Raw genomic sequence first — 49658 nt, forward strand, 5'->3', positions numbered from 1 at the left:
CTCTAACGTGGCTGCTGTCAAGAAATCCCTTCCGCGCCGCCAGTTCGATGTGGTGGTCGTCGGTGCCGGCGGAGCCGGCCTGCGCTGTTCGCTGCAGCTGGCTCAGGCCGGCCTGTCCGTGGCCGTGCTGTCCAAGGTCTTCCCCACGCGCTCGCACACCGTGGCCGCCCAGGGTGGCGTCAGCGCCTCGCTGGGCAACATGAGCGAAGACCACTGGCAATGGCACATGTACGATACCGTCAAGGGCTCCGACTGGCTCGGCGACCAGGACGCGATCGAGTTCATGGTCCGCGAGGCGCCCAATGCCGTGTACGAACTCGAACACTTCGGCATGCCCTTCGACCGCAACCCGGACGGCACCATCTACCAGCGTCCGTTCGGCGGCCATACCTCGCACTTCGGTGAAAAGCCCGTCCAGCGCGCCTGTGCCGCTGCCGACCGCACCGGCCACGCGATGCTGCACACGCTCTACCAGCGCAACGTCGCCGCCCGCACGCAGTTCTTCGTCGAATGGATGGCGCTCGACCTCCTGCGCAACAACGACGGCGACGTGCTGGGCGTGACCGCGATGGAAATGGAAACCGGCGAAATCTACGTCCTGGAAGCCAAGCACACCGTGCTGGCCACCGGCGGCGCCGGCCGGATCTGGGCTGCGACCACCAATGCCTTCATCAACACCGGCGACGGCCTGGGCATGGCTGCGCGCGCGGGCATCCCGCTGCAGGACATGGAATTCTGGCAATTCCACCCCACCGGCGTGGCCGGCGCGGGCGTGCTGATCACCGAGGGCGTGCGCGGCGAAGGCGGCTTCCTGCTGAACAAGGACGGCGAGCGCTTCATGGAACGCTACGCGCCCCAGCTCAAGGACCTGGCGCCGCGCGACTTCGTGTCGCGCTCGATGGACCAGGAAATCAAGGAAGGCCGCGGTTGCGGCGACGGCAGCTATGTGCTGCTCAAGCTCGACCACCTGGGCGCCGAGACCATCACCAAGCGCCTGCCCTCGATCCGCGAGATCGCCATCAAGTTCGCCAACATCGACCCGATCAAGGACCCGATCCCGGTCGTGCCGACGATCCACTACCAGATGGGCGGCATCCCGGCCAACTACCACGGCCAGGTCGTCACCCGCGTCAATGGCCAGGAAAAGATCGTCAACGGCCTGTACGCGATCGGCGAGTGCGCGGCCACCTCGGTGCACGGCGCCAACCGCCTGGGCACCAACTCCCTGCTGGACCTGATCGTGTTCGGCCGCTCGGCGGGCAACTTCATCGTCTCGCAGCATCCGGAACGCGAACACAGCCACAAGCCGCTGCCCGACACCGACATCGAGGCCTCGCTGGACCGCGTCAATCGCCTGGAAACCCGCACCTCGGGCGAAAAGGCCCAGGACGTGGCCAACAAGATCCGCGTGGCGATGCAGAGCCACTGCGGCGTGTTCCGCAAGCTCGACCTCCTCAAGGAAGGCGCGGAAGTCATCGCCAGCCTGGTGCCGGAAGTCCAGGACATCTACTTCTCGGACAAGTCCAAGGTCTTCAACACCGCCCGCATCGAGGCGCTGGAAGTCGCCAACATGATCGAGGTCGCGCGCGCCACCACCAAGTCGGCAGCCAACCGCCTGGAATCGCGCGGCGCCCATGCGCTCGAGGAATACCCGGAACGCGACGACGTGAACTGGCTCAAGCACACCCTGTGGTTCTCCGAGGACGACCGTCTCGAATACACCCCGGTGCGCATGCAGCCCCTGACCGTGGACAGCATCCCGCCCAAGCCGCGTACCTTCTAATCTGGATATCGTCATGAGTCAAAAACGCATCGTGAAATTCGAGATCTACCGCTACGATCCGGACAAGGACGAACGGCCGTACATGCAGAAATTCGAGGTCGAGCTGCAGCCGACCGACAAGATGCTGCTGGACGCGATCCTGCGCATCAAGAACGAGCTCGACGACAGCCTGGCCTTGCGCCGGTCCTGCCGCGAGGGCGTGTGCGGGTCCGACGCCATGAACATCAACGGCAAGAACGGTCTGGCCTGCACGACCAACCTGCTGACGCTGAAGGAGCCCATCGTCCTCAAGCCGCTGCCCGGCCTGCCCGTGGTGCGCGACCTGATCGTGGACATGACCTTCTTCTTCGACCAGTACCATTCGATCAAGCCCTACCTCATCAACGACACGCCGCCCCCCGAAAAGGAACGCCTGCAGTCGCCCGAGGAACGCGAGGAGCTCAACGGACTGTACGAGTGCATCCTGTGCGGCTGCTGCTCGACCGCCTGTCCGTCCTTCTGGTGGAATCCGGACAAGTTCGTCGGCCCGGCCGGCCTGCTGCAAGCCTACCGCTTCATCGCCGATTCGCGCGACGAGGCCACCGGCGAGCGCCTGGACAACCTGGAAGATCCCTACCGCCTGTTCCGCTGCCACACGATCATGAATTGCACGGATGTCTGCCCCAAGGGGCTGAATCCGTCGGCCGCGATCGGCAAGATCAAGGAAATGCTCGTGCGCCGCACGGTCTGAGGCCAGAGCATGTCCGGAGACCTGTCCGTCCTGGATCGCGCCCGCCTCAGATGGCGGGCGCGTCGCGGCCTGCTCGAGAACGATCTCATCATCACGCGCTTCCTGGACACCTATGAAGCGCAGCTGACCGAGACCGACGTCCGGGCACTGACGCAGCTTTTCGAAATGGGCGACAACGAATTGCTCGACGTCCTGCTGGGACGCGCGGACCTGTCGGGGGCCTACGACGACCCCGACATCCGCAGACTCGTCGAGCAGATGAAAGCGCTGTAACTTAAAGGAAGATTCACATGCAGCTATCCGATAAAAAAGCCACGCTATCGTTTTCCGATGGCAGCCCCTCGGTCGAGTTTCCCGTCTACCAGGGCACGGTCGGTCCGGACGTGATCGACATCCGCAAGCTGTACGGCCAGACCGGGATGTTCACGTACGATCCCGGCTTCATGGCGACGGCTTCCTGCGAATCCGCCATCACCTATATCGATGGCGACAAGGGCCAGCTGCTGTACCGCGGCTACCCGATCGACCAGCTGGCGACGAACTGCGATTTCCTGTCGGTGGCCTACCTGATCATGAACGGCGAACTGCCCACGGCCGATCAGAAGAAGGAATTCGACGACGTCGTCACGCACCACACCCTGGTGCATGAGCAGATGCACACCTTCCTGCAGGGCTTCCGCCGCGACGCGCACCCGATGGCGGTGCTGACGGGCCTGGTGGGCGCGCTGTCGGCCTTCTATCACGACTCCACCGACATCACCAACCCGCACCACCGCGAAGTCTCCGCGATCCGCCTGATCGCCAAGATGCCGACCCTGGTCGCCATGGCGTACAAGCATTCCCTGGGCCAGCCCTTCATCTACCCGCAGAACGACCTGTCCTACACGGGCAACTTCCTGCGCATGATGTTCGCCACGCCCTGCGATGAATACAAGGTCAACGATGTGGTGGAGCGTGCGCTGGACCGCATCTTCATCCTGCACGCCGACCACGAGCAGAACGCCTCCACCTCCACGGTGCGTCTGTGCGGCTCCTCGGGCACCAATCCGTTTGCCGCCATCGCTGCTGGCGTGGCCTGCCTGTGGGGCCCGGCGCACGGCGGCGCCAACGAAGCCTGCCTGAACATGCTGGAAAGCATCCAGGCCCAGGGCGGGGTGGCCAAGGTCGGCGAATTCATGGAAAAGGTCAAGGACAAGAATTCGGGCGTGCGCCTGATGGGCTTCGGCCACCGGGTCTACAAGAACTACGATCCGCGCGCCAAGCTGATGCAGGAAACCTGCCGCGAAGTCCTGGATTCCCTGGGCCTGCACAACGATCCGCTGTTCAAGCTCGCCATGGAAGTCGAGCGCATCGCCCTGGAAGATCCGTACTTCGTGGAACGCAAGCTCTACCCGAACGTGGACTTCTATTCGGGCATCGTGCAGCGTGCCATCGGCATCCCCACCTCGCTGTTCACGGCGATCTTCGCCCTGGCCCGCACGGTGGGCTGGATCGCCCAGTGGAACGAGATGCTGTCCGATCCCAACTACAAGATCGGCCGTCCGCGCCAGCTGTACACCGGTGCCGCGGTGCGCGACGTGAAGTAATCCTTCCGTCCAGCCACAGCATGAAGAACGGGCCGCAAGGCCCGTTTTTCATGCCCGGCCCGGCCAGGCGCCGGTGATGCACCGACGATCCGGGAGGGCGGGGGGCCAGTTCAGGCGCGGTACCGCTCTGCGGCGTGGGCCTGCCGCAAGTCGGCGAGCAGGGCCTTGCGCGCGCTTTCCAGCGCATCCCAGTGCTCGGCTGCGTGCAATGGCGGGATGGTGACCGGCTCGCGGCGGTCGAAACCGACCAGCGCCGCGTCCACCAGCTCGCCGGGCTCCATCACTTCGGTCAGCGTGTTGATGTCGATCCCCGCCCGCTCCCAGATTTCGGTGCGTGTGGAAGCCGGCAGCACTGCCTGGACGTAGACACCTTTGGGTTCCAGTTCCCGGCTCAAACCCTGGGACAGGAACAGAACGAAAGCCTTGGTCGCGCCGTAGATCGACATGCGGAATTCCGGGGCCAGCCCCACCACCGAACCGATGTTGACGATCGCGCCCCGGCCGGCATCAGCAAGGCGTGGCGCGATCGCGGCGGCCAGGCGTGTCACTGCGCTGATGTTGAGTGTGATGAGGCGGACGATATCCTGGGCACTCTGCTGCATGAAATTGCCGGACTGGGCCATTCCGGCATTGTTGATGAGAATGCCGATACGGGTGTCATCGCGCAGGCGCGCCTCGACAGCGTCCAGGTCGGCCTGCAGCGTCAGGTCTGCGGGCAGGACGTCGATGGCGACGCGGTGTTCGTGGCGCAGACGGGCGGCGAGCGCCTCGAGCCGCTGTCTGTCGCGAGCGACCAGGACGAGGTCGTGGCCGCGTTGCGCAAAGCGCTCGGCGTAAGTGGCGCCGATGCCGGTGGATGCGCCGGTCACGAGGACGGTTGCTTGCGTGGTCATGTGGTGGTGCTCCATGGAAGAGGATTTGGCCTTTTAATGATGATGATCATAATCTAAAAAGTCAAGACTTTGATGTCGAATGTCATCAAAGTATGATGGTTCATTCCCCCACCATGAGTTCAAAGGGCCTCGAGTATGAAAGTCACCAAAGCGCAGGCACAGGCCAACCGCGAGCGCATCGTCGAGACCGCATCCAGGCTGTTTCGCGAGCGTGGCTACGACGGTGTGGGCATTGCCGACCTGATGGCCGCTGCAGGCTTCACCCATGGGGGCTTCTACAAGCATTTCGCATCCAAGGCGCAACTGATGGAAGAAGCAGCTGCGTGCGGCATTCAGCAGACCGCAGCGCAGACGGCAGACATGGACGCGGCCGGCTTCTTTCAGCGTTATGTATCTCGTGCGCACCGCGATGCCCGCGACATCGGCTGCACGCTGGCCGCTCTGGGCGGCGATGCCACGCGACAGCCTGAAGCCGTCCGCACCGCATTCGAAGCGGGAATCGAAAAGCTGCTGGAGATCCTGGTTCGCGACAGTACCCTTTCGCGCAGCGGCAGCCCGGAGCAGGCGCGCATCCGGGCACTCGCCATGCTGGTTCAGGCCGTCGGAGCCATCGTCATGTCACGGGCCTGTCCGGACGACTCGCCGCTGGCCGAGGAGATCCTGGAGGTCTGTCGCGCGGCAATTCTTGGCTCGCTGGGGTCGAGGCCGGCGGCTAACGAGCATCCGGACGCCGGGCTCGAACCGACATAAAAAACCGGCTGCCATCCGGCAGCCGGTCGTTGGGGGCAGTGCGTGTCGATCAGGCCGTTTCGCCCGCCTCCTGCTGGGCATCCACCACCGCCAGGGCCGTCATGTTGACGATGCGGCGCACCGTGGAGCTGGTCGTCAGGATGTGCACGGGACGTGCCGCACCCAGCAGCACCGGACCCATCGCCACGCCGTGGCTGCCGGTCATCTTCAGCATGTTGTAGGTGATGTTGCCGGCGTCCAGGTTGGGGGTGATCAGCAGGTTGGCCGGCCCCTTCAGCGTGGTGTCGGGATAGGCCTTGACGCGGATGGACTCGGACAGGGCCGAGTCCGCATGCATCTCGCCGTCCACTTCCAGTTCGGGCGCGCGCTGCGCGATCAGGCTGCGGGCCTCGGCCATCTTGCGCGAAGATGCCGAGGGGCGGCTGCCGAAGTTCGAGTGCGAGAGCAGGGCGACCTTGGGCACGATGCCGAAGCGGCGGACTTCCTCGGCGGCCAGGATCGTCATGTCCGCGATCTGTTCCGCGCTGGGATCCTCGTTGACGTGGGTGTCGCAGATGAACAGCGTCTGCGTCGGCAGCATCAGCACGTTCATGGCCGCGTAGGTGCGGGCGGTCGGCTTCAGGCCGATGACTTCCTGCACGTACTTCAGCTGGTTGTCGAAGCGGCTGGCGACGCCGCAGATCATGGCGTCCGCGTCGCCACGCTGCAGCAGCATGACGCCGATCAGCGAATTGTGCTTGCGCACCATCGCCTTGGCGATGTCGGGCGTCACCCCTTCGCGGCCACGCAGCTTGTAGTAGGCGCTCCAGGTCTCGTTGAAGCGGCTGTCGTCTTCCGGGTTGACGATCTCGATGTTCTGCCCCGGCACCAGGCGCAGGCCGAACTTGCGGATGCGCATGTCGATCACCGCCGGGCGGCCCACCAGGATGGGACGGGCGATCTGCTCGTCGAGCACGGTCTGTGCGGCGCGCAGCACGCGCTCATCCTCGCCGTCGGCGTAGATCACCCGCTTGGGGGCGGCCTTGGCCTGGCGGAACAGCGGGCGCATCAACTGGCCGGAGTGGTAGACGATGCTCATGAGCGACTGCCGGTAGGCGTCCAGGTCCTCGATGGGCCGCCGCGCCACGCCGGAGGCCGCGGCAGCTTCGGCGACCGCCGGCGCGATCTTGACGATCAGGCGCGGGTCGAAGGGCTTGGGAATGATGTATTCCGGCCCGAAGGACAGGTCCTGGTCGGCGTAGGCGCCGGCGACTTCGGCGCTGCTTTCGGCCTGCGCCAGTTCGGCGATGGCCTTGACGCAGGCGAGCTTCATCTCCTCGTTGATGACGGTGGCGCCGCAGTCCATCGCGCCGCGGAAGATGAAGGGAAAGCACAGTACGTTGTTGACCTGGTTCGGGTAGTCGGACCGGCCGGTGGCGATGATGCAGTCGGGCCGGGCGGCCTTGGCGTCTTCCGGGCGGATTTCGGGATCGGGGTTGGCCAGGGCAAGGATCAGCGGGCGGTCGGCCATGGAGCGCACCATGTCCTGGGTCAGCACGCCCGGGGCCGAGCAGCCCAGGAAGACATCGGCGCCCTTGCAGACGTCGGCCAGGGTGCGGGCGTCGGTCTTCTGCGCGTAGCGGGCCTTGTTGGCCTCCATCTTCTCGTCGCGGCCTTCCCAGATCACGCCGCGGGAATCGACCACGAAAATGTTCTTCCGGGGGACGCCGAGCTTGACGATCAGGTCCAGGCAGGCGATGGCGGCGGCGCCGGCGCCCGAGCACACGAGCTTGACCTGGCCGATGTCCTTGCCCACGACCTTCAGGCCGTTCAGGACGGCGGCCGAGGAAATGATGGCGGTGCCGTGCTGGTCGTCGTGGAAGACGGGGATCTTCATGCGCTCGCGCAGCTTCTTCTCGATGTAGAAGCATTCCGGCGCCTTGATGTCTTCGAGGTTGACCCCGCCCAGCGTGGGCTCCAGCGCGGCGATGATGTCGACCAGCTTGTCCGGGTCGTGCTCGTTCAGCTCGATGTCGAAGACGTCGATGCCGGCGAATTTCTTGAACAGGCAGCCCTTGCCTTCCATGACGGGCTTGGCGGCCAGGGGGCCGATGTTGCCCAGGCCGAGCACGGCCGTGCCGTTGGTCACCACCCCCACCAGATTGGCGCGCGAGGTATACCGGGCAGCGGCGGCTTCGCCCTCGGCGTGGATGGTCATGCTGGCGGCCGCCACGCCCGGGGAATAGGCCAGGCTCAGGTCGTCCTGGTTGGCCAGCGGCTTGGTCGGGACCACGGATATCTTTCCGGGGGTGGGAAATTCGTGGTAATCGAGCGCCAACTTGGCGCGATCGTCTTTCAGGTCCATGGCTGCCTGTGCTCCTGCTGCGTAGAAATTCGGTTGTATTCGTATCGCCGAAAAAAATGATTCCAGACGATTTTGCCGACGGGCCGCCCGAAGGCGGAATGCACCCAGGGGATCGGGCGGCATGCCGCCCGGAGGCGGCGCGGCGTGGTGGAATTTCCCCCAAGTGTTTGTTAATCCCAACGCCGGTCGGGCGAAAATCGGCCTGGAATGGGCGTTTTCGGCCGATCAGTTTAAACCCGCGCTGCGGGGCGGGTATACTTTGCCCTTAATACGGCTTATGCAAGGCGTCGTACCACTGCCTTCTGCCCCTGCTATCCGCCCATCGGTCTGGCCGAGTCGCGGAAGGTTTCTCAATCTGCATCGTCCGGGTGAAGCACCCGTCAGGTGAAGCGCACAATGTCTACGGAACAAGAACTCCAGTCCAACTCCTATTTGTTCGGCGCCAATGCGCCCTATGTAGAAGACCTCTACGAAGCCTACCTGGACAACCCGGGTTCCGTTCCAGACCAGTGGCGCTCCTATTTCGATCAGTTGCAGCACCAGCCTGCCGTCGATGGCCGTGAAGCCACGCGCGACCAGGCCCATGCCCCGATCGTCGCCTCCTTCGCCCAGCGCGCACGCGAAAACACCTTCCAGATCCGTCCCGCGCAGGCTTCCGACCAGGCCCTGGCGATCGCCAGCAAGCAGGTCTATGTCCAGTCCATCATCGCCGCCTACCGCTCGCTGGGTTCGCGCGTCGCCCACCTCGACCCCCTGAAGCGCCGCGACCGTCCGGAAATCCCGGAACTGGATCCCGCTTCCTACGGTCTGTCCGAGGCCGACCTCGACCAGATCTATTCGGCCACGAACACGTATTTCACCAAGGCCGACACGATGACCATGCGGGACATCCTCAAGGCCCTGCGTGACACCTACTGCCGCAACATCGGCGCCGAATTCATGCACATCTCCGATCCGGCGGTCAAGCGCTGGATCCAGGAGCGCCTGGAATCCACGCTGGGCGTGCCCGAGCTCTCCGTGGACGAAAAGCGCAACATCCTGCGCCAGGTGACCGAGGCCGAAGGCCTGGAACGCTTCCTGCACACCAAGTACGTCGGCCAGAAGCGCTTCTCCCTGGAAGGCGGCGAAAGCTTCATCGCCGCGATGGACGAAGTCGTGAACCATGCCGGCGAGAACGGCGTCCAGGAAATCGTCGTGGGCATGGCCCACCGCGGCCGCCTGAACATGCTGGTCAACATCATGGGCAAGATGCCCGGCGACCTGTTTGCCGAATTCGAAGGCAAGCACGTCCAGGCGCTGAGCGACGGCGACGTCAAGTACCACAACGGTTTCTCCAGCGACCTGTCCACGCGCGGCGGTCCGGTCCACCTGTCGCTGGCCTTCAATCCCTCGCACCTGGAAATCGTCAACCCGGTGGTCGAAGGCAGCGTGCGCGCCCGCCAGGACCGCCGCGGCGACGAGGACGGCGACCAGGTCCTTCCGGTGCTGGTGCATGGCGACGCGGCCTTTGCCGGCCAGGGCGTGGTGATGGAAACCCTGAACCTGGCCCAGACGCGCGGCTACGGCACGGGCGGAACGCTGCACATCGTCATCAACAACCAGATCGGTTTCACGACCTCGGACCCGCGCGATACGCGTTCCACGCTGTACTGCACCGACGTGGTCAAGATGATCGAAGCCCCGGTCTTCCACGTCAACGGCGACGATCCCGAAGCCGTCGTCTTCGTCACCCGCCTGGCGCTGGACTACCGCCAGCAGTTCAAGCATGACGTGGTCGTCGACATCGTCTGCTTCCGCAAGCTGGGCCACAACGAACAGGACACGCCGTCCCTGACCCAGCCGCTGATGTACAAGAGCATCGGCAAGCACCCCGGCACGCGCAAGCTCTATGCCGATCGCCTGATCGCCCAGGGCGTGCTGGCCGAGGACGAACCCGACCAGATGGTCAAGGACTACCGCCAGCTGATGGAAGACGGCCAGCACACCGTCGAACCGGTCCTGACCGACTACAAGAACAAGTACGCCACCGACTGGTCCCAGTTCCTGGGCGCCAAATGGACGGATCACGCCGACACCGGGGTTCCCCTGGCCGAGCTGACCCGCATCGGCGAAAAGCTCACCCAGGTGCCCGAAGGCTTCACCGTGCACCCGCTGGTCAAGAAACTGCTGGCCGACCGCCTGGCCATGGCGCGCGGCGAGCACCCGGTGGACTGGGGCATGGGCGAGCATCTGGCCTTCGCCACCCTGGTGGCCAACGGCTACGCCATCCGCATCACCGGGCAGGACTCGGGGCGCGGCACCTTCACCCACCGCCATGCCGTGCTGCACGACCAGAATCGCGAGCGCTGGAATGACGGCACCTATGTGCCGCTGCAGAACGTCTCCGAGAGCCAGGCGCCGTTCACGGTGATCGACTCGGTGCTGTCCGAGGCCGCGGTGCTGGGCTTCGAATACGGCTATGCCACCGCCGAACCCAATGTGCTCACCATCTGGGAAGCCCAGTTCGGCGACTTCGCCAACGGCGCCCAGGTCGTGATCGACCAGTTCATCACGTCGGGCGAGGCCAAGTGGGGCCGCCAGTGCGGCCTGGTGCTGATGCTGCCGCACGGCTACGAAGGCCAGGGCCCCGAGCACTCGTCGGCGCGCATCGAGCGTTTCCTGCAGCTGTGCGCGGACAACAACATCCAGGCCGTGCAGCCGACCACCGGCGCGCAGATCTTCCACGTGCTGCGCCGCCAGATGATCCGGCCCTTCCGCAAGCCGCTGATCCTGTTCACGCCCAAGTCGCTGCTGCGCAACAAGAACGCCACTTCGCCCCTGGAAGACCTGGCCACCGGCACCTTCCAGCCCGTGATCGGCGAAACCAGCGCGGACATCGTCCCGTCCGAGGTGAAGCGCGTGCAGGTGTGCTCCGGCAAGGTCTACTACGATCTGGTCCACGCACGCGATGAGCAGGGCCGCAAGGACGTGGCCATCCTGCGCATCGAACAGCTCTACCCCTTCGCCCACAAGTCCTTCCAGGCCGAACTGCAGAAATACCCCAACGCCAAGGAACTGGTCTGGGTGCAGGACGAGCCGCAGAACCAGGGGCCGTGGTTCTACGTGCAGCATCACCTGTACGAGAACATGAGCGACGGCCAGAAGCTCGGCTACGCCGGCCGCCCGGCCTCGGCTTCGCCTGCGGTCGGCTACCTGGCCAAGCACCAGGAACAGCAGCGGGCACTGATCGAGCAGGCGTTCTCGCCCAAGCTGAAGAGCTTCTCGCTGATCAAGTAATCCGACCTCCCTCAAATACAGACAAAACGGAAGAATCATCATGGCCATTACCGAAGTCCTCGTCCCGCAGCTTTCCGAATCCGTGTCGGAAGCCACCCTGCTCAACTGGAAGAAGCAACCCGGCGAAGCCGTGCAGGCCGACGAGATCCTGATCGAGGTCGAAACCGACAAGGTCGTGCTGGAAGTGCCGGCCCCGGTCTCGGGCGTGCTCTCGGAAATCGTCAAGGGCGACGGCAGCACCGTCACCTCGGGCGAAGTCCTTGCCCGCATCGACACCGAAGCCAAGGCCGCCGCACCGGCGCCTGCGCCCGCCGCGGCGCCCGCGCCCGCACCGGTGCCCGCCGCCGAAGCCGCCAAGCCCGCGGCCAAGTCTTCGGTGGCCTCGCCGGCCGCCGGCAAGATCCTGTCGGAAAAGGGCATCGATCCCGCCACGGTCGAAGGCACGGGCCGCGGCGGCCGCGTGACCAAGGGCGACGCCCTGAACGCCACGCAGGCGCCCGCCGCGTCCGCTGCGCCGGCCGCCCCGGTGCCGGTCAGCCTGGACGGCCGCCCCGAGCAGCGCGTGCCCATGAGCCGCCTGCGCGCCCGCGTGGCCGAGCGCCTGATCCAGTCCCAGACGGAAAACGCCATCCTGACGACCTTCAACGAGGTCAACATGCAGGCGGTCATCGATCTGCGCAAGAAGTACAAGGATTCCTTCGAGAAGGAACACGGCGTCAAGCTCGGCTTCATGTCCTTCTTCGTGAAGGCCGCCGTGGCGGCGCTCAAGCGCTACCCGATCGTCAATGCCTCGGTCGACGGCAAGGACATCATCTACCACGGCTACTTCGACATCGGCATCGCCGTGGGCAGCCCGCGCGGCCTGGTGGTGCCCATCCTGCGCAATGCCGACCAGCTCAGCATCGCTGAAATCGAGAAGCAGATCGCCGATTTCGGCCAGCGCGCCCAGGCGGGCAAGCTGAGCCTGGACGAACTCACCGGCGGCACCTTCTCGATTTCCAACGGCGGCGTGTTCGGTTCGATGCTCTCGACCCCGATCATCAACCCGCCCCAGTCGGCCATCCTCGGCATCCATGCCACCAAGGAACGTCCGGTCGTCGAGAACGGCCAGATCGTGATCCGTCCGATCAATTACCTGGCGCTGTCCTACGACCACCGCATCATCGATGGCCGCGAGGCCGTCCTGGCCCTGGTCGCCATGAAGGAAGCCCTGGAAGACCCGCAGCGCCTGCTGCTGGGCGTCTGATCCCGGACCCGGCAAAAACCCCCGCGCGCGCCCGTTCCGGGCGCGCCTGGCGGGCGTGCGCATGACGCGCCGCCCGCGCATTCATTCGAGGACTCATCATGGCAAAACAATTCGATGTGATCGTGATCGGCGCCGGTCCCGGCGGCTATATCGCCGCCATCCGCGCCGCCCAGCTGGGCCTGGCCGTGGCCTGCGTGGACGCCTGGACCAGCCCGGCCGGCAAGCCCGCGCCAGGCGGCACCTGCACCAACGTCGGCTGCATTCCGTCCAAGGCCCTGCTGCAATCGTCCGAGCACTACGAGCAACTGAACCATCATTTCGCCGATCACGGCATCTCGGCCAAGGACGTCAGCCTGGACCTGGCCAAGCTGATCGGCCGCAAGGACACGGTGGTCAAGCAGAACAACGAAGGCATCCTGTTCCTGTTCAAGAAGAACAAGGTGTCCTTCTTCCACGGCACCGGCTCGCTGGCCGCCAAGACCGATTTCGGCTGGTCGGTCAAGGTCTCCGGCAAGACCGAGGAAGACCTGGAAGGCCGCCACGTGATCGTCGCCACCGGCTCCAGCGCGCGCGAGCTGCCCGGCGCGCCTTTCGATGAAGATCGGATCCTCTCGAACGACGGCGCCCTGCGGATTCCCGCGGTGCCCAAGAAGCTCGGCATCATCGGTGCGGGCGTCATCGGCCTGGAAATGGGCAGCGTGTGGCGCCGCCTGGGCGCCGAGGTGACCGTCCTTGAAGCCATGCCCGACTTCCTCGGCGCGGTCGACCGCGATGTGGCCAAGGAAGCCCAGAAGGCGCTCGTCAAGCAGGGCCTGAACATCCAGACCGGCGTGCGCATCGGCGAAGTCAAGACCTCGGCCAAGGGCGTCAACGTGCAGTACACGGATGCGGCCGGCGCCGAGCAGAAGCTGACGGCCGACCACCTCATCGTATCCATCGGCCGCGTGCCCAACACGCAGGGCCTGGGCGCCGATGTGGTGGGTCTGAAGCTGGACGAGCGCGGCTTCGTGGCCGTCGACGAGGACTGCCGCACCAACCTGCCCAACGTCTGGGCGGTGGGCGACGTGGTGCGCGGCCCGATGCTGGCGCACAAGGCCGAAGAAGAGGGCGTGGCGGTGGCCGAGCGCATCGCCGGCCAGCACGGGCACGTCAATTTCGACACGATCCCCTGGGTCATCTACACCTCGCCCGAAGTCGCCTGGGTCGGCAAGTCCGAGCAGGCGCTGAAGGCCGAGGGCCGCGACTACAAGGCGGGCAGCTTCCCCTTCATGGCCAACGGCCGCGCCCGTGCGCTGGGCGACACCACCGGTTTCGTCAAGATCCTGGCCGACGCCAAGACGGACGAAGTCCTGGGGGTGCACATCGTCGGGCCGATGGCCTCCGAACTGATCGCCGAAGCCGTGACCATCATGGAATTCCGCGGCGCCGCCGAGGACATCGCGCGCATCTGCCATGCGCACCCGACCCTCTCCGAAGCCGTCAAGGAAGCCGCCCTGGCCGTCGACAAGCGCACGCTGAACCTGTAGTCATCGATGGATGTCAGCGCGTATTACGCGCAGGCCCTGCGCGAGCGGGGCTTCGTCGCTGACGAAGCCCAGCGCGCAGCGGTCGTGCGCCTGCAGCGGTACTATGACGACTGGATCGAATTCAAGCGCCAGCGCTCGAATGGCCTGAAGAAGCTGTTCCTGCGCCCGGCCGTGCCGCGCGGGGTCTACCTGTGGGGCGGCGTCGGACGCGGCAAGAGCTTCCTGATGGACGCGTTCTACCTGACCGTGCCCGTCAAGCGCAAGGTGCGCCTGCATTTCCATGAGTTCATGCGCGGGGTGCACCGAGAAATCCGCGCCGTCAGCGGCGAGGCCGATCCGCTGGACCACGTGGCGCGCAAGATCGCGGCGCGCTACCGCCTGATCTGCTTCGACGAGTTCCACGTATCGGACGTGGCGGACGCCATGATCCTGTACCGGCTGCTGCTGCGCCTGTTCGAACATGGCACGTCCTTCGTCATGACCTCGAACTACGAGCCGTCCACGCTCTATCCCGACGGCCTGCACCGCGACCGCATCCTGCCGGCCATCGCCCTGATCCAGGAAAGGATGGACGTGATGAACGTGGATGCCGGCGTGGACTACCGGCGCCGCACCCTGTCGCAGCTGAGAACCTACATCACGCCCATCGTGGCCGCGACCCACGACGAGCTGCGCTCGGCCTTCGATCGCCTGGCCGACACCGCCGAACAGAAACCGGTCCTGACCATCGAGAACCGCGAGATCCGTGCGGTGGCACTGGCCGGCACCGTGGTCTGGTTCGATTTCATGGCGCTGTGCGGCACGCCGCGCTCGCAGAACGACTACCTGGACCTGGCCGACCGGTTCCAGACCGTGATCGTGTCCGACGTGCCGCGCATGAGTCCGCGCCAGGCGTCCGAGGCGCGCCGCTTCACCTGGCTGGTGGACGTGCTGTACGACCACAAGGTCAAGCTGATCCTGTCGGCCCAATGCCCGGCCGATGAGCTATATACTCAAGGCCCGATGTCGAACGAATTTTCCCGCACCGTGTCGCGCCTGATGGAAATGCAGTCGCGCGAATACCTGGCCGAAACGCGCCGGGCCTCGGTCGTCCTGTAGGGACACGCCCCGGCCGCCCGGCACTTCCCTCCGGAAACCCCATGAGCACATCCGTCACCCGCGTCCTGACAGGCATCACCACGTCGGGCACCCCCCACCTGGGCAATTACGCCGGCGCCATCCGCCCGGCGATCCAGGCCAGTGCCGAGCCGGGCGTGGACGCCTTCTTCTTCCTGGCCGATTACCATGCACTGATCAAGTGCGACGATCCGGCGCGCATCGCGCGTTCGCGGCTGGAGATCGCGGCAACCTGGGTTGCCGCCGGCCTCGACACTGACCGGACCACTTTCTATCGCCAGTCGGACGTTCCCGAGATTCCGGAACTGTGCTGGATGCTGAATTGCGTCACGGCCAAGGGCCTGATGAACCGCGCCCATGCCTACAAGGCTTCGGTCGACGCCAATGTCGCCAAGGGCGTCGAGCCGGACGACGGCGTCACCATGGGGCTGTTTTCCTATCCGGTGCTGATGGCCGCCGACATCCTGATGTTCAATGCCCACCGTGTCCCGGTGGGGCGCGACCAGATCCAGCACCTGGAAATGGCGCGCGACATCGCCCAGCGTTTCAACCACCTGTACGGCCGGGGCGAAGACCTGTTCGTGCTGCCGGAAGTGCAGATCGACGAGGCCGTCGCCACGCTGCCGGGCCTGGACGGGCGCAAGATGTCCAAGAGCTACGACAACACCATCCCCCTGTTCGAGGGTGGCGCGAAGGCGTTGAAATCGGCCGTGGCGCGGATCGTCACGGATTCGCGCCTGCCGGGCGAACCCAAGGATGCCGAGGGGTCGCACCTGTATACGCTGTACCAGGCTTTCGCCACGCCGGCACAGGCGGCGGATTTCCGCGCCGCCCTGGAAGGCGGCCTGGGCTGGGGCGAGGCCAAGCAGGCGCTGTGCGAGCGGATCGAGGACCAGATCGGCCCGATGCGCGAGCGCTATGCGGAACTGATGGCGCATCCGGAAAGGATCGAAGAGATCCTGCAGGCCGGCGCAGCCAAGGCCCGGCGCATTGCCACTCCCATGATGGCCCGCCTGCGCGAGGCCGTGGGCCTGCGCATGTCGGCCGGGACGGGCGCCGGCGCAGCGCGCACCAGTCCGGCGTCCGGCGCCGGGCGCGCCGGCCGTGCCAGGGTCGTGTCCTTCCGGGGCGATGACGGCCGTTTCCGCCAGCGCCTGTTCGGTGCCGATGGCGCCGAGCTGCTGCTGTCGGAACCCTTCGACGATCCCAAGGCCCTGAACCGCCTGGGCCGTTCCTTTGCCGGCCGCGACCTGTCGGGCCTGGCCGCGGACGGCGGCGGCCTGGTCTCCCTGGAGGATGCGGGCCTGTGCTGGGCGCGCGTCCCTGCCGACCGGCTCGCGGCGGTCCAGGAAGCCCTGGCCCAGATCTGAAGCCTGCGCTGGCCGCACATATCGAATTTCGTCTGTCTGATCGATAGGATGTGCTTCAAATGAACATGCGTGTGTTGCTCGCCGCCGCGCTGGCGGCTTCGGCCTTGGCTGCCCCCTTGTCTTCCCTCGCGGGGTCGGCGGATTTCAATCTGGGGGCCGTGTCCCTGTACAAGGACCGGGGTGTTGACCAGGACGGGCGCAACGAGTCGGTGCGCCCGGCCATCCAGGGCGGGGTGGACTATACCTTCGATAGTGGTTTCTACGTGGGTAACTGGAATTCGACGGGCCGCTTCGGCAACGCCGACCTGGAAGTGGATGCCAAGGGCGGCTACCGGACGCAGCTGTCCAGGAACCTGGGCATCGACGCCGGCTACATCCATTATTTCTATCCCGGCGAAGGCTCGAGCAATTCGGGCGAGGTCTACGCGGGCCTGCAATACCGGCGGCTCGGGCTCAAGGTCTATCGCGGGATGCGCCAGGACGTCAACAAGAACGATATGTACTATCGCGTCGACTATGCCCATCCGCTGATGGACAGGCTGGACGTGACCCTGGGCGCCGGATACCAGACCTACGATGCGACCAGCCTGCGCAACAAGTTCGACTACAGCGTCGGCCTGGACTACGCGCTGGGCAAGCACGTGACGCTGTCGAGCGCGGTCGTGGGGGCCAACCGCCGGCACGACGTGAACGACGGTTCGCGCGATCCGCGCTTCGTCGTGGGGGCGGGCGCCCGCTTCTAGGGGGCGCCGCCCAGGCCGCCCGGGTACCGGCCGGACCGTTCAGCCATCCAGCCGGACGGTCTTGGCCTCGACACGGCCGCGCAGCCATTCCAGGGCCAGCAGCAGGGCGGTCGAGAACAGGATCAGGATGGTCGCCACGGCGGCGATCACCGGACTGATGTTCTCGCGGATGCCGGTGAACATCTGGCGCGGCAGGGTGACCTGCTCGGGCCCCGCCAGGAACAGCGTGATGACGATTTCGTCGAAGGCCGTGGCGAAGGCGAACAGGGCGCCCGCGATGACGCCCGGGGCGATGATGGGCAGCGTCACCCGGAAGAAAGTCTGCACGGGGCCCGCGCCCAGGCTGTAGCTGGCGCGCAGCAGATTGGGGTCGAAGCCCTGCAGCGTCGCCGACACGGTGGTGACCACGAAGGGCGCGCCGATCGCGGCCAGGGCCAGGATCAGGCCGGTATAGCTGTTGGCCAGGCCGTAGGGTGCGAAGAACAGGTAGATGCCCAGGCCGGTCACCACCAGCGGCACGATCATCGGCGAGATCAGCACGGCCATCAGCAACCCCTTGCCGCGGAATTCGACCCGGTGCAGGCCGGCCGCGGCCAGGGTGCCCAGGACGGTGGCCAGCAGGGTGGCGGCGGGGGCGATGATGAAGCTGTTGGCCGTGGCGCGGGCCCATTCGTCCGAATGGAACAGAGTCTCGTACCAGCGCAGCGAGAACGATTGGATCGGATAGAGCAGCAACGAGCTCTGGTTGAACGACAGCGGCACGATCACCAGGATCGGCAGCAGCAGGAACAGCAGGATCAACGCGCACAGGATGCGCAGCGTGTAGTGCCAGGCGCGTTCGCCGGGGGACAGGTAGGGCGGTAATTCGGTCTTGAACATGGTCTCTTTGCCTGCCGTTGCTAGTTCAGTGCCAGTTCCCTGCCGGAGATCCTGCGGTACAGGCCGTAGAGCAGCAGGGTGGCCGCCAGCAGGATCAGGCCGAGCGCGCTGGCCATGCCCCAGTTGATGGTCTGGTTGGTGAAGTATGCGACGTAGTAGCTGATCATCTGATCGCCGGCGCCGCCCAGCAGGGCGGGCGTGATGTAGTAGCCGATGGCGATGATGAACACCAGCAGCGAGCCGGCCGCGATCCCGGGGTAGGTCTGCGGCACGTACACGCGCCAGAAGGCGGCGAAGGGGTGGCTGCCCAGGGAAATGGCGGCACGCTGGTAGCTGGGCGGCACGGACTGCATGACGCTGTACAGGGGCAGCACCATGAAGGGCAGCAGGATGTGGACCATGGCGATGTAGACGCCCAGGCGGTTGAACAGCAGCGGCAGGGGGTCCGAGATCAGGCCCAGGCCGCCCAGGGCGCTGTTGATCAGGCCTTCGCGCTGCAGTAGCACCACCCAGGCTGCGATGCGCACCAGCACCGAGGTCCAGAAAGGAATCAGGACGCAGATCAGGATCAGGTTGGCGTGCCGCTTGGGCAGGCGCGTGATCCAGTAGGCCAGGGGATAGCCCAGCACGAGAGTGACCAGGGTGACCACCAGACTGATGACGAAAGTGCGCGAGAAGATTTCCTGGAATGCCGAGGTATTGGGGGGCACGGCCACCACATGGCCATTGGCGTCGAGCTTCAGGTCGAGCGAGGCCAGCAGGTAGTAGGGTGTCCAGGCGCGGTCGTTGCTTGCGATGACGGCCCAGTAGGCGGGCTCCGTCCAGCGCTTGTCCAGGGCGGTGATCTGGGCGCGGGCATCGGCATCGTCGGCCGCTTCGATCGGCATGCGCCGCAGGGTCTTGAAGATCAGCGAGCGGTAGCCGGAGATTTCATAGTTCAGGCGCCGGGCGAGTTCGCCCGCGGCGGGGGTGTTCTTGGCGTGTTCCAGGTCTTGTGCCAGCGCGCGGAAAGCAGCGTCCGGGGGTTCGGAACTGCCGTCCCAGCCGGACAGGGCCTGCAGGGTGCGGGGCAGGGTTTCGATGACTTCGGGGTTGTCGGCCGCGCGGGTCAGCAGGGCGGCGATCGGAATCACGAAAACCGCCAGCAGGAACAGGGCCAGCGGTCCGACCAGCAGGAGCGCGCGCCATGTCCTGCGCCGCTGCGCCGCTTGCATCGCACGCCGGATGGCGGCGGGATCGTCGAAGGTCGTGTCCATGGCGGGTTTCCTCGGATGGTCGGAAGGGGGCCGGCATGGCGCCGGCCCCAGCCTGATCAGCGGGCGGCCCAGGCCGTGAAGCGCTGTTCGAGTTCTTCACCGTGGTCGGTCCAGAACTCCAGGTCGTTGAACAGGGCGTTGCGGGCGTTGGCCGGAGAGTTGGGCACGTTGGCCAGAACGTCGGGCTTGAGCATGCCGATGGCTTCCTTGCTGATCGGCCCGTAGGCGATGTGCTGGGAATAGGCGGCCTGCGCCTTGGGCGAACTGGCATAGCGGATGAACTCGATGGCCTGGTCCTTGTTCGGCGAGCCGACCGGGATCACCCAGTAGTCGAAGTCATAGACGCTCTGGTTCCAGACGACCTTCAGGGGCCGGCCTTCGCGCTGCGCCGCATCGATGCGGCCATTGTAGGCCGCGGACATGACGACGTCGCCGGCGCTCAGCATCTGCGGCGGCTGCGCGCCCGCTTCCCACCACTGGACGTAGGGCTTGATCTCGTCGAGCTTCTTGAAGGCGCGGTCCACGCCTTCGGGAGTCGCCAGGACCTTGTAGACGTCCTGCGGCGGCACGCCGTCGGCCATCAGGGCGAATTCGACGTTGTAGTGCGCGCCCTTGCGCAGACCGCGCTTGCCGGGGAATTTCTTCACGTCCCAGAAGTCGGCCCAGCCGGTGGGTGGCGTCTTCAGGGTTTCGGCGTTGTAGGCCAGGACCGTGGACCACACGAAGGTGCCCACGCCACAGTATTTCAGGGCGCCGCGCACCAGGTCGCCCTTGTTCAGGATCGAACTCCAGTCGACGTTCTCGTACAGGCCTTCCTCGCAGCCGCGGCCCAGGTCGCCGGTCTCGACCTCGACGGCGTCCCAGACGACGTTCTTGGACTGGACCATGGCCTTGACCTTGGCCTGTTCACCATTGTAGGCGACGGGGATGACTTTCTTGCCGGTTTCTTTCTCGAAGGGCTGGATGAAGGCGGCGTTCTGGGCATCGCCGTTGGCGCCGCCGAAGTTCACGACCGTCAGGTCGCGTGCATGGGACGGCGCCTGGGCGAAGGCCAGGGGAACAGCGAGCGCCAGGGCCGTCAGCAGGGGTTGGGTTTTCATGATGTGTCTCCTGTGTTTTGGTGTGGGGTCAGGGGAGGAAGACGCGGACATGCCCGGGGTCGACCCGCAGGGGAATGCGGGCTCCCGGAGCGTGCGCCCTGGCGTCCGCGGCCAGGGGCATCTTGACGAAGAAAGTGGCGCCGCCGTCGAGGCGGCAGCGCAGGCGGACGTGGTCGCCGAAGTAGACTTCATCGACCGCCTGCGCCTGGAAGACGTTGGCGCCGTCCGGACCCGCGGGCAGGATGCGTTCCGGGCGCATCGCCACGACGCAGGGGGCGCCGGCCGACAGGCCCTGGACATTGAGCCCGCGCAGCTGCGTGCCGCCCGCCAGGTCGACCAGGCACAGGTCGCCTTCGATGGCGCGCACGGTGCCCTCGAACTGGTTGCTGTCGCCCACGAAGCCGGCCACGAAGCGGTTGCACGGCGTTTCGTACAGCGTGTCGGCGGCACAGACCTGCTGGATGACGCCCTGGTTGAACACCGCGATGCGGTTGCTCATGGTCAGGGCCTCGCTCTGGTCGTGGGTGACGTAGACGAATGTGATGCCCAGCTGCCGGTGCAGCGACTTGAGCTCGAGCTGCATGTGTTCGCGCAGCTGCTTGTCCAGCGCGCCCAGCGGTTCGTCCATGAGGACGATCTTGGGCTGGAAGACCAGGGCGCGTGCCAGGGCGATGCGCTGCTGCTGGCCGCCCGAGAGCTGGGCGGGGTAGCGTTTGGCGAAGTCCTGCATCTGCACCATGGAAAGGGCTTCCTTGATGCGCTGCGCGCGTTGCCCGGCGGGCATCTTGCGGACCTTCAGGGGATATTCCAGGTTGCGCTCGACCGTCATGTGGGGAAACAGCGCGTAATTCTGGAACACCATGCCCAGGTTGCGGTGGTGGGGCGGGACGTCGTTCAGGCGGCGTCCTTCGAGCAGGATGTCTCCCCGGGTGGGGGATTCGAAGCCGGCGAGCATCATCAGGCAGGTGGTCTTGCCCGACCCGGAAGGGCCGAGCAGGGACAGGAATTCACCCGAATGGATGTCCAGATTGAGGTCGCGGACGACCAGATGGCTGCCATCGTAGGACTTCTGGACACCCTGGAATCGGACCAGGGGCTCGGGGGCGGGAACTGCGGACATCGGGGGCAACCTCCGGATGCGGATGGACGGGATACAGCCGGCGAAAACCTCAGGCGGCCATGGCTTCCCTGAGGATAGCCAGACCTTCCTCCAGCAGGCCATCGGGGATTGTCAGGGGGAAGAGGAACCGGATCACCTGGCCATAGGCGCCGCAGGTGAGCAGGACCAGTCCGCGCTCCAGGGCGCGGTGCTGGATGCGGGCGGCGGTGTCCGGGTCGGGCCGGCCGTCGGGGTGGCGGAATTCGGCGGCGATCATGGAGCCCAGGCCGCGGATATCGGCCATGTGCGGGTGCGCAAAGCCGGCCAGTGCCTGGCGCAGGCGCAGGCCCAGGGATTCGGCGCGCGCAACCAGCCCTTCTTCGTCGATCACGTCCAGCACCGCCAGAGCGGCGGCGATGGCCAGCGGATTGCCCGCGTAGGTGCCGCCCAGGGATCCGCGCGGTGCGGCGTCCATCAGTTCGGCACGGCCGCAGACGCCGGACAGGGGCATGCCGCCCGCCAGGCTCTTGGCCATCGTGATCAGGTCGGGGGTCACGTTCGAGTGCTCGATGGCGAACATCCTGCCGGTACGGGCGAAACCGGTCTGGACCTCGTCGACGATGAGCAGGATGCCATGGGCGTCGCAGCGCTCGCGCAGCGCGCGCAGGAGTTCGGGCGGAGCGACGTTGAAGCCGCCTTCGCCCTGGACCGGCTCGATGACGATGGCCGCCACCCGGTTCGGGCTGATGTCGGCCTTGAACAGCAGGTCCAGCGCCCGCAGGGAGTCCTGCACGGTGATGCCGTCCAGCCGGCTGGGGAAGGGGATGTGGTAGACCTCGGCTGGCAGCGGGCCGAAATCCTGCTTGTAGGGGGCAACCTTGCCGGTCAGGGCCATGCCCATGAACGTGCGGCCGTGGAACGCGCCGGAAAAAGCCACGATTCCGGTGCGTCCGGTGGCGGCGCGGGCGATCTTGACGGCGTTTTCCAGGGCTTCGGCGCCGGTCGTGAAGAAGGCGGTCTTCTTGCGGTGGTCGCCGGGCGTCAGGCGGTTGATGCGCTCGGCCAGTTCCACGTAGGAGCCGTAGGGCGCGACCTGGAAGGCGGTGTGGGTGAAGGCGTCCAGCTGCGCCCGGACCGCCTCGACGAGGCGGGGATGGCGGTGGCCGGTATTGGCCACGGCGATGCCCGCGGCGAAGTCGATGTAGCGCCGGCCTTCCACGTCCCACAGCTCGGCGTTCGATGCGCGTTCGGCGTAGAAATCGCAGGCAATGCCGATGCCGTCGGGAACGGCCGCGTTCTTGCGGGCCTGCCAGTCCTGGTTGCGTTGCGTCATGCTTGTCTCCTGTCCGGGCGGGTGTTTCCGCTCCGCTTTTTTTTCACTATACTGATCTTTTGGTTTGTCAAATAGATCCATTTCTGTAAATTTAATGGGGCCAATTTGGAAGCATTCATTCTCTCTGAATGGTTGCAACAGCACTTCGCTCCCAGCGATGATAGTCCTGCTTATCATCGCTTGTATCGACTGATCTGTAGAGCCATTCTGGAAGGCCGCCTGGCCGCAGGTGCGCGCCTGCCTTCGACGCGCGACCTGGCGGCCGAGCTGGGCATTGCGCGCAATACGGTCCTGCAGGTCTACGACCAACTGGCCGAGGAAGGCTACGTGAATGCGGGGGTCGGGCGCGGCACCTATGTCGAAGACATCCGCCTCGATCTGCTGGAGCCGGCCATCGACGCCGACAAGGACGACCCGGCCGCCGCGCTTGCCGCAGCCGGGCACGATCTGTCGCACCGCGGACGCCGGCTGGTATCGGGCCTGGGCTTCTCCAACCGCCAGGCGGGCGCCTTCATGCCCGGCATCCCGGACGTGCGCGAATTCCCCCTGAAGACCTGGTCCCGCATCCAGAACCGGCAGTGGCGCTCGGGTCCCTGGGATCTGATGCGCTATGCCCCGGCCGGGGGCTACGGCCCGCTGCGGCAGGCGATTTCCGACTATCTGGGCAGCGTGCGCTCCGTGCGCAGCACGGCCCAGCAGGTGGTGATGACCACCGGCATCCACCAGGGCATCGACGTGGCTGCGCGGCTGCTGTGCGATCCGGGCGACACCGTCTGGATCGAGGAACCCGCCTACTGGGGCGTGCGCAACCTGCTGACGTCCTCCGGGCTGAATCTGGTGCCGATCCGCGTGGACGACGAGGGCATCTGGCCGGGCGAGGCCGAACGGGCCCGCCCGCCCAGGCTGATCGTGGTGGCGCCGTCGCACCAGTATCCGCTGGGCATGGTCATGAGCCTGGCGCGGCGGCACATGCTGCTGGACTACGCGCGCCAGTTCTCGTGCTGGATTCTGGAAGACGACTACGACAGCGAGTTCCGCTACGACACGCGGCCGCTCTCGTCCCTGCAGGGCATGGACGAAGCGGGCCGCGTCCTGTATGCGGGCAGCTTCAGCAAGACCCTGTGCCCCGGCCTGCGGGTCGGCTTCCTGGTCGTGCCCCAGACACTGGCCGGCGCCTTTGCCGATTCGGTGGCGGAGCTCTATCGCGAGGGCAACATGATGACCCACGCGGTGCTGGCGGACTTCATCCGCGAGGGGCATCTCAGTTCCCACATCCGCCGCGTGCGCCGGCGTTACGCGGAACGCCGGGATTGCCTGATCGAGGAAATCCGCCGGCACTTCGGGGATGCGCTGGACGTCGTCGGGGGCGAGGCGGGACTGCACCTGATCCTGGCGCTGCCCGACGGCGTGGACGACACCCTGGTCGTGCGCGATGCCCTGCAGGAAAACGTGGTCACACGCGCCCTGAGCACTTATTACACGGAGCGGGAGAATGCCCGCCCCGGCCTGTTGCTGGGTTATGCCGGGGTGACGCCCGATGAAATCCGGCCCGCCTTCGACACGCTTGCGCGTGTGATCGGCGCTTACCTTTGACTTTCGGAACAAGGAACTCCGTCATGACGACCCCCGACCATCTGGCGCACAGCGATGTCGCCTATCAGCTGCATGCCTACACCAATGCCCAGCGGCATCGCGAGGAGGGGCCCTGCATCATGGCCCGAGGCAGCGGCATCCATGTGTACGATACCGCGGGCAAGGAGTACATCGAGGGCATGGCGGGGCTGTGGAGCGTGGCCGTGGGCTTCAGCGAGCCCCGCCTGGCCGAAGCGGCGCGCCGCCAGATGGAATGCCTGCCCTTCTACCATACCTTCAGCCACAAATCGAACGTGCCTTCGATCGAGCTGGCGGAAAAACTGATCGGGCTGACGGGCGGGCGCATGGCCCAGGCCTTCTTCACCAATTCGGGGTCGGAGGCCAACGACACCATCGTCAAGATGGTCTGGTACTACAACAATGCCCTGGGCCGGCCGGAAAAGAAAAAGATCATCGCCCGCCAGCGCGGCTACCATGGCGTGACGGTGGCCTCGGCCAGCCTGACGGGTCTGGCGGGCAACCACCGCAGCTTCGACCTGCCCCTGCCGCGCATCCTGCACACACGCTGCCCGCACTGGTACCGCGAAGGCCTGCCGGGCGAGTCCGAGACCGCGTTCGCGGATCGCCTTGCCGCCGAGCTGGAGGCATTGATCCTGGCCGAAGGGCCCGAGACGGTGGCGGCCTTCATCGGCGAGCCGGTCATGGGGGCGGGCGGGGTAGTCGTGCCGCCCGAGACCTACTGGTCCAAGGTGCAGGCGGTGTGCCGCAAGTACGACGTGCTGGTGATCGCCGACGAGGTCATCACCGGTTTCGGCCGCACGGGGCGGATGTTCGCTTCCGACCTGTTCGGCATCGAGGCGGACTTCATGACGCTGTCCAAGCAGCTGACCTCCTCGTACCAGCCGCTGGCCGCAGTGCTGATGAACGAGCGCGTGGCGTCCGTGATCACGCGCCACAGCGGCGAACTGGGCACTTTCGGCCATGGCTACACCGCCAGCGGCCATCCGGTGGCGGCGGCCGTGGCGCTCGAGAACATCCGCATCATCGAGGAGCGCGGCCTGGTGGACAATGCCTCCGCGGCCGGGGCCGTGCTGCAGCGCCGGCTGCGGGAACTGGCGGACCATCCCCTGGTGGGCGAGGTGCGGGGCGTGGGGCTGATCGCGGCGGTGGAGCTGGTGGCCGACAAGGCATCGCGCGCGCCTTTCGATCCGGCGGGCAAGGCCGGTGCCCTGGCGGTGCGCCAGGCCCAGGACAACGGCCTGATCCTGCGCGGCATCCAGGACAGCGTGGCTTTCTGCCCGCCGCTGATCATCACCGAGGCGCAGGTCGAGACGCTGGCGGACCGCTTCGCGCAGTCGCTGGAGGAGACGGCGAAGAAGCTGTGAGCCCCGGCGGTGTTGCGTCGACGTCCTCGCCATCCGGGCTGGCGTCGCCGCGCGCCTGTCCGACCAGCCAGTCGCGGAAGTGCATCAGCGAGGGCAGGGAGGCCTTGCGCTCGGGAATGATCAGGTGAAAGGCCCGCTGGCCCGGACCGCTGTGCGGGTTCAGCACGGCCAGGTCGCCGCGGGCCAGTTCCTGGCGGATCAGGAAGGGCGGAATCAGCGCCACGCCCAGCCCGTCGCTGGCCGCCTGGGCCAGCATGGAAAAAAGTTCCAGCCGCATGCCCGCCATGGCGGCAGGTACCGCGACGCCCGCCGAGGCGAACCACTCGCGCCAGGCGGTGGGGCGTGTGCTCTGCTGCAGCAGGGGCAGGGCGGCGATGCCGGATGCGTCCAGCGGGCCGCGTGCCAGCCTGGGGCTGCAGACAGGCACGGGGTTCTCTCGCATCAGGAAGTGGGCCTGGGTGCCGGGCCAGCGTGGGTCGCCCGAATAGATGGCGGCGTCGAATTCAGTGTCTTCGAACAGGAAGGGATGGGTGCGGGTGGACATGTTCACCTGCAGGCCCGGCCGTTCGATGCGCAGCGCCGTCAGGCGCGGCAGCAGCCAGCGGGTGGCGAAGGTCGGCACCACGGCCAGTTCCAGCACGCCGCCGCCCTGGTGGGCCATGATCGCCTGGGTGTCGCGTTCGAGCGCATCCAGCTGCCGGCGCACCAGCCGGCTGTAGCGTTCGCCCGCGTCGGTCAGGCGCACGCCCCGGCGCGCGCGCTGGAACAGCGGCACGCCGACCAGGGCCTCGAGGCCGGCGATCTGGCGGCAGATCGCACCCTGGGTCAAGGACAATTCCTGGGCGGCGCGGGTGAAGCTTTCGTGCCGCGCGGCGGCCTCGAAAGCCTGCAGGGCCTGGGTGCTTGGCAAACGTTTGCGCATTCTAAGAAGTGAGTAAAAATCACTAATAGAGCAGTTTATATCGTTTGTACCGTATGGGATATCCCGTTAGGATGCGTGAATATCACTGATCCGGTTTTTCTTTTTGGAGACCTCTTTCCATGTCTTCCGCACGTCCCCAGTTCCAATGGCTCGATCCCCTGCTGCTGGACCAGCAGCTCAACGATACCGAACGCATGGTGCGCGACGCCGCGCGTGCCTACGCGCAGGACCGGCTGCTGCCGCGCGTGCAGCAAGCCTTTCGCCATGAAAAGACCGATACGGCGATCTTCCGCGAGATGGGTGAGCTGGGATTGCTGGGTGCCACGATTCCCGAACAGTATGGCGGCGCGGGCATGAACTACGTCTGCTACGGGTTGATCGCACGCGAAGTGGAGCGCGTGGATTCGGGCTACCGCTCGATGATGAGCGTGCAGAGTTCGCTGGTGATGGTGCCCATCCATGCCTTCGGCACCGAAGCACAGAAGGAAAAATACCTGCCAAAGCTGGCCACGGGCGAATGGATCGGCTGTTTCGGCCTGACCGAGCCCGACCACGGCTCGGATCCGGGTTCGATGGCCACGCGGGCGAAGAAGGTGCCGGGCGGCTATAGCCTGACCGGGGCCAAGACCTGGATCACCAACAGCCCGATCGCCGATGTGTTCGTGGTCTGGGCCAAGGACGAAGCCGGCGACATCCGCGGCTTCATCCTGGAAAAGGGCTGGAAGGGCCTGTCGGCGCCGGCCATCCACGGCAAGGTCGGCCTGCGCGCGTCGATCACGGGCGAGATCGTGCTGGACGAAGTCTTCGTCCCTGAAGAAAATGCCTTCCCCGACGTGCGTGGCCTGAAGGGGCCCTTCACCTGCCTGAATTCGGCCCGCTACGGCATCGCCTGGGGCGCCCTGGGCGCGGCCGAGGCCTGCTACGAGACCGCGCGTCAGTACGTGCTGGACCGCAAGCAGTTCGGCCGCCCGCTGGCCGCCAACCAGCTGATCCAGAAGAAACTGGCCGACATGCTGACCGAGATCACCCTGGGGCTGCAGGCGGTGTTGCGCGTCGGCCGCCTGAAGGACGAGGGCCAGGCGCCGGTGGAGATCACCTCCATCATCAAGCGCAATTCCTGCGGCAAGGCCCTGGACATTGCCCGCACGGCCCGCGACATGCTGGGCGGCAACGGCATTTCCGATGAGTTCTGCATCGCCCGCCACCTGGTCAACCTGGAAGTCGTCAATACCTACGAGGGCACGCATGATGTGCATGCCCTGATCCTGGGGCGGGTCATCACCGGCATCGCCGCTTTCGCCAACTGAGGAACGCAGCCATGGCGCAAGAGACTTCCGGCCGGGACGGACTCGCGACCGGGGCGGATGCCGAGCGGCGCGGCGCCCTGTCGCACATCCGCGTGCTCGACCTGTCGCGCGTTCTCGCCGGCCCCTGGGCCACCCAGATCCTGGGAGACCTGGGCGCCGACGTGATCAAGATCGAGCGTCCCGGCGAGGGCGACGACACGCGCGGCTGGGGGCCGCCCTGGATGCCCGGTGCCGACGGCGGCGAATCGCGCGTCGCGGCCTATTACCTGTGCGCCAACCGCAACAAGCGTTCGGTGACGGTGGACATGGCCAGCCCCGAAGGCCAGGACCTGATCCGGCAGCTGGCCTGCCGATCCGACGTGCTGGTGGAAAATTTCAAGGCAGGCGGGCTGGCGCGCTACGGCCTGGACTACGACAGCCTGCGCGCCCTCAACCCGCGCCTGGTGTATTGCTCCATCACCGGCTTCGGGCAGACGGGGCCCTACGCGGCCCGCGCGGGCTACGATTTCCTGATCCAGGGGCTGGGCGGCCTGATGAGCGTCACCGGCCGGCCCGATGGCGAGCCCGGAGGCGGGCCGATGAAAGTCGGGGTGGCGCTGACCGACATCCTGACCGGCCTGTACGCAGCCAATGCCATCCAGGCCGCGCTGGCGGCGCGCGAGCGCACGGGCATCGGCCAGCATGTGGACATGGCGCTGCTGGACGTGCAGGTCGCCTGCCTGGCGAACCAGGCCATGAACTACCTGGCCACCGGACGCAGTCCCGGACGGCTGGGCAACGCGCATCCCAGCATCGTGCCGTACCAGGATTTCCCCACGGCCGACGGCCACATGATCCTGGCCATCGGCAACGACGGGCAGTTCGCCCGCTTCTGCGAGGAAGCCGGCCGGCCCGACCTGGCGGCGGATGAGCGTTTCGCCACCAATCGGGCGCGGGTGGAGCACCGCGATGCGCTGATTCCCATCCTGAGGCATCTGACGACGGCCCGGACCACGGCCGCATGGGTCGCGGCGCTGGAATCGCGCGCCGTGCCCTGCGGTCCGATCAACACCATGGAACAGGTATTCGACGATGCCCAGGTGCGGGCGCGCGGCCTGCGCATCGAAATGCCTCATCCGGAAACCGGTTCGGTTCTCCTGGTGGCCAGTCCGATCCGCCTGTCGGACACGCCGGTGGACTACCGCCTGCCGCCGCCACCCCTGGGGGCGCATACGGCCGATGTGCTGGAAGACGTGCTGGGCCTGGCGCCGGCCGAAATCCAGGCCTTGCGCGCGCGCGGCGTGATCTGAGCGGCCCCGCCCGGCAAGGCCCGGGCGGGCACACCTTTTCCCCGGCATGCGCCGCGGGGCGGCCTGCGTTCGCGTGGCGCCGCCGCCACGGCACGCGTGGCCGGTGTTGACCGGCGTCAAGAGCCGCCCCCATCGGGGCCCGGATCGTCCCCGCATTCATCCTGCGTCAATGTTGCCATCCCTATGATGGAAGCATGGATGGCCGCCGCCCGGCGACCGGATGAATGGGGGATCCGTCATGAACAAATCCTGGAACAGGGCAGGCGCCTGCCTGCTGGCCGTGTCGCTGGCGGCCTTCGCCGTGCCGGCGACCGCCGACGATGACTGCGACGTGCCCATCGAGCGTTGGCAGACCCGCGAGGCCGTCACCGCGATGGCCCGCCAGAAAGGCTGGGACCTGAAGCGCGTCAAGATCGACGACGGCTGCTATGAAATCAGCGGCGAGGACGCCGAAGGCCGCGCCTTCAAGGCCAAGCTCGATCCTGCGACGCTGGAAGTGCTGAAGATCAAGTATCGCCGCCGGGATGACCGCGACCGCGACAGGGATCGCGATCGCCACCGCGATCGTGATGACGCTGCGCGCGGCGCGCCCGGCGCCGCCACGGCGGCCGTCCCGGGTGCGCCGTCCCCGGCGATCTCCGTCAGCGGCGCCCGGATCGAATGACTCATCCAGCACGGCATTGCATGCCGGCCGCGGCCTTCCGATCGCGTCCGGCCGGAAATTCATCAGGAGCATAGTCCATGAAAACCTTTTCGATCGCGGCCCTGCTGGCCGCCACCACCCTGGCCGTTCCCGCGCTGGCGCAAAGCCGCACGGTGACCCTGTCCACGACCCTGAAGAACTATGGCGGCGATGGCGCCTACCTGGCGGTCTACCTGACCGACGCCCAGGGTGCCTATGCGGGCACCCTGTGGGTGGCCGGTGGCAAGGCCAAGTACTACAAGCACCTGAGCGACTGGAACCGGCTGTCGGCCGGGGACGCGGCGCGGCTCGATGGCGTGACCGGTGCCAGTGTGGGCGAGGGCCGGACGCTGAAGGTGACCGCCGACCTGGCCGACGCGCTGTTCGACGCCGGCTATGAGATCCACATCGACGCCGCTGTCGAGGACATGCGCGACAGCCCGTCCGAAGTCCGCGTGCCGCTGACCTCGGCGGGCGCCGGGCAGCCCGTCGCCGGGCGCAGGTTCATCCAGTCCTTCACCTACCAGGCGCAGTGATCATCATGCAATGGCGGCAGATTCACCGCTGGCTGGGCCTGTGGGCCGGCGCCCTGGCCCTGCTGATCGGAGTCACCGGCCTGATCCTGACCTTCTTTCCGGTGCGTGACACCTGGCAGGCCGTCCGGGCCGAACCCGGCCTGCCGGTGGCGCTCCTGGCGCAGCGGACTGCGGCCCAGGTGGCCGGGATCGAGGAAATCCGCCGCCTCCCGTCGGGGGACATCGTCGCCTATTCCTTCGATGGCGATCAGGCGCGTGCCAGCCGGATCGACCCGGCCAGCGGGCAGGTGCTGGGCGACTACCAGGCATCCGCCGTGGAGCGCTGGGTGCGCAACCTGCATCGTTCCTTCATGCTGGACGATCCGGGCCGCCTGGGGGCGGCCGGTGTCGCCCTGGCCATGCTGCTGCTGACGCTGTCCGGGACACTGATGCTGGCCCGGCGCCTGGGCGGCTGGCGCCGCCTGGTGGCCGGCCGCATCCGCGGGACTCCGGCACAGCGCATCCATGGGTTCACCGGCCGGATTCTGGTGCTGGTCCTGGCCCTGTCCTCGCTGACTGCGCTCTACATGAGCGCGTCGACCTTCAGCCTGATCCCGTCCGATGCGGATGTGGACCCCGACGTCATCTCCGCGCCGGGCGAGCTGCCGGACCTGCCTGTGGGAGCCCAGCCGCTGCTGCAGGCGCTGTCGGCCGATGGCCTGCGCAAGCTGAATTTCCCTTCGCCGGACGATCCGGAAGACGTCTGGACCATTTCGACCGATGCCGGCGATGGCTGGATCGACCGGCGCAGCGGCCATGTGCTGGCCTGGCATCCGGCCTCCGTGGCCCGCACTGCCTATGACTGGATCTACGCCCTGCATACCGGCCAGGGCCTGTGGGCCTGGGCGCTGGTTCTGGGCCTGGCCGGCCTGTGCATTCCAGTCTTCTGGGTCACCGGATTCCTGATCTGGCGGCAGGGCAGGGTACAGGTGCCCCGCCTGGAAAACAACAGCCCCGCGCGGCGGGCCGACACGTTGATCTTCGTGGCCAGCGAGGGCGGCACGACCTGGGGCTTTGCCCAGGCACTGCACGAAGCCCTGGCGCGCAACGGCCATGCGGTCCATACCGCGCCGCTGGAACGCTTCCAGGTGCCGGAATCGGCCCGCCAGGTGTTCATCCTGGCCGCCTCCTATGGGGATGGGCAGGCGCCTGCGCATGCCGCACGGGCCCTGGACCGGATCGCCCGCCTGACGGCCGGGACCGTGCCGGTGACCGTGCTGGGTTTCGGCGACCGCCAGTTTCCGGCCTTCTGCGGCTATGCCGAGGCATTGGATCGGACGCTCCGGGCTGCCGGCTGGCCGCAGACACTGCCGCTGGACTGCATACACCAGCAATCGGCCCAGCAGTTCGACCGCTGGGGCGCGGCCCTGTCCAGGGCGCTGGGCGAGGAACTGGCATTGAACTATGTGCCGCGCATTCCCCCACTTTTCCCGTTGGAAGTGGTGGAGCGGCAGGATTATGCGGGTGGCACTGCCGACCCGACCGTCATCCTGCGGCTGCGCTGGCAGGACAGCGGCGCGATGGCGCGGCTCATGGGCAGGAGCATGCCGCATTTCGAGGCGGGCGACCTGGTGGGCATCGTGCCGCCCGGCAGCCCGGTGCCCCGCTATTATTCCCTGGCCTCGGGGTTTCGCGACGGCTTCCTGGAAATCTGCGTGCGGCGGATGCCTGGCGGGGTCTGTTCCGGCTTCCTGCACGGACTGAAGCCCGGCGATCGGATCCAGGCCTTCATCAAGTCCAACCCTGGCTTCACCCTGGGTGTCTCGCGCCATCCCGTCGTGCTGATCGGGGCGGGCACCGGTGTTGCGCCCCTGGCGGGCTTCATCCGCGGCAACGTCCGCAAGACGCCCATGTTCCTGTACTTCGGTGCGCGCAATCCGGACGAAGACTTCTATTTTGGCACCGCCCTGCGCCATTGGCTGGAAGAAGGGCGCCTGTCCGCGCTGCGTACGGCATTCTCCAGAATCAAGGACGGCGGCGGTTACGTGCAGGACGCCTTGCGCCGCGATGCGGACCGCCTGCGGGCGCTGGTGGCCCAGGGCGCCGTGCTGCGGGTCTGCGGCAGCCGGCCCATGGCGGCCGGGGTCGCCGAGGCGCTGAACGAGATCCTGCGCCCGCTCGGCCTGGACGTGCGGGGACTGCGGGAAAGGGGGCGCTATGCCGAAGACGTATTCTGATCCGGCGGCCGTCGCGCCCGCCGTCCGGCCCGCAGCGGCGCGCGGCGCGGCGCCGCCGGCCCGCTCCGCGCCGACCGCGTTTTCCGAATCCACCCTGAGCGGTCCGGCCATGGGCACGCGCTGGTCGGCGCGCTATCAGGCGCCGCCTGACTTCGATCATGGGGCGCTGTCGCGCGGCCTGGCACGGGCCGTGGAATCGGTGGATGCGCAGATGTCGCCCTGGAAGCCGGACAGCGACCTGATGCGCCTGAACCGCGCCGAGCCGGAGCACTGGGTGTCCCTGCCGGCGGCCTTGATCGAAGTGCTGGCGCGAGCGCTGGACGTCGGCGTCCTGAGCGGCGGCGCCTATGATGCCGCCGTCGGCGGGCTGGTCGATGCCTGGGGGTTCGGCGCGGCGGCGGACACGCCCGATCCGGCCGCCATCCGGCACGCCGCCGCGGACCATCGTCCCGCCCATCTCTGGCTGGACCTCGATCGGGAGCAGGGCCGCGCGCGCAAGCGGGCGCCCCTGACCCTGGACCTGTGCGGGATCGCCAAGGGCTACGCCGTGGACCGGATGGCCCAGGTCATGGCCCTGCATGGCGTGGGCCACGCCCTGGTCGGCCTGGACGGCGAACTGCGGGCCTGCGGCGCCCGCGCCGGCGGCCGGCCCTGGGCCGTGGCCCTGGAAAGCCCGCAGGAGGGACGCCGCGCGGCGCACGGGGTGATCGAACTGGCCGACCTGTCGGTGGCGACCTCGGGCGATTACCGCCGCTGGGTCCGGATCGGCGGCGAACGCCTGGCGCACACCATGGATGGCCGCCGGGCGGCGCCGGTGCGCAATCCGGTGGCCTCCGTCACGGTGCTGGCGGCCGAGTGCATGGACGCCGACGCCTGGGCCACGGCCCTGCTGGTGGCGGGGCCGGACGAAGGACCGGCCCTGGCGCGGCGCATGGGACTGGATGCCTTGTTTCTGCTGCGCTGCGGCGGCCGGCTGGTGGAGTTCGGGCTGGGCCGCTTCGCGTCTTAGGGCGGGCGGGCCCCGGAACGCCGGATCATCGAGGCGATTATGACTATTTTGTCATTGCATATAACTGTAATTCAGTTGACTTCCATTAAGGATGCGTATGGTCTTTTCCGTTAAATTTTTGACATATAGCTTCACGCTTCAAACTCCACGGGCATGCAGGGGATCGCGCTCGTGACATCAGAATCCTCCATGCTCCGCTCGTCCCGGCCGTCTGCTTCTCCCTTTGTCTCCCGCGTTCTGCTGATCTCCGGCGGGCTCGCCTCGGCGGGCCTGCTCATGGTCGTGCCGGCGTTCTGCCGCGGGGCGCCGTATCTGTGGCTGGCGATCCTGCCGGCCTGCGGCTTCCTGGCCCTGTTCGTGTTCCGGGAACGGGCGCGCGAGGCATGCCGCGCGAAGTTCGCCGCCCTGCGCGCGCGCAACGACCGCCAGCGCAAGCGCGTCCACTCCCTGCGCGGCCAGGCGCGGGTCCTGCGCGCCATCTCCCGGCGCCGGCCGCTCGACGAATCCATGGGCATCCTGTGCCGCTTCGTGGAGGACCGGATCCCGGGGGCGCGGTGCTCGGTCCTGATGCTGGGCCCGGAGGGCAGGACGGTGGGGAAGTCCGTCGCTCCCGGCCTGCCCGAGCCTTACAACCAGGCCCTGCTGGGGCTGGAGATCGGCCCGGCGGTGGGCTCGTGCGGCGCCGCCATGCATCTGCGCAAGCCGGTGTTCATCGATGACGTCCTGCGCCATCCGAACTGGGCGCCGTTCCGCGACCTGGTGCTGACCACGGGGATGCGGACCTGCTGGTCCAGCCCGATCCTGGACGACGACGGCCAGGCCGTGGGGGCCTTCGCGGTCTACAACGAGCAGCCCCGCCTGCCGGTCCGCGGCGAGCGCCTGACCATCCACGTCGCGGTCGAGATGGCCCGGGTCGCCGTCAACATGGCGGCCGTGTACCGCCAGCTCATGCACCAGTCGCTGCGCGACGAACTGACCGGGCTGGCGAACCGCCGCGGCATGAAGGACTGGCTCACGCGGCGCCTGGAGGCTGGCGGCCGGGTGGGGGTGCTCCTGCTGGACCTGGACGATTTCAAGCCGGTCAACGACACCTTCGGCCACGATGGGGGCGACAAGGTGCTGCGCGTGGTGGCCGGGCGGCTGCGGGACCTGGTGGGCCGCGACGCGATCGCCTCCCGCCTCGGCGGGGACGAGTTCACCCTGGGCGTGCCGACGGCCGATCCCGCCGCCCTGGAAGACATCGCCCGGCGGGTCATCGAAGCGGTCGGCCGGCCCGTTTCCATCGACCGGCGGCACCGGGCGCAGGTCCGCTGCAGCATCGGCATCGCCCGCCACCCCGAGGACGGCGAGACGGTCGAGGAACTGATGACGCATGCCGACCGGGCCATGTACGAGGCGAAGAAATCCGGCAAGAACCGGTATCGCCGCTGGAGCGGCCCGGCCGGGGACGGGGCGGAAATGTCCGCATGACGGGGCGGGCCGAGGCCCGCTTGAAGCAGGCGGTCGCGCGCAACGGCGGACGGCCCGACGGGGTGCTGGCGCGCAACGACGTCCTGGCGGCCTCCCTGCGCGCGCCGTTCTGTTCGTCCCCGGGGCGTCTTTTGGGGAAGCCTCAGCCGAAGACGTCGATCGCCTTGCGGATGACGACGAACAGGGCCACCAGGAAACCGGTGCCCAGCAGGATGATGCCGGGGTTCCGGTCGCGGAAACCGAAGCCGATGAACATCGCGATGATCCCCAGGATGAAGAGGACCAGGAGCAGGTTGCTGTGGAAGAACATGGCGTCGCGCTCGATGGGGGCTGATGAGGGGATCATAGGCAATTCGGGGCGCGCCGGTGTTGAGGCAGGACAATGCGGGCTTCAGTCGAAGGGTCGGCCTTCGCCCGCCTCCTCGTGGGTGGCGCCGTCGCGGATGCGGTAGATCCGCTTGAAGGTCGGGATGATCTTTTCGTCGTGCGTCACCACGATGATGGCCGTCCGGTATTGCCGCGCCATGTGGTGCAGGATGCGCACGACCGCCATGGCGCGCTCGCTGTCCAGCGGCGCCGTCGGCTCGTCGGCCAGGATGACCGGCGGGCGGTTGACCAGCCCGCGCGCGATGGCGACCCGCTGCTGTTCGCCGCCGGACAGCTGCGCGGGCATGGCCTGGGCGCGGTGTCCGACTTCCAGCGAGGCCAGCACTTCCAGCGCGCGGGCGCGGGCCTCGCGCTTGCCCGCGCCCGCCAGCATCGGCAGCAGGGCCACGTTGTCGGTGACGTCCAGGAACGGGATCAGGTAGGGCGCCTGGAAGATGAAGCCGATCCGGTCGCGGCGCAGCGCGCGCAGGTCCTTCACCCGCCAGCCCTCGTCGTAGATGAGCTCGCCGCCCAGCGTCATGCGCCCGCCGGTCGGGTCGATCACGGCGCCCAGGCACTTCAGCAGCGTGCTCTTGCCCGAGCCCGAGGGGCCGATCAGGCCGACGACCTCGCCGGGCGCGACCGACATGTTGACGTCGCGCAGGGCCAGCACGGCCGTGTCGCCCTGGCCATAGCGCTTGCTCAGGCCCTCGATCAGGATGCCGGAACCGGTCATGGCGTTCATCCGATGGCGTTGGCGGGATCGACCCGCAGGGCGATGCGGATGGCCACCAGGCTGGCCAGGGCGCAGATCAGCAGGATGGCGGCCAGGCCCGCGATGGAATCGGCCGGCGTCAGCAGCACGTACTTGGGGAAGACGGGGGCGGAGAACGTGGCCGCGATCTTGCCCACCATGAAGCCGATCAGGCCCAGGGCCAGGGACTGCTGCAGGATCATGCCGGCGATGGTGCGGTTGCGCGTGCCGATCAGCTTGAGCACGGCGATCTCGCGGATCTTGTCCATGGTCAGGGTGTAGATGATGAAGGCCACGATGGCCGCGCTGACCAGGGCCAGTATGGCCAGGAACATGCCGATCTGCCGCGCCGACGAGGCCACCAGCTTGTCCACCAGGATGGTTTCCATCTGGGCGCGCGTGTAGACGGACAGGCGCGTCCAGCGCTGGATGCGGGCGGCGGCCTCGGCGGCGTCCGCGCCCGGAGCCAGCGTCACCAGGACGGCGTTGACGTAGGGATTGGCCGCCTGGCTGTCGAGCACGGCCCGCAGGGCCGAATCGTTGCCGGGTCGGTTCAGCCCGGGATTGGCGGCGGCGCGCCGGCGGCTCTGCCGGATGGCGTCGTTGTCCTTCTGGAATTGCGCCTGCTGCGCGTCCTTCAGGGGGATGAAGACCATCGGGTCGCCGCTGGAGGACACCGTGCGCCGGGTCAGGCCGACGATGGCGTATTCGTGGCGGCGGATGGTGATCCGGTCGCCCAGGGCGAAGCCGGCCGCCACGTCCGCCACGGCCTCGTAGTGGCCCAGGACGATCTGGCGGCCGGCCACCAGGCCGGGCGGCCAGCCCGGCGTCGCGCCCGGCGTGCCCGGGGCCACGCCCACCACCATGATGCGCACGTCGCGGCCGCGATGGTGCGCCTGCATGGTCAGGTAGGTGACGTTGGCCGCCTGGTCCACGCCCTCCAGCCCCAGGATGGCGCGGTAGGCGTCGTCGGGCAGGCTGGAGTTCTCGGCATAGGGTCCCTGGGTGTCTTTCTGTACGACCCACAGGTCGGCGCCGCTGTTGTCCAGCAGGGCCCGCGCATCGGCCACCAGGCCCCGGTAGACGCCCGCCATGATCAGCGTGACGCCGATCAGCAGCCCCAGGCCGATGCCGGTGAAGAGGAATTTCCCCCAGGCATGCAGGATGTCGCGTCCGGCCAGGCTGATCATGCCGCTGGCTCCGCCTGCGCCGGACCGGTGGCGCGGACCCGGCTGCGGGCGGTCAGCGGGCTGGCGCTGTGGACGATGACGAGATCGCCGGCGTTCAGTCCGTCCAGCACCTGGACCATGCCCCGGGCGTCGGCGGCGCCGACGCGGATGGGGACGAAGACCGGCCGCCCGTCCTGGATGCGCCAGACGCCGGGCCGTCCGTCCTGGTGGCGGAGGGCGGCGTTGGAGACGACGGGGCCCGGCGGGGTGGGCGGCAGTTCCACCGTGGTTTCGGCCAGCTCGCCCAGGGCGGGCGGCGGCGCGGGCGGGGCGTCGAAGGCGATCTTGGCCAGCAGTTCCTCGGTGATGGCGTCGGCGACCGGCTCGATGCGGACGATCCGGCCCTCGACCGGCTCCCGCCCGCGGGAGCGCAGCACGATCCGGGCCGCCAGCCCGGCGGACAGGCCGGCGGAGCCGGCCTGGTCGAAGCGCGCGTCGATCCAGAGCGCGCCGGGCGCGATCACCTGGACGATGGCCTGCCCGGCCATCAGGATCGTGCCCGGGTCCGCGTCGCGGGTGAGGACGAAGCCGTCGATGGGCGAGACCAGCGCCAGGTTGCGCCGCTGCGCGCGCAGCGCGGCCAGTTCGGCCTGCAGCCGTTCGGCCTCCCGCGTGGCGGCCTCCAGGGCGGCCTGCGCCAGTTTCAGCTCGTGGCGCTTGTCGCTGGCGGTCTCCTCGCTGATGGCCGAGGCCTTCAGCAGCGTTTCGTAGCGGCGCAGCTGGACTTCGGCCCGGTCCTGGCGGATGCCCGATTCCCGCGCCAGCACGCGCGCGCGGGACAGCGCCGCCACCTGGGCCTGGATGCGGTCGTCGAGGTCCACGGGATCGATCTCGCCCAGCACCTGGCCGGCCCGCACGGCATCGCCCACTTCCACGTCCAGCCGCAGCAGCCGGCCCGTCAGGGCCGGGCCGATCCGGTGGATCTGGCGGGCCTCGACGGTGCCGATGCCGAAGCGCACCGGACGGATGGAGGCTTCCTCAACCCGGGCCGTGGTGACCGGGATGCGGGCCAGCGGCCCGGATTGCAGGGCGACGTACAGGAACAGCCCCAGCAGGACCAGGGCCAGCGCGGCCAGCAGCACGCGTTTCCTGTCGATGCGCGGGGCTTTCATGGGCGGGCTCCGATGCCCTGGAGGAACAGGGCGAACAGGGCGGGCGCCTGGCGCTTCATGCGCCGGATGTCGCCGGCCAGCATGGACTGGATCACCAGGCCCTGGATCATGCCCACGAACAGTACCGGCAGGGCGTCCGCATCCGGCGTGTCCTGCAATTCCCCCCGGTCGATGCCGCGGCGGACCTGCTCCAGCAGCCGTTCGCGGTAGTGCTCCAGCAGGGCCAGCACGCGGGTCTTCGCGGGCGTCTCCCGGTCGTGCTGCAGTTCGGCGAACAGGATGCGCGGCACGCCCGGGTGGCTGGCGATGAAATCCACGTGGGCGTGGAACATGGCCTCCAGCGCCGCCCGCGGGCCGACGGCCCGCGCGGCGGCCGCGTCGATGCGCGCCAGCAGCGTCTCGCTGGTGTGGGCCATCACCGCGTCCCAGATGGCTTCCTTGCTGGGGAAATGCCGGAACAGCGCGCCCTGGGTGAGCCGCATGTGCTGGGCGATGGCGGCCGTCGTGATGTCGGCCGGGTTGCGGTCGGCGGCCAGCTCGATGACCGCCCGCACGGTGGCCGCCCGCCGTTCGTCCGCCGGCAGGTGTTTCGGAGTGGATTGCGGCATCCCGTTTCTCGTAAAGAAAGTAATCGATTACTATCTTATCACGGGAAGCGCAGAGTGGCGATGGTCCCGTCTGCCGCGCGGACGCGCCGCGGACCGGAATCAGCCGCGGAACACGTCGTCCAGGATGTCGTCCAGGGGAGCCCCGGCCCCGCCAGTGCTCAATGCACCCGGCGCATCACCGCGCGGGCCTTTGATCCGTCAGGTATTCCTGCAGGCGGTTCAGCACGGTGCAGGGTTCGCGGAAGTTCCACTCCGGCTCGGTGTCGGGCCTGCCCAGGAAATGGCCCTGGGCGGCCTGGGCGCCGGCGTATCGCACCAGATGCAGGTCGTCGGGGGTTTCCACCCCTTCGATGACGACGCAGGGACTGCGGTGGGCGCAGGCCCGCGTGACCCATTTCAGGGTTTCCCGTCCGGCGGGGCCCTGGCGCGCCTGCCGCAGCAGGGACTGGTCGATCTTCACGGCGTCGTAGCGTGCGCCGTTCAGGGCCGACAGTTCGGCGTGTCCGCTGCCCATGTCGTCCAGCACGATGCGCACCCCGGTGTCCTGCAGTTCGCGCATCAGCCGCAGGGCGGATCCGGGGTGGGCGATGGGGCTGGTTTCGGTCAGTTCGATCAGCAGGCGCGACGCCACGGCGCGCCGGCCGCACAGGTAGCGGATCAATTCGCGCCACCAGGCGTTGGGCCGCAGCGTCAGCGCCGAGACGTTGCACGCCAGCTCCCGGTCGGGGTGGATTTCCAGCAGGCCGATGACGGTCCACAGGACGCTCCAGTCCAGCCGCCCGATCAGCCCCTGGCGCTCCAGCGCCTGGATGGCGGCGGCGGGGGATTCCGCGGGATCCTCCGCCCGGCGCAGCAGCGCTTCCTGGTACAGGCAGGCGCCGTCCCCGGGATCGACCCGCAGGACCGGCTGGAATGCCAGCTGCAGCTGTCCGGCGCGCAATTCGTCCAGCCAGCGCGCGCACAGCGCGATGTCGTTGCGCAGGAGCGGGGTGGCCTGGCAGGGGGCGAACGCCGGATCGGGATCGAGGGGGTCGAGGCTGTCCTGGGGCACTTCGTGCAGGCTCAGGCCCGACAGGGCGATGTGCAGGAGCGGATAGAAACGGTCGTCCCCGCAATCGATGGGCGCGTCGCCCAGGTCGGCGCACAGCGTGCGCCAGAACTGATCGGCCAGGGAGACCGAGTACACGCTGAACGGCCAGAGGCCGGCCAGATCGACTTCGATGGCATTGCCCGCGAACCGGATGGATCCGCGCGGGACGCGCGCCGTGATCAGGTGATCGCGCAGCGCCCGCATCACCTGCGCGGGCGGGCCGCCGCCGCGGGCCTGGGCCAGCTGGTGCAGGTTGCCGACCCGGATCTGCGCCCGCGCGCCGCTCATCACCGGGGAATCCAGCGGGGAGCGGGCCGTGCCGCCGCTCTCCATGTGTTCAAAAGGGTTCCCTTTTGAAAGTTCTGGGCATGAAGAAACGATGTTTTTTGGCAACATATAGAGAAAACAATTGTCGATTTGGTGCATCCAGGAAAATTAAATAGAAACTTTTTAGGTTTCAAATAATTATCCGATCGACCTGTGTCGGAGCGAGGCCCTTCGCCCCATCATCGGGACGGGCGCCGGATCTCCGTTGGCGGAAAGAAACTTTTCCTCATAAGTGGCGCCGCTGTTCCGGCCCGTACTGCCCTATAGTTCGCCCGCTTTCCGCTGGACGGGAAGGCAAATGGAAGTCAAGGTAGCAAGTCATGGCGATCGGCAAGACGCAGGGCGCGGGCACGGCCCCCAGGGTGTTCGGCTATGCCCGGGTATCGACCGACGAGCAGCACATGGGCCTGCAGATGCGGGCGCTGAAGAATGCGGGCTGCGACCCGATCTTCGTGGATCGCGGGGTGTCGGGCGCGACGATGCGCCGGGAGGGCCTGGACCGGCTGCTGCGCTCGCTGCGCGCCGGCGACAGGCTGGTGGTCTGGCGGCTGGACCGCCTGGGGCGGTCGCTGTCGGGGCTGATCCAGCTGCTGGACAGCCTGGGAGAGCGGCACATCGGCTTCTGTTCCCTGTGCGAGCAGATCGATATCGGCACGCCCGGCGGCAAGCTGGTGTTCCACATGATGGCGGCGCTGGCCGAATTCGAGCGTGCCCTGATCAGCGAACGGACCCGGGCGGGGATGGCGGCGGCGCGGGCGCGGGGCCAGCGCATCGGCCGCCCGCCTTCACTGACGCCGCAGCAGCGTCTGGCGGCCCGGGCGCTGCTCGATCAGGGCCAGCCGGCGGCCCGGGTCGCCGATCAGTTCGGCGTATCGGTCGCCACGCTGAGGCGGCTGGCCGCTTCCCCTTCGGTGTAGCCGGCCGTCCGCCCGGCGCACCGTCTCAGCCCAGCAGGTCCAGGGCGTGCCGGGCGGCGATCCATTCCTCGTTGGTGGGCTCCATGGCGACCCGTACGGCGCTGTCCGGCGTCGACAGCGTCGTGGCCTGGGCCGCGTTGGCCTCCGGGTCCAGCGCCACGCCCAGCCAGGCCAGGCCTTCGCAGATGCGCCGGCGCAGCTCGACGCTGTGCTCGCCGATCCCCGCGGTGAAGACCAGCATGTCCAGTCCGCCCAGCACCGCCGTCAGCGCGCCGATCTCGCGCACGATGCGGCGCACGTACAGGTCCAGCGCGAGGCGCGCGCGGGGCGCGCGGGCCTCGACGGCCAGCAGGTCGCGCGGGTCGGGCGAGATGCCCGAGACGCCCTTGAGGCCGGATTCGTGGTACAGGATGCGGCCGACTTCCTCCAGGCTGAGCCGCTCGATCTCCATCAGGTAGAGCACGGCCCCCGGGTCCAGCGAGCCGGTGCGGGTGCCCATCATCAGGCCGTCCAGCGCGGAAAACCCCATGGTGGTGGCCTGGCTGCGCAGGTCGCGCAGGGCGCACAGGCTGGCGCCGCTGCCCAGGTGGGCGGCGATGACGCGGCCGCGCGCCCGGTCGCCGTGGCGCTCGGGCAGGGCGATGGACAGGTATTCGTAGGACAGGCCGTGGAAGCCGTAGCGGCGCAGGCCGCGTTCCCAGGCGTCGTAGGGCAGCGGCAGCATCTGCTCGACCTGCGGCACGGTATGGTGGAAGGCGGTGTCGAAGCAGGCGATCTGGGGCAGGCCGGGCCGTTCGCTCAGCAGGATGTCGATGGCCTCCAGCGCGAAGGGCTGGTGCAGCGGCGCCAGGGGGACGTAGCCGCGCAGATCCTCCAGGACGCCGGCGTCGATGCGCACCGGCGCGAAGTACTTGCTGCCGCCGTGAACGACGCGGTGGGCGACGGCCACCAGGCGCCCGTCGCCCAGCCGGGCGTGCACGCGCCGCAGGATCAGGTCCAGGGCGCAGCGGTAGGGCGCCTGGGGATCCAGCCGGACGGCGAACGGCGCCACGCCGGTCTCGCCGAAGTCGGGCCGCTCGCCGCCGATGCCCTGGACCTTGCCGTTCCAGGCCGGGCGGCGCGGCAGCGGATCGGCCGAGGTGTCGAACAGCGCGAACTTGATGCTCGAGGAGCCGCAGTTCAGCACCAGGATCAGGGCTTGCCCGGACGTGGAGGTCTGGCCGATGGTCATAGGGGGGTGCTCCGGTAGTGGCGCGCCAGCAGCAGGGCCAGGGCGCACGAGGCGATGCGGGATTCGTAGGTGTCGGACCGGCTGGTCAGGATGATGGGCACGCGGGCGCCCAGCACCAGGCCGGCGCTGGCGGCATCGCCCAGGTACATCAGCTGCTTGGCCAGCATGTTGCCGCTTTCCAGGTCGGGCGTCACCAGGATGTCGGCCAGGCCGGCGACTTCCGAGCGGATGCCCTTGACGTGGGCGGCCGCCAGCGACACGGCGTTGTCGAAGGCCAGCGGCCCGTCCAGGCGCCCGCCGGTGATCTGGCCGCGGTCGGCCATCTTGCACAGGGCGGCGGCGTCCAGCGTGGCGGGCATGGCGGCGCTGACCGTTTCCACCGCGGCCAGGATGGCCACGCGCGGTTCGGCCACGCCGATCGCGTGGGCCAGGTCGATGGCGTTGCGGATGATGTCGGCCTTCTGGTCCAGGGTGGGGGCGATGTTGATCGCGGCGTCGGTGATGATGAAGGGGCGCGGGTAGCGCGGCGTCTGCATCAGGTAGCAGTGGCTGACGCGGCGCTTGGTGCGCAGGCCGTCGCCGGCCACCACGGCCGCCATCAGTTCGTCGGTGTGCAGGCTGCCCTTCATCAGGGCTTCGACCTCGCCGGCGCGGGCCAGCGCCACGGCCTGGCCGGCGGCCGCGTGGCTGTGGGGCACGTCGCGGATGTCCAGGCCGTCGAGCGTGGCGCCCAGGGCCTGCGCGGTCCGTTCGAGCCGGGCGCGCGGGGCGACCAGGATCGGGTCGATCAGGCCTTCCCGCCGCGCATCCAGGGCGGCCCGCAGGCTGATCTCGTCGCAGGAATGCACCACCGCCACCCGGATCGGCTCCAGGCCGCGCACGTGGGCGAGCAGCGTGTGCAGGCCGCCGTGGGCGGGATCCTGGATGTGGATCTCGGGCAGCGTGGTGCGGGCGCACTCGATGGATTCCAGCGGCGCCTGCACCAGCGCCTCGCCCTCGATGGCGACCGTGCCGTCGGGCAGGGTGCAGGCGCAGGCCAGGCGCACGTGCCGGTGCTGCGGTTCGAGCGCCGTGATCCGGACCTCGACGGCCACGGTGTCGCCGACCCGGACGGGCGCCCGGAACGTCAGGCTCTGGCTCAGGTAGAGGGTGCCCGGGCCGGGCAGCTGCGTGCCCAGCACGGCGGAAATCAGCGAGGCGCCCCACATGCCGTGGGCGATGATGCCCTGGAAGGGCGTGTGGGCGGCGTAGTCCGGATCCAGGTGCTGTGGGTTGACGTCGCCCGAGACCGCGGCGAACAGCTGGATGTCGCGCAGGCCCAGGGTGCGTTCGATGCGCGCGCGGTCGCCCACGGCCAGTTCGTCGAAGGTGCGGTTGCGCAGGGGCGCGAGGGAAGAGGAATCGCTCATGGGGTGCGCGCCTCAGTACATGTGCTGGCCGCCGTTCATGGCCAGGTTGCTGCCCGTCATGAAGGCCGCCAGGTCGCTGCAGACGAAGGCGACCAGGGCGCCGACCTCCTCGGGGCGGCCCAGCCGGCCGACCGGGATCTGGGAAATGATCTGGCTCTCCAGCACGTCGGGCGGCACGGCGGCGACCATGGCCGTGTCCATGTAGCCGGGCGATACCGTGTTGACGGTGATGCCCTTGCGCGCCAGTTCCAGCGCCAGCGACTTGGTGAAGCCGTGGATCCCGGCCTTGGCCGCGGCGTAGTTGGTCTGGCCGAACTGGCCCTTGCTGCCGTTGATCGAGGCGATGTTGACGATGCGGCCCCAGCCGGCCTCGGCCATGTCGTCGACGAAGGGATGGGTGACGTTGAACATGGAGTCCAGGTTGGTGCGCAGCACGCTGTCCCAGGCGGATTTCCGCATCTTGCGGAAGGTGCCGTCGCGCGTGATGCCGGCGTTGTTCACCAGGATGTCCACCCGGTGGCCGTCGGCCCGGATGCGTTCGGCCATGGCCAGGCACGAGGCTTCGTCGGCCACGTCGGCGCCGTAGGCGTGGAAGGTGTAGCCGTCGCCGGCCTGGGCCCGCAGCCAGGCGGGGACGTGGTCGTTGCCGGGGGAGTGGGCGACCAGGACGGTGTGGCCCTGCTCGTGCAGGGCGCGGGCGATGGCCTGGCCGAGTCCGCCGGTGCCGCCGGTGACCAGCGCGGTATGGGAAGAGGACATGATGGGCTCCTTGGTGGGGTGGGAAATCAGGCCATGCTGCCGATGGTCGAACGGAACCGCCGCAGCGAGAGATGGAACATGATGGAACCGATGACCAGCAGCGCGGCGAACGAGGGCCAGACGACCTCGAAGCCGGCGCCCCGGTACAGGATCGCCTGCCCCAGCTCGACGAAGTGGGTGGTCGGCGCGGCCAGCATCAGGTCCTGGACGAACCGCGGCATGCTCTCGCGCGGCGTGGTGCTGCCCGAGAGCATCTGCAGCGGCAGCAGGATGAGGATCATCAGCATGCCGAACTGCGGCATGTTGCGCGCCAGGGTCGCCAGCCAGATGCCCATGGCGGTCATGGCGAACAGGTGCAGCGTGGCGCCGGTGAAGAACAGCGGCAGCGAGCCTTCGATCGGCACCTGCAGCAGGCCGCGCACGATGCCGTTGAGCGACAGGGCGGCGGCGGCCAGCACCACCAGGCTCATGGACCAGACCTTGGAGAGCATGATCTGCGCCGGCGTGACGGGCATGACCAGCAGGTGCTCGATGGTGCCGTGCTCGCGTTCGCGGATCAGGGCGGCGCCGGTCAGGATCAGCGACAGCATGGTGATCTGGTTGATGATCTCCATCAGGCCGCCGAACCAGGATTTTTCCAGGGCGGGATTGAAGCGCGCGCGCAGCACCAGGTCCACCGGCGGGGCCATCGACGGATTGCGCCCGCGCAGGAAGGTCTCGATCTCGTCGAGGACGATCCGCTGGATGTTGCCGTTGCCGGTGAAGGCCTGGCTCATGCGGGTGGCGTCCACGTTGATCTGGATCTCGGCCGCGCCGCCGGAGAGCACGTCGCGCTGGAAGTTCGGCGGGATGTTCAGCACGAAGGAATAGCGGCCGATGTCCATGCTGGGGTCCACTTCCTCGTGGCCGATCATGGCGGGCGGGATGAACTGGGGCGGATAGAAGGCGGCCGTGATCTGCTGGGACAGCGGGGAATGGTCCTCGTCCACGATGGCGATGGCGACGTGGTGCAGGGTCTCGGGCACGGCCGTGGCGGCGGTGTAGACCGAGACGGTGAAGGAAAAGGCGATCAGCACCAGCATGACGGGGTCGCGCCACAGGCTCCAGAGCTCCTTGATGCCCAGCCGCCAGATCGTGCCGAGGGAAGATTGCAGCTTCATGTCAGCGGTCCTGTTTGCGCAGAAGGGCGATGGCCGCGCCCAGGATGACCGGGATGGACAGCATCATCGGCCAGATCGAGGGCCAGAGGTCGCGGAATTCCAGCGCCTTGTTGAAGACGCCCCGGCTGATGGTGAACATGTAGGCGGCCGGGTAGGTCTGGCCGACGATCCGGCCCAGGCCCTCCAGCGAGCTGACCGGGTCCATCAGGCCCGAGAACTGGATGGCCGGGATCAGGGTGGCGATCATGGTGAAGAACATGGCGGCGATCTGGCTGCGCGTCATGGCCGAGGCCAGCAGGCCCAGGCCGGTGGCGGCGACGCAGTAGAGCACGCCGGTCAGCGCCAGGGTGGCGAGGCTGCCCTTGATCGGCACGTCGAAGACCGTGACCGACAGCAGGCACATGGCCGCGAGGTTCAGCAGCGCCAGGCCGATGTAGGGGATCTGCTTGCCCAGCAGGAATTCCGTCCGCGTCACCGGCGTGACGTACAGGTTGATGATCGAGCCGATCTCCTTTTCGCGCACCACGGCCAGGGCCGTGAGCATGGCCGGCAGCATCATCAGCAGCAGCGGGATGACCACCGGCACCATGGCCGGCAGGCTGCGCACGTCCGGGTTGTAGCGGAAGCGCGTCTCCAGGTCGGCCGCCGAGGCGACCGGCCCGCCCAGGCGTTCCCGCGCCTGCTGCGCCAGCCATTGCTGGTGCATGCCCTGGACATAGCCCTTGAGGGTCTCGGCGCGCTGCGGCATGGCGCCGTCGATCCAGGCGCCGATCTCGGCCGTGCGCCCGTGCAGCAGGTCGCGGCCGAAGCCGGGGGGGATCTCGATCGCCAGGGACAGTTCGCCGCTGCGCATGCGGCGGTCCATGTCGGCCTCGTCGAGGATGGGGGGATGTTCGACGAAGTAGCGCGAGCCCGACAGGTTCAGCGCATAGTCGCGGCTGATCGTGCTGTTGTCCCGGTCCAGCACCGCGAAGCTCAGGTTCTCCACGTCCATGCTGATGCCGAAGCCGATGACGAACATCAGCACCAGCGAGCCCAGCAGGGCCAGCGTGCCGCGCACCGGGTCGCGGCGCAGCTCCATGGATTCGCGCCGCATGGTGCTGAGCAGGCGGCCCGGACTGAAGGAGGGGATGCGCGGCGCCCGGCGGGGCGCGGGGACGGGGGTTCCGGGGTTCGCGCCCGCGCCCGCGGCGGGGGTTGCCGGCGCCTCGGGCGCGGCGGCCCCAGGCGCGGCGGTCCCTGGTGCGGCGGCCCCCCGGGGCGGCGCGGGCTCGCCGCTGGCTTCCAGCAGATAGCCGATGAAGGCCTCTTCCAGCGTCCGGGCGCCGCGCTTGCGCACCAGTTCGGCGGGCCGGTCGCTGTCGAGCACGCGGCCCGCGTGCATCATGGACATGCGGTCGCAGCGCTCGGCCTCGTTCATGAAGTGGGTGGAGATGAAGATCGTCACCCGGTCGCGCCGCGACAGGGTGATCAGCAGGCGCCAGAACTCGTCGCGGGCCACCGGATCCACGCCCGAGGTCGGCTCGTCCAGGATCAGCAGCTCGGGCTTGTGCACCATGGCCACGGCCAGCGACAGGCGCTGGCGGATGCCCAGCGGCAGGCTGTCGGGCAGCATGTCCAGCGCCTCGCCCAGGCCGAAGCGCGCCACCATGGTCCGGACGCGCTCGTCGATGCGCTCCGGCGGGACGTGAAACAGGCGGGCGTGCAGGACCAGGTTCTGGCGCACCGTCAGCTCGCCGTAGAGCGAGAAGGACTGCGACATGTAGCCGACTCGGCGGCGCACGTCCAGGTCGTCGGGATCGATCTCGCGGCCGAACAGCCAGGCGCGGCCTTCGCTGGCGGGCAGCAGCCCGGTCAGCATCTTCATGGTGGTGGACTTGCCGCAGCCGTTCGAGCCGAGGAAGCCGAAGATCTCGCCGCGGCGGATGCGGAAGCTGACGTGATCGACGGCGACGAAATCGCCGAAGCGCATGGTCAGGTCGTGGGCCTCGATGGCGATGTCCTGCTCGCCGTCCCCGGGCAGCGGCGGAATTTCCACGGGGGCGTAGCCCTCGCGCCGGGCGGCCGGCAGCAGGTGGATGAAGGCCGACTCCAGCGTCGCCTGGCCCGTGCTCCGCAGCAGCTCGGCCGGCGTGCCGGTGGCGAGGATGCGGCCCGCGTCCATGGCGACCAGCCAGTCGAAGCGCTGCGCCTCGTCCATGTAGGCGGTGGCGACGACCACGCTCATTGCCGGCTGGCCGGCGCGGATGCGGGCGATCAGCTCCCAGAACTGGGCGCGGGCCAGGGGATCCACGCCGGTCGTCGGCTCGTCCAGGATCAGGAAGTCCGGGTCGTGGATCAGGGCGCAGCACAGGCTGAGCTTCTGCTTCATGCCGCCCGAGAGCTTGCCGGCGGGGCGCGCCAGGAAGGGGTGCAGGCCGGTGCTGCGGGTCAGGTCGTCGATGCGGCGGCGTCGCTCGGCGGCCCCGTGGCCGAACAGGCGCGCGAAGAACTGCAGGTTTTCCTCGACCGAGAGGGTGGGGTAGAGGTTCTTCCCCAGCCCCTGCGGCATGTAGGCGATGCGCGGGCAGGTGCGCTTGCGGTGGGCGCGCTGCGCCATGTCGCCACCCAGGACCTCGGCCCGGCCTTCCTGGATGACGCGGGCTCCGGCCAGGATCGACAGCAGGGTGGATTTGCCCACGCCGTCCGGGCCGATCAGGCCGACCATGCGGCCGGCCGGGATGTCGAGGTCGATGCGGTCCAGCGCCCGGGTCTTGCCGTAGCGGTGGCTCAGCCCCTGGATCCGGGCGACGGAAGCGTCCTGCGTCATGGGCTTACTCGGGCAGGCGGACGGTCAGGGTGTCGGGCCAGGGCTGGGAGGCGTCGGTGTGCACCCAGGCGACACCGGGCAGGCCGGTCTTGACCTGCTCCAGGTGCTTCTGCAGCAGCTCCCGGGGGATGCGCGCCTTGATGCGGAACATGAGCTTCTGGCGCTCGCTGGCCGTCTCCACCGTCTTGGGCGTGAACTGCGCCTGGCTGGCGACGAAGGCGACTTCGGCGGGGATCACATACTGCGGGGCGGCATCCAGGACGATGCGGACTTCGCTGCCCAGCGCCATGCGGCCGGCGACCGCCTCGGGCATGAAGAAGGTCATGGTCACGTCGGACAGGTCCAGCATGTTGAGCACGCGGCCGCCGGCGGCCAGGACTTCGCCCGGCTGGGCCACGCGCAGCTGGATGCGGCCGTCGCGCGGGGCCTTCAGGCGGCTGTCCTCCAG

General features: G+C 68.0%; 42 protein-coding genes (1 of these 42 running past the window's edge). 22 read left to right on the plus strand and 20 right to left on the minus strand.

Annotation, left to right across the window (positions count from 1 at the left end; genetic code table 11):
* The 5 genes in view from sdhD to ABD022_RS05165 are tightly spaced (at most 17 nt apart) and all read left to right on the plus strand, a layout consistent with a single transcriptional unit that may run on beyond the window.
* Positions 1-6, plus strand: partial view of a succinate dehydrogenase, hydrophobic membrane anchor protein gene (gene sdhD, locus ABD022_RS05145; RefSeq protein ID WP_325126184.1) — the end only. It extends 375 nt beyond the left edge of the window; 6 of the gene's 381 nt are visible here — the last part of the coding sequence; its start codon lies beyond the left edge, outside the window; it ends in the stop codon at positions 4-6.
* Between the two features lies 1 nt (position 7).
* Positions 8-1783, plus strand: coding sequence for a succinate dehydrogenase flavoprotein subunit (gene sdhA, locus ABD022_RS05150; protein WP_325126186.1), 1776 nt, complete (start codon positions 8-10; stop codon positions 1781-1783).
* 13 nt (positions 1784-1796) lie between these two features.
* Positions 1797-2513 carry a succinate dehydrogenase iron-sulfur subunit gene (locus ABD022_RS05155; RefSeq protein WP_325126187.1) on the plus strand — a complete coding sequence of 239 codons (717 nt, stop codon included), beginning with the start codon at positions 1797-1799 and terminating at the stop codon, positions 2511-2513.
* A gap of 9 nt (positions 2514-2522) precedes the next feature.
* Entirely contained in the window at positions 2523-2786 is a 264-nt protein-coding gene (locus ABD022_RS05160; RefSeq protein WP_325126188.1) for an FAD assembly factor SdhE, read from the plus strand.
* A 17-nt stretch (positions 2787-2803) separates the two neighbouring features.
* Positions 2804-4099, plus strand: a complete 1296-nt coding sequence (locus ABD022_RS05165; RefSeq protein ID WP_325126190.1) for a citrate synthase — start codon at positions 2804-2806, stop codon at positions 4097-4099.
* A gap of 110 nt (positions 4100-4209) precedes the next feature.
* On the opposite strand, the gene ABD022_RS05170 is transcribed toward ABD022_RS05165, so the two are convergent.
* Entirely contained in the window at positions 4210-4992 is a 783-nt protein-coding gene (locus ABD022_RS05170) for an SDR family NAD(P)-dependent oxidoreductase (protein WP_343820330.1), read from the minus strand.
* A gap of 135 nt (positions 4993-5127) precedes the next feature.
* Here ABD022_RS05170 and ABD022_RS05175 point away from each other — a divergent pair, with 135 nt between their 5' ends.
* On the plus strand, positions 5128-5742 hold the full coding sequence (locus tag ABD022_RS05175; RefSeq protein ID WP_325126194.1) for a TetR/AcrR family transcriptional regulator: 615 nt from the start codon (positions 5128-5130) through the stop codon (positions 5740-5742).
* 49 nt (positions 5743-5791) lie between these two features.
* Here ABD022_RS05175 and ABD022_RS05180 read toward each other — a convergent pair whose 3' ends face one another.
* On the minus strand, positions 5792-8086 hold the full coding sequence (locus tag ABD022_RS05180; protein WP_325126195.1) for an NADP-dependent malic enzyme: 2295 nt from the start codon (positions 8084-8086) through the stop codon (positions 5792-5794).
* A gap of 396 nt (positions 8087-8482) precedes the next feature.
* On the opposite strand from ABD022_RS05180, the gene ABD022_RS05185 reads away from it, so the two are divergent.
* From ABD022_RS05185 to ABD022_RS05210, 6 genes are all read left to right on the plus strand, one after another.
* A complete protein-coding gene (locus ABD022_RS05185) occupies positions 8483-11362 on the plus strand; it encodes a 2-oxoglutarate dehydrogenase E1 component (RefSeq protein WP_325126197.1) in 2880 nt (959 codons plus the stop codon).
* Between the two features lie 40 nt (positions 11363-11402).
* Entirely contained in the window at positions 11403-12608 is a 1206-nt protein-coding gene (gene odhB / locus ABD022_RS05190) for a 2-oxoglutarate dehydrogenase complex dihydrolipoyllysine-residue succinyltransferase (protein WP_325126199.1), read from the plus strand.
* Between the two features lie 98 nt (positions 12609-12706).
* Entirely contained in the window at positions 12707-14134 is a 1428-nt protein-coding gene (gene lpdA, locus ABD022_RS05195) for a dihydrolipoyl dehydrogenase (protein WP_325126200.1), read from the plus strand.
* Positions 14135-14140: 6 nt separating this feature from the next.
* The gene (zapE, locus tag ABD022_RS05200; RefSeq protein ID WP_325126201.1) at positions 14141-15232 is read left to right on the plus strand and encodes a cell division protein ZapE; all 1092 of its coding nucleotides are present in this window, start codon (positions 14141-14143) and stop codon (positions 15230-15232) included.
* A 41-nt stretch (positions 15233-15273) separates the two neighbouring features.
* Complete coding sequence (locus tag ABD022_RS05205) at positions 15274-16620, plus strand: tryptophan--tRNA ligase (protein WP_325126202.1); 1347 nt, start codon at positions 15274-15276, stop codon at positions 16618-16620.
* Positions 16621-16679: 59 nt separating this feature from the next.
* The gene (locus tag ABD022_RS05210) at positions 16680-17363 is read left to right on the plus strand and encodes a TorF family putative porin (protein ID WP_343820334.1); all 684 of its coding nucleotides are present in this window, start codon (positions 16680-16682) and stop codon (positions 17361-17363) included.
* Between the two features lie 39 nt (positions 17364-17402).
* Here the strand turns inward: ABD022_RS05210 and ABD022_RS05215 are convergent, their stop codons facing one another.
* Genes ABD022_RS05215 through gabT form a run of 5 tightly spaced genes read right to left on the minus strand, consistent with a single transcriptional unit; the run spans position 17403 to position 23030 of the window.
* Positions 17403-18242 carry an ABC transporter permease gene (locus ABD022_RS05215; RefSeq protein ID WP_325126204.1) on the minus strand — a complete coding sequence of 280 codons (840 nt, stop codon included), beginning with the start codon at positions 18240-18242 and terminating at the stop codon, positions 17403-17405.
* A 20-nt stretch (positions 18243-18262) separates the two neighbouring features.
* Positions 18263-19498, minus strand: coding sequence for an ABC transporter permease (locus tag ABD022_RS05220; RefSeq protein WP_325126205.1), 1236 nt, complete (start codon positions 19496-19498; stop codon positions 18263-18265).
* Between the two features lie 56 nt (positions 19499-19554).
* Positions 19555-20598: an ABC transporter substrate-binding protein gene (locus ABD022_RS05225; RefSeq protein ID WP_325126206.1), complete on the minus strand. Its 1044-nt coding sequence runs from the start codon at positions 20596-20598 to the stop codon at positions 19555-19557.
* Between the two features lie 28 nt (positions 20599-20626).
* Positions 20627-21718 (minus strand): ABC transporter ATP-binding protein, encoded by a 1092-nt coding sequence (locus tag ABD022_RS05230; protein WP_325126208.1) that lies wholly within the window; start codon positions 21716-21718, stop codon positions 20627-20629.
* A 49-nt stretch (positions 21719-21767) separates the two neighbouring features.
* Positions 21768-23030: a 4-aminobutyrate--2-oxoglutarate transaminase gene (gene gabT, locus ABD022_RS05235; RefSeq protein WP_325126210.1), complete on the minus strand. Its 1263-nt coding sequence runs from the start codon at positions 23028-23030 to the stop codon at positions 21768-21770.
* A 105-nt stretch (positions 23031-23135) separates the two neighbouring features.
* Between gabT and pdxR the strand changes: the two genes are divergently transcribed.
* Both pdxR and ABD022_RS05245 read left to right on the plus strand, forming a co-directional pair.
* Positions 23136-24623 carry a MocR-like pyridoxine biosynthesis transcription factor PdxR gene (gene pdxR, locus ABD022_RS05240; protein WP_325126212.1) on the plus strand — a complete coding sequence of 496 codons (1488 nt, stop codon included), beginning with the start codon at positions 23136-23138 and terminating at the stop codon, positions 24621-24623.
* Between the two features lie 23 nt (positions 24624-24646).
* On the plus strand, positions 24647-26008 hold the full coding sequence (locus ABD022_RS05245; protein ID WP_343820336.1) for an aspartate aminotransferase family protein: 1362 nt from the start codon (positions 24647-24649) through the stop codon (positions 26006-26008).
* Here ABD022_RS05245 and ABD022_RS05250 read toward each other — a convergent pair.
* Positions 25935-26930, minus strand: a complete 996-nt coding sequence (locus ABD022_RS05250) for a LysR family transcriptional regulator (RefSeq protein WP_343820337.1) — start codon at positions 26928-26930, stop codon at positions 25935-25937. The genes ABD022_RS05245 and ABD022_RS05250 overlap by 74 nt on opposite strands.
* Before the next feature lie 119 nt (positions 26931-27049).
* Between ABD022_RS05250 and ABD022_RS05255 the strand changes: the two genes are divergently transcribed.
* The 7 genes from ABD022_RS05255 (at position 27050) to ABD022_RS05285 (ending at position 35439) form a co-directional block, all read left to right on the plus strand.
* Positions 27050-28237 (plus strand): acyl-CoA dehydrogenase, encoded by a 1188-nt coding sequence (locus tag ABD022_RS05255; protein WP_343820338.1) that lies wholly within the window; start codon positions 27050-27052, stop codon positions 28235-28237.
* A gap of 11 nt (positions 28238-28248) precedes the next feature.
* Positions 28249-29526, plus strand: coding sequence for a CaiB/BaiF CoA transferase family protein (locus ABD022_RS05260; RefSeq protein ID WP_343820340.1), 1278 nt, complete (start codon positions 28249-28251; stop codon positions 29524-29526).
* Positions 29527-29764: 238 nt separating this feature from the next.
* Positions 29765-30190 (plus strand): PepSY domain-containing protein, encoded by a 426-nt coding sequence (locus ABD022_RS05265; protein WP_343820342.1) that lies wholly within the window; start codon positions 29765-29767, stop codon positions 30188-30190.
* Between the two features lie 77 nt (positions 30191-30267).
* Positions 30268-30744, plus strand: coding sequence for a DUF2271 domain-containing protein (locus ABD022_RS05270; RefSeq protein WP_343820343.1), 477 nt, complete (start codon positions 30268-30270; stop codon positions 30742-30744).
* A gap of 5 nt (positions 30745-30749) precedes the next feature.
* Positions 30750-32960: a PepSY domain-containing protein gene (locus ABD022_RS05275; RefSeq protein ID WP_343820344.1), complete on the plus strand. Its 2211-nt coding sequence runs from the start codon at positions 30750-30752 to the stop codon at positions 32958-32960.
* The gene (locus tag ABD022_RS05280; RefSeq protein ID WP_425545200.1) at positions 32941-33969 is read left to right on the plus strand and encodes an FAD:protein FMN transferase; all 1029 of its coding nucleotides are present in this window, start codon (positions 32941-32943) and stop codon (positions 33967-33969) included. Before ABD022_RS05275 ends, ABD022_RS05280 begins: the two co-directional genes overlap by 20 nt.
* 189 nt (positions 33970-34158) lie before the next feature.
* On the plus strand, positions 34159-35439 hold the full coding sequence (locus ABD022_RS05285; RefSeq protein ID WP_343820346.1) for a diguanylate cyclase domain-containing protein: 1281 nt from the start codon (positions 34159-34161) through the stop codon (positions 35437-35439).
* A gap of 142 nt (positions 35440-35581) precedes the next feature.
* On the opposite strand, the gene ABD022_RS05290 is transcribed toward ABD022_RS05285, so the two are convergent.
* From ABD022_RS05290 to ABD022_RS05315, 6 genes are all read right to left on the minus strand, one after another.
* Positions 35582-35785, minus strand: coding sequence for a hypothetical protein (locus ABD022_RS05290; protein ID WP_151024923.1), 204 nt, complete (start codon positions 35783-35785; stop codon positions 35582-35584).
* Between the two features lie 45 nt (positions 35786-35830).
* Positions 35831-36541, minus strand: coding sequence for an ABC transporter ATP-binding protein (locus ABD022_RS05295; RefSeq protein ID WP_343820348.1), 711 nt, complete (start codon positions 36539-36541; stop codon positions 35831-35833).
* Positions 36542-36546: 5 nt separating this feature from the next.
* Positions 36547-37749 (minus strand): ABC transporter permease, encoded by a 1203-nt coding sequence (locus ABD022_RS05300; RefSeq protein ID WP_043683532.1) that lies wholly within the window; start codon positions 37747-37749, stop codon positions 36547-36549.
* Positions 37746-38900 (minus strand): efflux RND transporter periplasmic adaptor subunit, encoded by a 1155-nt coding sequence (locus ABD022_RS05305; RefSeq protein ID WP_043683529.1) that lies wholly within the window; start codon positions 38898-38900, stop codon positions 37746-37748. Before ABD022_RS05305 ends, ABD022_RS05300 begins: the two co-directional genes overlap by 4 nt.
* Complete coding sequence (locus ABD022_RS05310) at positions 38897-39508, minus strand: TetR/AcrR family transcriptional regulator (protein WP_043683526.1); 612 nt, start codon at positions 39506-39508, stop codon at positions 38897-38899. Before ABD022_RS05310 ends, ABD022_RS05305 begins: the two co-directional genes overlap by 4 nt.
* Positions 39509-39683: 175 nt before the next feature.
* Positions 39684-40886 (minus strand): EAL domain-containing protein, encoded by a 1203-nt coding sequence (locus ABD022_RS05315; RefSeq protein ID WP_343820354.1) that lies wholly within the window; start codon positions 40884-40886, stop codon positions 39684-39686.
* Between the two features lie 359 nt (positions 40887-41245).
* Here ABD022_RS05315 and ABD022_RS05320 point away from each other — a divergent pair, with 359 nt between their 5' ends.
* Positions 41246-41842, plus strand: a complete 597-nt coding sequence (locus ABD022_RS05320; protein WP_343820356.1) for a recombinase family protein — start codon at positions 41246-41248, stop codon at positions 41840-41842.
* Positions 41843-41867: 25 nt separating this feature from the next.
* On the opposite strand, the gene ABD022_RS05325 is transcribed toward ABD022_RS05320, so the two are convergent.
* The 6 genes from ABD022_RS05325 to ABD022_RS05350 form a co-directional block, all read right to left on the minus strand.
* On the minus strand, positions 41868-43073 hold the full coding sequence (locus ABD022_RS05325) for an acetate/propionate family kinase (RefSeq protein ID WP_343820358.1): 1206 nt from the start codon (positions 43071-43073) through the stop codon (positions 41868-41870).
* A complete protein-coding gene (locus ABD022_RS05330; protein ID WP_043683522.1) occupies positions 43070-44482 on the minus strand; it encodes a bifunctional enoyl-CoA hydratase/phosphate acetyltransferase in 1413 nt (470 codons plus the stop codon). The genes ABD022_RS05325 and ABD022_RS05330 overlap by 4 nt, the downstream gene beginning before the upstream one ends.
* Positions 44483-44494: 12 nt before the next feature.
* Entirely contained in the window at positions 44495-45241 is a 747-nt protein-coding gene (gene phbB / locus ABD022_RS05335; RefSeq protein ID WP_343820362.1) for an acetoacetyl-CoA reductase, read from the minus strand.
* A gap of 26 nt (positions 45242-45267) precedes the next feature.
* Positions 45268-46401, minus strand: a complete 1134-nt coding sequence (locus ABD022_RS05340; RefSeq protein WP_343820364.1) for an ABC transporter permease — start codon at positions 46399-46401, stop codon at positions 45268-45270.
* Position 46402: 1 nt separating this feature from the next.
* On the minus strand, positions 46403-49210 hold the full coding sequence (rbbA, locus tag ABD022_RS05345; RefSeq protein ID WP_343820366.1) for a ribosome-associated ATPase/putative transporter RbbA: 2808 nt from the start codon (positions 49208-49210) through the stop codon (positions 46403-46405).
* 4 nt (positions 49211-49214) lie between these two features.
* Positions 49215-49658 (minus strand): HlyD family secretion protein (locus tag ABD022_RS05350; protein WP_343820368.1); only part of this gene is annotated, 444 nt, incomplete at its 5' end.

This window comes from Castellaniella daejeonensis (assembly GCF_039523555.1).
GTDB lineage: Bacteria > Pseudomonadota > Gammaproteobacteria > Burkholderiales > Burkholderiaceae_B > Castellaniella > Castellaniella daejeonensis.

What these genes read in the sequence shown, in the direction of transcription:
- ABD022_RS05155 (WP_325126187.1), top strand. Translation starts at nt 1,797, where the DNA reads ATGAGTCAAAAACGCATCGTGAAATTCGAGATCTACCGCTACGATCCG.
- ABD022_RS05160 (WP_325126188.1), top strand. Translation starts at nt 2,523, where the DNA reads ATGTCCGGAGACCTGTCCGTCCTGGATCGCGCCCGCCTCAGATGGCGG.
- ABD022_RS05165 (WP_325126190.1), top strand. Translation starts at nt 2,804, where the DNA reads ATGCAGCTATCCGATAAAAAAGCCACGCTATCGTTTTCCGATGGCAGC.
- ABD022_RS05170 (WP_343820330.1), bottom strand. Translation starts at nt 4,992, where the DNA reads ATGACCACGCAAGCAACCGTCCTCGTGACCGGCGCATCCACCGGCATC.
- ABD022_RS05175 (WP_325126194.1), top strand. Translation starts at nt 5,128, where the DNA reads ATGAAAGTCACCAAAGCGCAGGCACAGGCCAACCGCGAGCGCATCGTC.
- ABD022_RS05180 (WP_325126195.1), bottom strand. Translation starts at nt 8,086, where the DNA reads ATGGACCTGAAAGACGATCGCGCCAAGTTGGCGCTCGATTACCACGAA.
- ABD022_RS05185 (WP_325126197.1), top strand. Translation starts at nt 8,483, where the DNA reads ATGTCTACGGAACAAGAACTCCAGTCCAACTCCTATTTGTTCGGCGCC.
- odhB (WP_325126199.1), top strand. Translation starts at nt 11,403, where the DNA reads ATGGCCATTACCGAAGTCCTCGTCCCGCAGCTTTCCGAATCCGTGTCG.
- lpdA (WP_325126200.1), top strand. Translation starts at nt 12,707, where the DNA reads ATGGCAAAACAATTCGATGTGATCGTGATCGGCGCCGGTCCCGGCGGC.
- zapE (WP_325126201.1), top strand. Translation starts at nt 14,141, where the DNA reads ATGGATGTCAGCGCGTATTACGCGCAGGCCCTGCGCGAGCGGGGCTTC.
- ABD022_RS05205 (WP_325126202.1), top strand. Translation starts at nt 15,274, where the DNA reads ATGAGCACATCCGTCACCCGCGTCCTGACAGGCATCACCACGTCGGGC.
- ABD022_RS05210 (WP_343820334.1), top strand. Translation starts at nt 16,680, where the DNA reads ATGAACATGCGTGTGTTGCTCGCCGCCGCGCTGGCGGCTTCGGCCTTG.
- ABD022_RS05215 (WP_325126204.1), bottom strand. Translation starts at nt 18,242, where the DNA reads ATGTTCAAGACCGAATTACCGCCCTACCTGTCCCCCGGCGAACGCGCC.
- ABD022_RS05220 (WP_325126205.1), bottom strand. Translation starts at nt 19,498, where the DNA reads ATGGACACGACCTTCGACGATCCCGCCGCCATCCGGCGTGCGATGCAA.
- ABD022_RS05225 (WP_325126206.1), bottom strand. Translation starts at nt 20,598, where the DNA reads ATGAAAACCCAACCCCTGCTGACGGCCCTGGCGCTCGCTGTTCCCCTG.
- ABD022_RS05230 (WP_325126208.1), bottom strand. Translation starts at nt 21,718, where the DNA reads ATGTCCGCAGTTCCCGCCCCCGAGCCCCTGGTCCGATTCCAGGGTGTC.
- gabT (WP_325126210.1), bottom strand. Translation starts at nt 23,030, where the DNA reads ATGACGCAACGCAACCAGGACTGGCAGGCCCGCAAGAACGCGGCCGTT.
- ABD022_RS05245 (WP_343820336.1), top strand. Translation starts at nt 24,647, where the DNA reads ATGACGACCCCCGACCATCTGGCGCACAGCGATGTCGCCTATCAGCTG.
- ABD022_RS05250 (WP_343820337.1), bottom strand. Translation starts at nt 26,930, where the DNA reads ATGCGCAAACGTTTGCCAAGCACCCAGGCCCTGCAGGCTTTCGAGGCC.
- ABD022_RS05255 (WP_343820338.1), top strand. Translation starts at nt 27,050, where the DNA reads ATGTCTTCCGCACGTCCCCAGTTCCAATGGCTCGATCCCCTGCTGCTG.
- ABD022_RS05260 (WP_343820340.1), top strand. Translation starts at nt 28,249, where the DNA reads ATGGCGCAAGAGACTTCCGGCCGGGACGGACTCGCGACCGGGGCGGAT.
- ABD022_RS05265 (WP_343820342.1), top strand. Translation starts at nt 29,765, where the DNA reads ATGAACAAATCCTGGAACAGGGCAGGCGCCTGCCTGCTGGCCGTGTCG.
- ABD022_RS05270 (WP_343820343.1), top strand. Translation starts at nt 30,268, where the DNA reads ATGAAAACCTTTTCGATCGCGGCCCTGCTGGCCGCCACCACCCTGGCC.
- ABD022_RS05275 (WP_343820344.1), top strand. Translation starts at nt 30,750, where the DNA reads ATGCAATGGCGGCAGATTCACCGCTGGCTGGGCCTGTGGGCCGGCGCC.
- ABD022_RS05280 (WP_425545200.1), top strand. Translation starts at nt 32,941, where the DNA reads ATGCCGAAGACGTATTCTGATCCGGCGGCCGTCGCGCCCGCCGTCCGG.
- ABD022_RS05285 (WP_343820346.1), top strand. Translation starts at nt 34,159, where the DNA reads ATGCTCCGCTCGTCCCGGCCGTCTGCTTCTCCCTTTGTCTCCCGCGTT.
- ABD022_RS05290 (WP_151024923.1), bottom strand. Translation starts at nt 35,785, where the DNA reads ATGATCCCCTCATCAGCCCCCATCGAGCGCGACGCCATGTTCTTCCAC.
- ABD022_RS05295 (WP_343820348.1), bottom strand. Translation starts at nt 36,541, where the DNA reads ATGACCGGTTCCGGCATCCTGATCGAGGGCCTGAGCAAGCGCTATGGC.
- ABD022_RS05300 (WP_043683532.1), bottom strand. Translation starts at nt 37,749, where the DNA reads ATGATCAGCCTGGCCGGACGCGACATCCTGCATGCCTGGGGGAAATTC.
- ABD022_RS05305 (WP_043683529.1), bottom strand. Translation starts at nt 38,900, where the DNA reads ATGAAAGCCCCGCGCATCGACAGGAAACGCGTGCTGCTGGCCGCGCTG.
- ABD022_RS05310 (WP_043683526.1), bottom strand. Translation starts at nt 39,508, where the DNA reads ATGCCGCAATCCACTCCGAAACACCTGCCGGCGGACGAACGGCGGGCG.
- ABD022_RS05315 (WP_343820354.1), bottom strand. Translation starts at nt 40,886, where the DNA reads ATGAGCGGCGCGCGGGCGCAGATCCGGGTCGGCAACCTGCACCAGCTG.
- ABD022_RS05320 (WP_343820356.1), top strand. Translation starts at nt 41,246, where the DNA reads ATGGCGATCGGCAAGACGCAGGGCGCGGGCACGGCCCCCAGGGTGTTC.
- ABD022_RS05325 (WP_343820358.1), bottom strand. Translation starts at nt 43,073, where the DNA reads ATGACCATCGGCCAGACCTCCACGTCCGGGCAAGCCCTGATCCTGGTG.
- ABD022_RS05330 (WP_043683522.1), bottom strand. Translation starts at nt 44,482, where the DNA reads ATGAGCGATTCCTCTTCCCTCGCGCCCCTGCGCAACCGCACCTTCGAC.
- phbB (WP_343820362.1), bottom strand. Translation starts at nt 45,241, where the DNA reads ATGTCCTCTTCCCATACCGCGCTGGTCACCGGCGGCACCGGCGGACTC.
- ABD022_RS05340 (WP_343820364.1), bottom strand. Translation starts at nt 46,401, where the DNA reads ATGAAGCTGCAATCTTCCCTCGGCACGATCTGGCGGCTGGGCATCAAG.
- rbbA (WP_343820366.1), bottom strand. Translation starts at nt 49,210, where the DNA reads ATGACGCAGGACGCTTCCGTCGCCCGGATCCAGGGGCTGAGCCACCGC.